We start from the raw sequence: 57,671 nt of genomic DNA, 5'->3' as shown, positions 1-57,671 counted from the left end.
CTATTGAATCGATCGATATCACAGCGTTTAGTCTCTATGAGACATACGGAATACTCGGCCATCCAGTTTGTGAGGCTCACCAAAAACTAAGCATCACACGGCTTGATGTACATAACGCTAAGCTTTTGTGCACCGATGCGGATAGCCCGGCGCTCGTGCTTGAATGTCTTACCGTCGATGAAAGCGGCCAAATTATCGAGTACGCGCGCTCAATCAACTGTGGCACACGCGCTGGCTTTAGTTATCAGTTCTGAGGCATACGCCTTTAGAGCTCTTCCCTCGTACAGACGCTTGAAAAGGCAGCGAATAGGTAGCGAACAGCCTGCACAACAGCTAAAACTCCAGCTATTGCACAGGCCGTATACTTCACGCTGACTCTAAGCGCCTACAATCTAGTATGCGCTCCAGCTCTCATTACGCTAAGAAGCCAAAGTACGCCCCTATAACACCAAGTGCCATCGTTCCTAAAATTAAAATCGTGGGACTCACTTTTTTCGAGAGCAGCCAATAATATAAGCCGAAGGCACCAAGTCCTAGCAGACCGGGCATGATGCTATCGAGAATACTCTGGAGTGTTGCCGGATCTTCTCCCCCACCAATCGGAATAGGCATGGTAGCCCAAAACATTCCAACCGTCATGGATCCAATTACCATAGCTCCAATAATTCCAATCGCAAGCATGACTTTTTCCATAAGTCCTGACTTAATTGCCTGCTCAAGGAAGTTAACACCTAGGTGATAGCCCTTTTGAATGCCCCACACCCGCAGCCAGAAGCCGGGAATGTTATAAATGAGAAGAAAAGCAATCGGGCCAAGTAAGCTCCCGCTCTGGCATAGTGAAATACCAATCCCTGCTGCTAAGACGCGCAACGTTGAGAGAAAGATAGCATCGCCAACGCCTGAGAGCGGACCCATAAGAGCAGCTTTGACTTCATTTACCGATTCAGGATCTGCTTCACCTCGCGCAATACGCTCCTCCATAGAAAGGGCAATACCGCCAACAAAGGGAGCAAATTGCACCGTAATATTGAAGAACGCCATATGACGAGAAAGTGCCGCCCGATAGCCTACTTCGTCGTCTCGATATATTTTCTTAAGCAGCTTGGCGACCATTAAGCAGAAGGCAATATTCATCTGCTTGTAGTATGTCCAAGAGAACTCCATGCCTAAGGAGCCTATATTCAGTGACGTCTTGATCAGATCGGCTTTCGTTATCTTATGCTCCTGCCCAGCATCGTTCAGGCTAGGGCTGAGCTCATTAGAAATCGTCGTCATCGTCAGCAGCTCCTTCCACGCTAAGGGCAGGCTGTGCACTGCTGCCACTATTGAGAAGATCGAACTTAACAACAGCAATAATGATTGCGGCTATCGCTACACCAAGAACAGGGATACCGGCATACGATGTAATGAGGAAGCCCAAGAAAAAGTATGGCATCACTTGCTTAGAGAGAACGAGGCGACCAAGCATCGCAAATCCCATAGCAGGCAAAATATTAGCTGCAACTCCGAATCCATCGATTACGAACTGTGGCACTAAATCCAACAGACCCTTTACCGCATCGACACCCATATAAAAAGCTGTTGAGCAAAGGATAAAATACAAAACGCACCCGAGCATATTTCCAAGTAAGAAGTGAATCGCGTACACGCCTTTCAGGTTCCCCTCTGCTGCAAAGCGATCAGCAAGATCTACAAAGAATGGATCGAGCGCACGCAAGATATTTTTCAGCGAGAGCGACAGAACTGCGATGGGCATTGCAAGCGCTATCGCCGTCTCAGTACTTTCACCAAGTGAAATAGCGAATGCACAGGCAAGAACGCCACCTATCGTCTCATTTGGTGGGACATATGCTCCGATAGAAATTGAACCCATAAAGAGCAGCTCAAGACTAGCTCCTACCGCCAATCCTGTTTGAATATTTCCCAGCGCAATGCCGACCAACGGACATAGCACAATAGGTCGGAAAGCATAAAGCGTGCCAAGTTGATAATCCAGCGCACCAAAGGCGGCTATTAAGCCAACCAAGATGGACTGCACAAGCATAGCTCCTCCAATCTAAATAATTCCTCAGTTCATACGCTCTCGCTACAAAAATGACCGCGCATCTATCTTTGGATCATCCGCAAGCGCCCTCACCTCAACTTCCACACCTTTGTCGATCAGCTCGCGAATCATGTCGAACTCCTCAGGCTCTAGATAGATTTGGCGCGCTACCTCCTTTGTAGTCGGGCTCGCTTTTGTATTGCCTAAGTTGATGCTCTTAATTTGAGGGCAGCCTTCAACAAGCTGCTTAGCCTCAGCAATGGTTTGAACGCTAATGATCATGCGGTATTTATCAGTTACGCCACTATTTATTGCTTCAATTGCATGCTGCATATCTTTGATTACCAGTTTGCAACCTGCGGGTTTACCAAGTTTCAGCGTGGTCTTCCAAACAGAATCATTAGCAATCTTGTCACCGACACAGAATACACAATTTGAATTTAGACCCTGCACCCACGATACAGCCACCTGGCCGTGGAGCAATCGATGGTCAACTCTCAGTAGCTGAATCATGCGCTTCTCCTAATCCGCGAATCATGTATTAATAATCAAACTGGTGATAGTAGCGGCGATATTTCAGATTGTGCTTGGTTACCAGCTCATAGTGACGTGAGAGACGGTCAGTGATGCAAACTGAAAGAATCCACGGTGAGACAATCACTCTAAAATCCGGGTCGAGGCCAGGAATAGCAAATTCTGCGGTATCAATAATTTCGTAATCGCTATTGCCAGTTACACCGCTTCTCAAAAATGCCTCAACACGATTATCAAGCTGGCGGCATTCGTCCTCGCCCTTAAATAGAAACACGGGAACGCCCGGCTCAACAAGCTCCAGAGTTCCGTGGAAAAAATCGTGCGATGTAATGTATCGCGTACGCTTCCACTGCATCTCTTCTAGGATGCACATCGAGTAGAGGATTGTTTCTCCCCAAAGGGCTCCCGATCCAATAAACATGGTGTAGGGCGCAAGCGCATATTTTTTCGCAAGCTCTTCAGCTCGAGGCTCAAATTTCTTGCGTATATCCAGCATATCTTTCCAGATATCCTGAGTCTGCTCTAGAAAAAGCTCCCATTTCGGAAAGCATCCACGGCGATTAAGGAGACGCAGCCCAAAACAGTCCGCAAGGTAGTAGCCCTTCTCACAACCACCAGCTCCATGGTCGGACGCCATTTTGATACAGTTCCTCGCGCCAACAATATTCCCAATGGCTCCCGCAGGATCTGTCATAGCAATGACACGTATTCCTTTGGCTTTCATAGCTTTGCACGCAGTTAGTATTTCAGGTGTTGTACCAGATTCGGAAGCAGTAAGAACCACTGAGCGCTCAGTCATACGCTTATGTCCAAGCACATTCCACTCTGCAGCATGTATGAGATGAACCTCAAGGTCACGATCTCCAAATTTATTCATGAGATACTCGAGTTGCATCAACTCATCCCAGGTGCCACCAACGCCCATGAGGAAAATGGCGTCATAGCCTACATCGGCAACTGAATCGGCAAGCTGAGCCATTTGTTTGCCTGCTTCGTACAGCGCTCTACCATCCTCCAAATAGCCCTCTTGATCAAAATGCATAATCTCAATCTTTTCAGGTTCGGACATGAACTCTCCTTTCCTCGTAAGTCGGCCTTATTTCTTGAATAATTGCTTGGTCATTACACTTGAGCTGAATAAGGCGGAGTCTTAAGCACAGTTACATCCCGAACTCCACGCGAGCAGCTTGCTCCAGCTTGTTAATCGCTTCATCGTAACCGTGTGCTTTTGAACCAATCTCCTCTCTTAAAGCTCGGACATAGGGATGCATCTCCCGGCGCTCGAGCTCCTCCATTTTTTGCGCCGCTAGGTATTGAATTGCTGCAAGACTGGGAATCGCCGCCATGTGCGGATTAGGAACTGCAGGAACAGCGAGCTCACAACTACCGCCACTTGGATGGCCTGTAATAAAATATGCGCTTGACGTAATCTGGAGAAACATGTTGTGCAGACTTGCAAGACGAGGTGAGCCCTCTGGGTCATCCATGATGAAAATCAGGCTGTCAGGCGTCAGTTGCATATGCGGCCCGTGCACAAACTCCTCTCCTTCAAAATACATGGAAGGAGTTTTTAGGCACTCGTTAAACTTAAGCGCGCCTTCCTGTGCAACGCCATAGCAAGACCCATTTCCTATAAAGCAAACTGGAGCGTGCCGTGCTATTCCAAGCCTTTCATCCTGTGCAAACTGTTTGCTTGCAAGTACGGCACTGCTATATCCATCTATAACTTCGCGGAGATTCTTGAGCTCACGCTCCATGCGCTGCCCGGTAATTAATCGACTTTTGTGTCCTAAGAACAGCGCAAATAGCATGAGAAATACCATGAGCGCTTGAACGCCCATCGTAACGAAATCGACAGACTCAGCCCCTACTCCAAAATCAAACACTGCATCAGCATGCTGAGTGATAGGCGCTGCTGCATTCGCAGTTAAGACACATGGGCTTTCGCCACGTGAACGCATGAAGTCGAGGGCGGCAATGCTATTGGTTGAAAATCCGCTTTGCGAAATTACGAGGGTATATGCATCAGTTGGAAATTGATGCTCATGTGTAATGAATGCTTCAGGGGTAACTACAAGCACTTGCTTGCCCAGCATATCCTCCATGAAATGCCGAGCACAAAGTGCCGCGTGCCGGGACGAACCTGATGCCACCAAGCGAAGCGCACTACATGGAGTGCATGAGACAACCCCAACCAATGCTTCTACCAACTGATGTGCATGCTCAACGTTTTGTCTGAGACGATCTTGCGTAAGCATCACGTAGTCGAGCATTCTCATACGTATCTCCTAGATGGGATGCATACTAATTAATACCACTTCCACCTATATAAGATACCTAATATATAATACCTGTTAGATGAGATTGGGAAAATGAGGTGAACGGTATCAGAAGCCCGGCAAGCGTGTAGCCTAGCGCCTACAAGTGCATTTTTTGAAAAAGCCCAAAGAAGCATGCCCGCTCTACCGGCGCTTTGCTCTGTGCTCGCTCATGGCCACCCCACGAACTCCATAAGATGCTTTGCCTTTGTAAGCCGCAAGCCTTATCAACCGTGCTATCGAACACAATTCATCAAGCTCAGCGCAGCAGGAATGCTTTCATTGCTGTTTCTCCAGCGCAGATCAGGTTTGTTCGCACGGCATCTTCTTGCATGGCAGTACGCAAATCCATAGGTTCGAGAAGCACGGGCAGCACAAGTCCAACGCCGGCCGCATACACAGATCCAAGCTCCTGGGCACGCCCTCCCACCAGAGCAATAACCGGTCGCCCCAGCTTTTGTGCCCGATGAGCTAAAGCAAGCACTGCTTTTCCTGATTTTGTTTGATCGTCGATATGCCCCTCACCCGTAATAACGAGATCGGCTGCTCTGCATACCTCATCAAACTGCAAAGCATCAAGTACCGCATCTGCACCAAAGACGATCTCGCCACCCAACGCGAGCAAGGCAGCTCCTAGACCTCCGGCTGCCCCAGCTCCCGGTACTGCAGCTACGGCGCGAAACGTTCTGGGTTTACGAGGCTGTGCATAAATATTGGCGTTCGTATGGCGGGGTAGATTACCGTCGCGCGTAAACGCTTGGGTCATATCCGCAGATGCTTCATGCACATCGTCTTGTGCCTCGCGATCGAGCGTGCTCGCACCCTCGCTGCCACCAGCATGCGCATCTACCTTGCATGCAGCATCACTCTCATCTGCGAGGTTTGCACATGCACCGCCTTGACGAGCAGCATCCAACAGCTGAGCAAAACGAATAAACGTTGCATCATGAGATGCTGGATCTTTTAACCCTTTTTGAGGTCCAAAGACCGCGAGCGCACCCCGCGCTCCTACTAAGGGATTGTTCACGTCACTCAAAGCGAGGATACGTACCCCAGACACTGCCTCTAACGCTGGTTGTAAATCAACCGACGCAGCCTCAGCGAGACCAGCTAAGCCCGGTGTAATCGGCCTGCCTTCTACATTCAAAATGTGCGCTCCTAAAGCCTGCAGCAAGCCAGATCCGCAATCATTTGTGCATGTACCACCGAGACCCACATACACCGTTTTCGCGCCTGCGGTAATTGCTGCGCGCAACAGCTCACCAACCCCATATGACGAGGCTCGACGAGCTTGTTCATCACTGCCGTCAGTCATACAAAAACCTGCAGCAGAAGCAGACTCAATAACAGCAACCTCACCAGAAAGCAGATAGCGCGCTTGAATTGGCCTGCTCAACGGATCGTTCACCGTGCACGTGTGGAGGTCTCCCGCAAACGCTGACGACAGGGCATCAACCGTGCCCTCTCCGCCATCTGCCAGATGCAACGAGACGAGCTCAGCTGCGGGCGCTACACGACGCACACCTGCGGCAATCCACGCGCCAGCCTGATAACTCGTGGCCGAGCCCTTAAAGGAGTCAGGTGCAATAAGAACACGCAAGCCAGCACCTACCTGCTGAGCAGCTTGCGACGCACCGTTCTGCAGTGCGCAAACTTGGGACGTACTGGCGTGAGGAGCATCTCCATAAGACGAGCTGACTCGAGCTGCACCAACCTGGAATGCATCAGTCTGCATCGCAGCATCATAGGAAGAGCCGTCCCGAGTTGCAGCGGCTTGAGGAGCATCGACCTGGGATGCATCAGCTTGCAACGCGTCACCAGAGGACGAGCCGCCCTGAGCTACGCCAGCCTGCAACACATCGACTTGAGACGCACAAGCACAAGATGCACCCGCTTGAGCCGCATCGTGAGCGCGGTCTCCCAATGACACACTCGCACGACCACGTCGGCGCTCAGTAAAAAAAGCCTGCAGCTCTTGGGCACACTCATTGCCTAATACCCCGCCGGAAACCTCAAAGTGATGATTTAAGCGTGGGTCGTGGTGCAGCTTAAGTAGAGAGCCCGTGGCTCCAGCCTTTGGATCCGCCGCTCCAAACACACACCTTCCCACACGCGCGTTCAGCATCAGGCCTGCACACATGGGACATGGCTCGAGCGTCACATACACCGTACAGTCTTCAAGCCGCCACCTTCCCAGGGTATGAGCAGCAGCAATGAGGGCAGAAAACTCAGCATGAGCCGAAGGATCAGCATCCTGCTCGCGCGTATTATGGCCGCGCGCCACAATGGAGCCACCCGCAACCACCACCGCGCCGACGGGAACCTCTCCTTCAGCAGCAGCAAGGCGAGCCTCAACAAGAGCCTCTCTCATGAAATGCTCGTCTGTGGTAAGCCTGCCCATCTGAAACTCCTCTTCGCCTGTTGAGGATTTTCCCACAAATGCGCAGCGAACGCCTTGCCTGAAGTCAGAAGGAACAACAGTGACGAAGCGGCTACGAGCAAGCGTGCTCTCATGATTCCGCAAGGAGATCTCGACGGTGCAAACACGCGCTCACGTGCGCCCCTAACCGAAGTAAACACGAACCCAGCCGTGAACACGCTCGCGTGTGCCCCTAACCAAAGCAAATACGCACTGCCAACTGAGAGCACACACGCGCGCCGAGCCGGAGCCCACACACGCACCCAGCATCCTCACCATGCAGCGCACGACATACACAACATCATTCAATTGATCAAGAAACTGGCGGAGAGAGGGGGATTCGAACCCCCGAGACGCTTGCGCGCCTAACGGTTTTCAAGACCGCCGCATTCAACCGCTCTGCCATCTCTCCGACGACACGTAATGATAACATCCCGCGCGTATTCGCGCGGGATCACATTCTCATGCGCGTACACATGCACGGTGCGCAAGCAAAACTCGGCTCATCACCTAAGCTTAAAACTTAACGGTGGGAACGGTGCGAGCTGCCTCAGCAGCCTCAAAGCCAGAGCGCTCCTTAAACTGGAAGAGGCCAGCAAAAATATTGGCTGGGAAGGTCTGGATCGCGTTGTTGTAATTGAGCACGCAGTCGTTATAGCTCTGACGCGCGTAGACAACCTTGTTCTCAGTATCTTCAAGCGAGGACTGCAGCTGCGCAAAGTTCTGATTTGCCTTCAGCTCAGGATAGGACTCAGCAAGGGCAAACAACTGATGCAAGGCACCCGTTAAGGCATTATCTGCTTCAATCTTTGCCTCAGGGCTGCTGGCACTCACCGCAGCATTGCGCGCACGAACCACAGCCTCGAGCGTTCCGCTCTCGTGTGCCGCATAGCCCTTAACCGTCTCTACCAAATTTGGAATGAGGTCATTGCGGCGCTGCAGCTGCGCATCAATATACTGCCACGCGTTATCCACACGGTTTCGCAGCGTGACCATCTTGTTATAGATGCCAGCAATACCAATTCCGATAAGAGCAATGACGCCAATCAGGATAAGCAACCAAGGCATCGTATTTCCAATCTCTTACGTGCCGCTTCGCGTATCGAAGACGGATGTAGCACCAGTATACCCACTCTGAGCAATCACTTCTTCCACGCGAACGCGATACGATACTGTTATCAAATCAACAGGTTCAAATATTTGTGATGCTATTGGACATTCGTACTTTACTCTAGCCATACAGATTTGAGATACTAAACGTATAGACAAGCCACACACGTTTTAGGAGCGATCGTTATGGATCTACGTATTCAAAAAACCTATCGTGCCCTTAACAACGCCTTCACCGACCTGCTTTCCAAGAATCGTTACGAAGGGATTAGCGTGGCGGCTCTGTGCGATGCTGCCATGATTCGTCGCACAACGTTTTACAAGCACTTCCGTGATAAGGACGATTTCTTCGCCTTCTATATTGATAACTTCCGTGCTGAGGTTCTTAATTTTGGCGAAACCATCCCCGCCCGCTCCGAGGCACCTTCAGATCCTGAGGAGTTCAAGCGCGAGTGCGTCTTGATACTCAATCGCTTAACCGACACGCTTATTGCCAATGAGCCTCTTGTAGAGAATATCTTGAGGAGCTCCATGATTGGCACAATGATGAACGTCATTTGCGATGGCGTTGCCGATACTTTGCGCGAGCGCCATCGTATTGATCCAACGGACACCTTGAGCTTTGCAAATGCTGCCGTTGAGTTTACTGCTGGCGGTGTGGTGCGCCTCTTGATGAGCTGGTGGATGATGGGCGAAGCCGCCTCGCATGCAGATGAGTTTGCCGAGAACGCGTGGCGTTTGATTGCCACCGTTATGGGCGAGGGACCGTGGATCAAATAAGTCTCCTGCTGATCCTAGCTATTTCTTGCGGTTTGGGCGCTGGCCTCTATTGGCTTCGCGCCCACCGTCGCTAGTAGCCCATAGCCTGCAAGGCAAACATTACCACCGTTAAAATCGTGATCAGAACAATCATGATCCAGGTAATTGCTGTCCAAATACGGCCGTTGCGGTACTTGCCCATAATGTGCGCGTCTTTGGCAATGAGCACCTGGCAGACCAGCAGAATTGGTAGCAAGACGCCATTAATAACCTGTGAACCCATCATGATTTGAAAAAGATCAACGCCAGGCATAATAACCAAAAGCGCTGAGGCGGCAATCACTGCCGTAATGAGACCCCGATAGATTGGTGCCTCATTCCAGCTACGATCTGCTCCGCGCTCCCAGCCAAAAGCCTCACATACCGCACTTGAGGTAACTCCGGGCAGCACGCAAGCCGCCAAGAAGCTTGCAGCAACCAGGCCAGCGGCGAAAAGCACGGTAGAGAATTGACCGGCAATAGGCTCGAGTGCCAGGGCAGCATCTGCCGCATCCGCCACACGAACGCCTGCTGGAAACAGTACCGTGCCGGTGGTGACAATAATGATCCAAGCAATAATATCTGCCACAACCGAGCCCGAAATTGCATCAATACGCTGAAGCGTCAGATCTGCCTCATCTGCATTCTTATCTACCACGTTGCTTTGCGCTAAAAAGATCATCCACGGCGCAATCGTCGTACCAATGGTTGCTACAACTAGAGACACATACGCGGGTTCTGCCTGAAAACCCGGAATCACCGTTGCATGAGCCACCGCGCTCCAATCAGGTCCTGCCAAAAATGCCGCCACAATATATGTCACAAATACGCAGCTGATGAGCAGAAGAATCTTCTCGATTCTCCGAAAACTGCCAGACATGGTAAGCATCCATACGAGAAGTGCAGCGAGTGGAACCGACACTGTTGCTGGCACTCCAAACAGAGCAAGACCACTGGCAATGCCTGCAAACTCAGAAATGGTCACTGCTGTATTTGAGATAAGCAGAGCACACATTGCACCCGCACTTTTACGCACGCCAAACTTTTCACGGATGAGCGAGGCAAAGCCTTTACCCGTTACCGTTCCACAGCGAGCTGCCGTCTCTTGAGCAATGATCAGAAGGATCGTCATGACCGGTAGCATCCAAAGCATGCCGTAGCCATAATCTGCTCCAGCACTCGAATACGTTGCAATGCCGCCAGCGTCATTTCCCGAAAGTGCAGCCAAAAGACCCGGCCCCATAGCTCCAAGAATTGCCCCGATGGTCAGCTTTCTCTTTGTGCCTTCAGTCATGGCTCCTTACACCCCTGCAATCGCTATGAGCGCAAGCGCGGAAGCAACAGAGAAGGCTCCGGCGGCAATTAAGGTAGCAGAAGCAGAAAGCGATGTTCCCGAGCTATTCAAATCGTGTTCATCACGCCAGAACAAAATCTTGAGATACACAACCGAGCTAATATATGTCCCCAAAATCACGGCAGAGGCAATTCGGGCACAGCGATAAAAAGCCAGGGCATCGAGGGTGGTTTGGTCTGCAAAGGCAGTAGTTCCCACCAACTGTGCGCAAAGCTCAATAACTCCAGCAACAATTACGCCAACCACAATGTTTTGCACTAAAAACCCAAGGTAGGGCTTAGAGTCATCCTCGGGCTGGACATACTCCAAGAAATAATTCTTAACAAAAGACACCATGCGTGCAGCGCCCAGTAAGCACACCGGCATAAAAGCCATCGGATAAATAATCAAGGGCACTCGGACGCCTGCTGCAGTAAGCACTGAGGCTATGGCGGCAGAAGCTATTGCCCAGACGACAAGCCAATACTGACGCTGAGCAAACCAGGTGAGTGCATGAGAGCTCTCTTTTGTTGTAGAATCTCCGGCTCCAACGCCAGCAATATGCAGATCCTTCGCGTGCTCTTCAATCATGACGTCCATCGCGTCATCCACGGTCACCACGCCTAAAATCCGCTGGTTCTCATCACAAACCGGAATGGAAGCCAGGTTGTACTTAGCCATCTCCTCGGCAACTTCCTCCTGATCCAGCGAGGGTGCTACCCAAATCACCTCACGATGACAGAGATCACGAAGCTGTACTGTAGACTCAGCAACAATGAGACGGCGAAGCGAAAGCACGCCTGAAAGCACGCCTGAAGCATCTTCGGTATATACGTAGTAGAAGCTCTCAAAATCTTCGTCGAGAGCACGTATTGCCTCCACCGCATCCGCTGCTGTGGCAGTCTCGGGAAGTGATACAAACTCCGAGGTCATAATGCGGCCAGCCGTATCCTCTGCATAACCCAAAAGCGTTCGGATAGCTGCTTCCTCTTTCACGCCCATCAAATGCATTAGTTTTTCTGCCTTACTGTAGTCCAGCTCATCAATTAAGGCAGCTGCATCATCAGGATCCATGAGCGCCAACATGGAGGATGCATCTGTGTCTGAAAGACCTTCAAACATCTCTGAGCGCAGCTCGTCATCATCCAACTCAGAGATAGCCTCTGCTGCCTGTGCAACATCGAGCTGATTAAAGACCTGGCCGCGCAGGCGAGGATTCAACCGTTCGATAATGTCTGCAATATCTGCTGGATGCAGCTCGCCCAAGGTTTTATGAGAAACCGAAAGCTTAAGATGCTTGGTACTCCGCTCAAGCAAATCCATATAGCTCCAGGCAATGATCTCCTCAGACAAAGGATGGCCTACCGCTTGCGCAATGCGGACTACAAAGCGCTCAAGTAGAGGATGAAAAGCACGCAACAGGCCGCGGACACCCACCTCAGCGCCAAGAAGACGGAGCTGGTTTTCGCCTGAACTTGAAAGCTTAATATCGTTTACGCGAACTACCTTGAGCCCTTGTGTATCCACGATCTGCTTATTCATGATGTCTCGCGAAAGCAATACTTCAGTGGGCTGCAGATACGAAAAGCGGATGTCTGTTGCTGGGCGATTAAGGTAGACCCCATCGTCTCCAACATGGTCAACGTATTTGCGCCAACTGATCATGAAGGGAGTCTTACCCGGGCCTAAAAAGGCAAGAGATGTCACATGTGGAAAGACCTCGCCGGTAGCAATCCCGAGGTCATTTGCAACACCGATACGCTCACCAGCTGAATCAATAACTGGTATGCCGAGCAGCTCGGAGAGGTAGTTCATGGCGATCCTTTGCACAGCCGGGCGACGTGTACACAAGATGCAAGCACCACCTTTGATGCGTCTTGGCAAACGACAACTCGGATCTCGATTCCAAACAGTGCTCCAGCACGATACATGCCAGATTGCGCGCGCTTGTGAACGTGCGCTGATAAATAACTATATCATCTCCACTCATGATCACAGCAGCTGCGCCGATGAAGAGAGCTCTTTGACCTCCCTTGGTGACCGACTTGTTTTGAGCGCATGTAGCACAGAGCAAAGCGACTGCACTGCGCGCAGCGCTCCACCAACTCTGACACACCGACACTGCATGAATGAGTCCATGGAATAGCGCAAACGAGCAAGGTGGCTACAGAAGCCACGCCCTTGCAGCGCCCCTAAGCGTGCTCAGGAATCACAGCGTCTTTTGGAGGCTTTACGCTTCCTTTAACTACATCCTCAGGAAAACCGCCATCGAGCTTCATGAGTTCTTGAACGGTAACCAGCTCATAACCGGCCTCGCGAAGACCATCGATAATTTTTGGTAGCGCCTCTATGTCTTGGCTACGCTCGCCTCCGCCGTCGTGCATGAGAGCAATTGCTCCGTTGTTGGCACCAGCAAGCACCGACTGCACAATCTTGTCTGCTCCCGGGCGCTTCCAGTCGAGGGTATCGATATTCCACAAGACATTGCAAGAAATAAGATCGTTTGTTTGCAGCCAGCAATTAAGGTCGTAAGCGCCATAGGGTGCACGCAGCATCTGCACATCAACGCCGGCGCTCTCCTTGAGACTTTGTGCAACCGAGGTAAGTTCCTTGCGCATAGCATCACGATCCAGCTTAGTCATAACTGGATGCGTGGTTGAGTGGCTGGCTAACTGGTGCCCCTCATCATGTACACGACGAGTCAGCTCAGGATGAGCATCTACATTGTTACCCAAGTTAAAGAATGTCGCCTTAACGCCTTTCTCCTTCAAAATATCCAGGATCTGCGGAGTAAAGGAGCTCGGTCCATCATCAAAGGTCAGCGCCATGTACTTGCCGCCATCCTCAGGCACGCAACTCTTAGATGCCACTACCATGTTTTGCACTTCGGTCAAAATCTCATGATCAACGACCTCACCAGAGGTTTTACCCGTCCTGACCAGCTTCTCCCCGGGTTTGCCCCATTGTGCCACATACTGGATGGCACCACCGCGCTGCATCTCAGCCACCGGCTGAATGGCGACTTTTTCTTCCGTATACTCCTCGGTACCCTCTGCGCCATCAGAAACCGTAATACTTGCCCCAGAGGCAACCTTGTACGTACTCAGCTCTGAGAACGGCACATCAGATCCGTCAATGGTAACCGAGCATCTCGGGCCGCCCGTCTCATCTAACAGGGCGCCCCCTACCGACTTCAAAGGTCCTGGTTTTGCGCCAAAATAATCATGATCATGAAGCATCTGAGCAAGCGGGGTACCCACGCGAGCGGAAACAGATTTCCCATTGACAGTAAAGCGAATTGAGCGCCAAAATGCCCACCAGCTGCCAACGCCACCGAGTCCGAGCACGGCAGCAAGACCAATGCTTGCAGCGGCGATCGCATCTTTGCGGCTCACATTCTTTTTGCGCAAGGATCCATAGGGTGAACGGCGCTTGAGGGGCTTCAGTGCACTCTTTTTGCCACGGCGCTGCCCGCTCCCAATTGTAGGCACCGACTGAAATCTCTTGCCAGAACCAGGATCCTTCCCAGAAGCCTTCCCGGAAGCCGAACGATGTGCGGACATCTGGTGGGGTACCTGCGTGTGCGCTTCTCCTTTTGGAGCCGGACGAAAATGCGGAGTCTGACCATGTTGGGCAGATGCCGGACGGTGGTTGTGCTGGGCAGGTACCGGAGTCTGGCCATGCTGGGCGGGTGCCGGTTGATGAGCATGCGGTTGCTCCACACGCTCAGTTCCAGCAGCTCTATCGTTATGAGCAGCCCGAGCGGTATCTACCTGCTGCGGTTGAGCTTCTTCATTTGTTTGACCGACACGTGGCAGAGCCGGGTCTGTGATCCTGTGATCTTCCTCAGTCATGCCACTATCACCTCTAGCTTTCATCCTTTTGAGACTCAGCTGGGGCAGGAACTTGCGGTAAAACCCAGCCCTTTGGAGGGGTCTGTCGTTTGAGTGAAACTTCCTTAGCCATATCAGGATCACTTGCTATGAGCTCGCTTAATGTAACCAGCTCATAACCTTCATCTTTAAGTCGGCGAATTATTTGAGGCAATGCCTCTAAGGTCTGCTTCCCTGTAGCGTCTGTATCAGAAAGAACCACGATATTGCCGGTGTTCACCGTTTTTACCACGGTATCTGCTATCCGATCCGCTCCTGGTAGCATCCAGTCTCCCGAGTCTACACTCCAGGTGACAACCGATCCTACCAGATCCATGGTTTCTGACCACTCACGCAAGTCAAAGCGACTGAGCGGTGGACGCACAAGCGCCGTCTCTCCTCCACCCGCTGCCTTTACCGCATCAAAACTGCGGCTTAAAGATGAGCGCAGATCATCGCCAGAGAGCTTGGTAAGATCATCCCCGGTGGCCCCATTCACACCAATTTCGTTGCCACCTTCTGCAATTGCACCCACAGCAGCGACATGCGAGGAGACCTTATCTCCAATGAGGAAAAAACTTGCCTTCGCGTCTTCTTCTTTAAGCAGCTTAACAATGGCCTCGGTGCTCGCGCTCGGCCCCTTATCAAAGGTAAGAGCAACGAGCTTTTTACCATTTGCCGGCGAAACACCCCGTGCTGATATCACACAGTTCACCGGCTCTTGCACCACGCCCTTATCTACCGTAAGGCCCGATTGCTCGCCAACCCAAACCTCACTTCTACCAGCAATTCCCCAGGTTTTAACGGTCTGGATAGGGCCGGTACCTTTGAGAGATATTTGTGGGGGGATTTCGGTTGCACGTACCTGGTGCGCCTCATAGGTATCCTCACCATTTTTGATGGTGAGCTTTTCTCCGCCTTCAATTTTGAGCTCAGCAATTTCTTTAGCATCGAGCTTCTTTTTATCCAAGCTCACCGCATATGGCTCGCCGCCGTCTTTACTCATGACCGAATCATCGACTGCGAGTAGACGACCCGGCTTTAGCTCAAGTTTGCGATCTTGAATAAGCCGCTCAATACCTGCATGAATAGGCACGGACACTTCAGCATCATTGAGGGTAATTTTGACGCTGCGATTGGCGTACCAAAGAATTGATGCGAGAAACACCAAGAAGGCACAGCCCACCGCAATAAAGGCATAGGGCCTGCGATCATTTCTGCGCCCCAGACGCCCACGACCTGAGCGCTTGCCAAAGCCTTGCGATCTACGCAGATACATTGCCCCGGGTTTACGCTGACGACGAGCCGTCGCCCGTGGCAAAACCCCGCCAGGAGCCTTGCGCATCCGAGGACGGCGGCGCTTCGACGAAAACGAGGTTGTGTACTGCGGCACGCTTACTCCAAAATACACCGAGCCAGATGGCTCAAAACTCACCAAGTCAAGGCTACCACTCAGCGCATACACTCAACGCTTGACAGAGCGCTAGGAGGTCTCATCTGAGCGCGAGGCCTTCTTATACTCACTCATAAAGGCACCAAACATGCCTTTTGTACGGCCGAGCTGTTTTCCCAACGCCCGGCTCCCCTGATCAAGTGCACGCGAGCCCTGCTCATCCAAGACGCGTGCACCCTTTTTTACCCCAGCGCTCACCTGAGCGGTGACCTCAGCTGCTCGCGCAGCAGCGCCACCAGAAAACTCAAGCTCAAGTGCAGCATCAGACACGATCATGGCACCATCTCGATACCCTTTGAGGTGAGAGACGGGAATCTCAATATCTCCCACCAACGCCGACGAGGCAGATCCAGCCGTTGCCACAAAACTCCGCACTTCGCCAGTCTTAGGATGGCAATCCGCGTCTTTACAGTAGCCCAGCGACTCACCAGAGACGCTGCGCACATCCATGCCCGTCCAGATCAAGCAGCTATCGAGCGAAACACCGAGGCGCTTTGCAGCAGGCGTGCCCATAGCTTCACGGTCAGCAGGAATAACTAAGAGATCATCGTGGACACGCACCCGATCAAGAGCCACAAAAAGATCGGCCTGCTTGATCATACCAACCACATCGGGTCGGCTGACCATAAAGCCCACGAGGCGCTTTCCATCGGGAGAAAACACCGGAAAATGGATCTTGCCGAGCCGCTTTGGCCGGCGCTGTCTTCCATCACGCGTATGCTGTTTTCCCTCGGGAGCCAGCCGATAGAGGCGAACGCCCTGGAAATCAGAGACGTGCATTAGCTCTCGTTAGTAGCCTGCTCATCTGAGCTGCCATCAACCAACACCTCAGCGGCAGACTTAATGTCTCCCGTAGCGATGGCATCGTTTAACTGCTCACGAAGCTGATCCATACGCTCACGTGCGAGATCGACCTTAGCACGCAGCTCATCGGTTGTAGCATCAACCATAGGGCCTAAGTCCTCAGCTGCAGCTCGTGCAGCCTCAACACCTTGCTCATACATATCTTGAGCGGAATCCCACGCATCATTGGCCATGTCTGCAGCCATTGCACGCGTCTCAGCGCCCGAACGAGGGGCAATCATGATCCCGATTACCGTGCCGGCCGCAGCTCCCAAAATGGTTCCGGCAAAAAATCCCAGACCCTTACCCATGTATCCTCCTCTAAGCGAACTGAAACAGTCGGGTACTATTATACCCTGCTATGAACGTTCAAACGCACAGATGCAGGGTGGAAGGCGGCTCAGATGAACAAAACTGCTGATAACGTCCTCATTCGCTCTACTGGTACGCTCTATTTGGGAAATGAGCGAGTCGGAACCCGCGTTACTGGCGTTATTTCAAAGAGCGGGATTCGACTGTATGCCGCAGACGATGCTGTACCCCCTACTGAGGAGCTGGCGCAGAATTCTGAGGCTGCAGCAAAAGCTCCTGTGCTGCACACGCAGCATTCCGAGTCGCAGGCGAAAACATCCGAGCAGCGAACACAAGATCCCGAGCCGCAAGCACAGGAACCCGAGCAACGACCACAAGCTTCCACTCAGCGAGCACAAGCTTGCAAGCCACAGGTGCTGACGTCCGAGCAACGAGCACAAGATCCTGAGTCGCAGGCGAAAACTCCCAAGCCGCTCTTAGATATCGCATTTTCCGACCTTGCCCGGGTGTATCCCAAGCTTGCTCTTTTTAACCCGCCGAGCATCGTTTTTGAAACAGCCGATGGTAACTGGTGGCGTTATACCGATGATCGAATTTCATCAGGCATGCCAGACAAACAAACCATGAGATTGTTGGCAGAACTGCAGGCTGTTATTAAGAAAGCAAATCCAAGCGTTGCCTTTTCCCGACGCTAAGCCTCGTGACGAGCCTCTCCGTCGGACTCATCAGCCTCGCCCGCAGCAATGCGATCCTCTACACCTGTCGCTGTATCTTCGCTCGCAGGCTCATCGTCAGCACGCTCAACTGCCTCATCTAATGCTGCAGCACCGATTGAAGATGCTGACTCCTTGTTGTCAGGCTCGCCCGGCTCTGCTTCCTCAGCCTTTTCTGCATCCGAGCTCTCGCCACGCAGGCTCAAAACTAGGCCCTTCAACGCCTTGACCGTTCCTTCAAAATCAGGTGCAGGAGCTTCTCCATTTGCAAAAGCCCATTGCAGCATAAAGGCAGCGGAGGAAAGCGAGCCAATTGCAAGCACATCATCTGGACAGGAAAGCTCAATGTCAAAGAGTCGCTCATCAGCCGGAACAGCGCGAGTTCTCCCTGCAACAACATCATCTACGAGCCCCGTTTGGCGCATCACCTCAACGCTCATATGCTCGAGCAAATGAGCAAGCTCTGTATCGGCCATGCAATCCTTAAAATGCTCGCCGGTATCACCGAGGCAGGCATGATCTGCAATGGAAGGAGCCAGATAGTACGCGCGTGCCGTTGCTTCAATATCCTCAGATGTCCTCAGGGGCATCCCGGGATTGACAAGCACTCGAGCCGTAAGCTTTTGAGCGCCTATCGTGATCTTCATGATGTTAAAAAGCTCTGACATGTCGATCCTTCCGAATCTGCCGATCATCAACCTACTCAGCATCTACAGGCCGAGTATCTACGCCCCGATCAGCTCCTTCATCTTCTGCTATCGCAACGGGGGCCGCCACTGCAGGAGCAGCCTCAGGGCCAATGACGCGAATAAGCGAAATACGCTGACCGCGCATTGACTGCACCTTAAACTTATATCCCTCTACGACAAAGATCTCGCCAATATCAGGCACAGAGTCAGACAGCTCGAGGATCCATCCGGCGATGGTTTCGTAATCGTCGCTTTCCTCAATAGGCCAACCAAGCTCGATCGCATCATCGCAGCTAAAGCGCCCGTCTACAAGCCATTCGCGGCGTGAGAGGCGGGTAAGATACTTATTGTCGGGGTCAAACTCGTCTTCAATCTCGCCAACGATCTCCTCAACAATGTCCTCAATGGTAATGATACCGGCTGTTCCGCCATACTCATCAACCACCACAACGATCTGCTCATGAGCAGTTTGCATCTCGGAGAGAAGCGGCAAAATATCTTTCGTATCAGGAACAAAGCTCGTGTCACGCACAAACTCGCCCACCGGAGCATCGACAAAGTCTTCCTCGGACAGCACGCGGCCAACCAAATCCTTAAAGTGAGCAATGCCCACGACACTATCCGGATCCTCGTGATACACCGGCACGCGACTATAGCCCGTTTCAAGCATCAGCTTCATGACATCGCCAATAGGCTCGGTATCCGGCACCATGCTTACATCAACGCGGGGCACCATAACCTCACGCGCCACTGCATCGCCCAAGTCAAAAACCTCGTGGATGATGCGCTTCTCTTCATCGAGCAGCGTATCCTGCTCGTTAATCATGTACTTAATCTCTTCCTCAGACACGTTTTGACGATCATCTGCACTCTTAATGCCCAGCAATACAGAGATGCCATTTGCGCTCGCCTGAGTTAGCCAGACAATTGGCTTGGCAAGGTTTCGAAACGTGGAAACAATGCCTGCAACTGACTTTGCCATGCCATTCGCATCAGACAAACCGATCCGCTTTGGCACAAGCTCGCCCACCACGATTGAGAGATAGGACACAACAAGCGTGATGATGACCGGAGCAACAATGGGAGCAAAGGCAGTCAACCAAGAAACTCCAAAACTCGAAAGCCAGCCTGCCAGAGGCTCTGAGAGCGTATTGGAAGAAACCGTTGCTGAGAAAAATCCCACCAGCGTAATGCCGACCTGAATGGTCGCTAAGAAGTCGGTCGAGTTGCGCGCCAGCTCGAGTGCCATTTTTGCACGGCGATCCCCCGCTTCAGCGTCTTGCTCAAGCGGCCTGCGCTTCGCGGTGGTGAGTGCCATCTCTGCCATAGAGAAGTAACCGTTTAAGGCGGTTAACAGCAGAGTGATGATAATTGCAAGTGCCATGTCCATGGGGACGGCAATACCTCCAGATTCTCGGTGGATAGCAGGTTCTGAGCAGCGAGTGCTTCGGATGATTAAATCACGAAGAGGATCACCGCCATGAACTGAAAGATACTACCCGCCAGCACCCACAGGTGCCAAATGCTGTGCATATATCGGATATGTTTCATAAGGTAAAAGCCCGTGCCTGCCGTATAGCAAAGACCGCCAACAGCAAGCAGCGCCAAGGCAACAGGATCAAGCCTCTCGATGAGCTGCGGAAAACGGAAGACCACAAGCCAGCCCATGATGAGATAAATAAGAATAGTTACCCAACGAGGTTGGCGCTGGCGCGCGGCGAGCTCAAATGAAATGCCGGCAATGGCAAGCGCCCACACCAGCACAAACATGGGGATGCCCCCGTCGTCTGCCAGCGTGACGAGCAGAAACGGCGTGTAGCTACCAGCAATAAGCAGGTAGATACAGCTGTGATCGATAATTCGCAAGATGCGTTTTGCAGCAGGAACCTGAATGGCATGGTAGAGCGTCGAGGCCAGATACTCCAAGATGAGCGAGATGCCAAACACGATAGCCGATGCCAACGCAGGAGCACCACCTGTGCCAAGCGCAGCTTTTATGATGAGCAAAACGAGACCAGCAACAGCCAGCAGAAACCCAACGCCATGGGTAATTGAATTGGCAATTTCTTCACCTACGGTGTATTGAGGAAGCTTGCCCCCGCGACCCGGCGTAGATGAACAGCCTGGCTCATCAGGCTCCGTGGAGGACGGCTCGGAGCCGTGATCTCCCTGCGTAGCGGCCAAGACATGAGCCTCAGGCACGTGTATGTCATCTTGATCGGGCATCGGTGGCGGCTCCTCAGAAAATCGCTTTGGCTCACTATAGCAGAATCAGCCATCTAACTGCGGTCACGCCCGATCAGTGCGCCTGATCAGCACAGATGGCTACGAGCAGATCGAGCTTTTTTTCTCTTGGCTATTCTGTGTCGGACTGTGCAGGAGCAGACGTCCCCGATGCAGGTGTTTGAGCTGGCTGGACAGGCTTTTCAAGGGCGGGCGCTGCGGTGGACTTTTCGGAAGGCGTTTCGGCTGGTCTTGCATCAGGCGCTGCAGTGGGCTCCCCAGTTGGCTTTGCAGCGGGTGCCGCAGCGGATGCCGCAGCGACAGGCTTCTCAGGAACACGTGTTGCAGCTGACTTTGCAGCAGTTTCCTCAGCTGGCGTTACTGACTTAGCTGCCGCCTTGGCCTCTTTGGCTGCTGGCTTGGCTGCCTTGGCAGGCTTTGCCGGCATGTCTTTGTGAAGCGTCACCTTTGCCATCTTGCTTGCTACGGGAGTTGACTCACGCTCCATTGAAAGCGACGACTTAGGACAAGCACGCACGCAGTTGGCACACTGTACGCAGCTATACGGGTTAATCGTCCAATCTCCAGCCTTGCGATCAACCTCTAAGGCATCTGCCGGACAGACTCGAACACACATCCCGCAGAGAATGCATGCATCAATATCGTTTACGATGTGTCCGCGCATAGCTGGATACAGCTCACGCTTCTCATATGGATAACGCGTAGTTGCTGGCTTGGTAACCAGCGAGCGCAGCGTCATTTTTCCAAGCTTAAATCCGCCCATGATCGCCTACCTTTCTGCGCAGCTGATGCAGGGGTCAATAGTGAGAATGATCATCGGAACATCTGCAATGTCCACTCCCTGCAAGGCCTTTACCATGCCGCCTAAGTTTTGAGACGTTGGCGTCCTGAGCCTAAAGCGATCGAGGAACTTCGTGCCGTTGCCGCGTACATAGTAGAACGCTTCGCCACGTGGCTGCTCGATCAGCACATGAGCACGAGATCCTGCCTCGGGTTTAATCTTGGGAGCAGGAGCTTGGCCAATACCATCATGCGGGATTTTAGCTACCAGCTCGGCAATGATATCCATCGATTGGAACACCTCAAGGCAGCGCACCTTGCAGCGAGCGTAGCAGTCTCCCTCTTCGGCAATAATGGGTTCAAAATGCTCAAGGTCATCATAGGCGGAAATAAAGCCTGCCGTGCGCATATCATGGGTGACACCAGAGCCTTTCGCAAACGGACCCACCATCGAGAGATCAAGTGCTTGCTCGTAGCTAATCGTTCCCACGCCACATAGACGGCTGCGTACCGAGTCATCGTATAGCATGGTATTTACGATCTCGTGGTACTCTTTGCGCATATCCTCAAGCTTTGCTACAGCGCGGCGCAACAGCTCATCGTCAATATCGTGGGTCATGCCACCCACCATGGTGATTGAAAGGATGATACGGCCACCACACGTTTCTTGGAAAATATCCAAGATGGTCTCGCGCAAACGCCAGCAGTGGTTAAAGAGGCTCTCAAATCCAAAAGCATCAGCGAGCAAGCCAAGCCATAAAAGATGCGAGTGAATGCGTGAAAGCTCTTGAAGAATGGCACGCAAATATTGAGCACGGCGGGGAATTTCAAGATCAAGCAAGCGCTCAGTTGCCATGGCATATCCCATGCCATGGCCAAAGCTGCAAATGCCACAGATGCGCTCAGCCACATACACGAACTGATTGAAGTCTCGCTTTTCTACGAGTTTCTCAAGGCCACGATGTACATAGCCAATCTGCGGAATAGCCTCCACGACATGCTCATCTTCAACCACGAGGTCAAGATGAACCGGCTCAGGAAGCACGGGGTGTTGAGGACCAAAAGGAATCACAGAACGAGTAGCCATACTATGCTCCCTCCTTCTGGGATGCTTCGCGAATAGATTCAGTCGGCACAGCGGGTTCAACAGCGGGTTCAACAGGTTCCGTCGGCTCAGCTGGCACAGCGGGCGCGGCGGGCGTGGCAGGCACTGCAGGTTCAGCTGACACAATGGGCGCGGCGGACGTTGCCGCCTGAGTCGGTGCTGCGGGCTTATCTGGAGCTGCGGATTGCGTCTGCTCAGATCCTCCCGCAGCCTCCGCGCTCGATGGCTCATCAGATGTGCCTCGAGCCGGACGAAGCGCTGCCACCTCCGCCACCGCAGCAGCGTCTGCCTCGGCTGCAGAGGTTGTCAGTGCGCGATCAGCGCTCTTCTCCTCAGCTGCCTGGCGCGCACGTGCTGCAGCCTTTGCCTTAGCCTGAGCCGCTTTCTGAATCTTTGCCTGCTTATCTTTGGCTGCCTTTTGTTCAGGCGTCAAAATAGTCATAGGAGCATCAGTGGCTACATTAAAGAAATGCCCACCAAAATCGAGCTTCATATTTGTAAACTCAAGTCCAAACAGGTCATGTGTTTCATTCTCATACGCAAAGGCAGAGAAATACATGCCTTGAATAGAGGGGATCTTGGCATCAGCAGCAACCGGCACAACCAAGGTGGTCGCCGCATCTTTAATCTCGTCGTAGAAGGTATAGAGCACGTAAAAGTCATCCTGCTCGTCCCGCTCTGCAAACAGTTGCACGAAACGCAGTCCCTCATGGCGCAAAGTCTGCACCTTCACGAGCAGATCCTGAAGGGAAATCTCTACAAATTCAGTCGTATACATCTATGCTGCCCCTCCCTTCTGAACCTGATCATCACCGGTGGTCTGGCAAGCGTTCTTATTCGCGTCCGAAGTAGACGCGAGCGGAGCTTCAGTAGGCGCTTCAGGCACTGCAGCTGACTCTGTCGAAGCCTCAGCAGACTCATTCACGTCTGAAACAGCCTCTGCCGAAGCTTCAACAGCAGGCTCGTTCGTACCTGAGGCAGGCAAGCCGCGCCGCATGCGGTCTGCTTTCTCATCAAGCACGCGTACACCTTCAAGCACCGCGTCGATAATCGACTCGGGGCGAATCGCACAACCAGGCGCATAGACATCAACGGGAATGGCCTTGTCCACACCACCAATGACGTTGTAGCAGTCTCTAAACACGCCGCCGGTACATGCACAAATGCCGCAGGCTACGACAACTTTAGGCTCAAGCATCTGTTCATAGATCTGCTTGACCACACTGATGTTTTGGTGATTAACCGAACCAGTTACCAAAAAGATATCGGCATGCTTGGGGTTTCCAGTATTTACGATACCGAACCGCTCAATATCGTAGAGTGGCGTGAGTGCATCGAGCACTTCGATATCACAGCCATTGCAGCTCGAGCCGTCATAGTGGATCAGCCACGGCGATTTGGATGAGTAGCCCATGATCCCTCCTTACATGAACGGCGCGATGAGCACGAACGACAGGTTGACCGCTCCAGCAACGAGAGCCACCAGCCAAGCCAACTTGAGACAGGTCTGCCATTTCACGCGCGCATAGTTATTGTCGATCCAGATCTCAAACAGCCAAATGAATGCCACCGCACCTGCTGCGAGTGCCCATGAGGCCGGATGCGACCAAATGAAGAACATGCCAATCCACATCAAAAAGAGCACGGACTCGCACCAATGCATGATCTCAACTTTGGCAAGGGTACGCCCGCTCATCTCAGTGGTAATGCCTTTCACAATCTCTTGGTGAGCGTGGTGGCTCGAAGAGAGGTCAAAGGGAGACTTTCTCAACTTGATGGTCAGAATGAACAGCATTCCTAAAAAGATTGGAGCCAATACGATAATGATGGGGGCGTGAAGCCCTACAAGGCTTGCCACATCAAAGGATCCGGTTGCGGTATAGAAGCCAACCGTCATGATCAAAACCATTGGCTCGTAGCTCATGACCTGCAAGCACTCACGATCTGCACCCGTATCTGCATAGGGCGAGCGGGCAGAGTACGCAGCAATAATGAAGAACAGCGTGGAGAGTGTGATCAAAAAGACCGACATGAGCAGACTTGAACCTGAAACAAACATGCCTCCAGCAACCACGCTAAAGATCAGCGCACAGGTTACATAGGCCTCATCAACTGCGTTGACACTCACGTCTTCTTTGCGCAACAGCTTGCGCACATCGTAGTACGGCTGCAACACGCGAGGACCCACTCGACCTTGCATGCGTGCAGAAATCTTGCGATCAAGCCCATCGAGCAAACAGCCCGCCACAGGAGCTATCAGCGCAAAGCCCAACGTGCCTACGGCAAGACCAAACAAGCCAGGTCCTGCCAACATCACCGGGCGCTCTGCAAAGAAGCCACCCTGAGCCCCCATACCAAAAAGCGCATTTGCAGCAAGTGAAACAAAAAGAATCGCGGAGCAAAGAATAATTCCTGCACGCGTAATGAGGCGTTCCCCAAAAATATCTTCCAGATACCAATTGCGCTTAACCGAGGTCATGGTACGCCCCATGGAACCTAAGAATCGCCGGTCATCTGCATCTAAGCCCTGACCACCAAGGTAGACCGGGACACGGCGCTTGTGCGTAGCACGACCCCAGGGCGTGAGCAGCACAATCGCGATGAAGGCAACAATGACCACCATGATAATGAGGTTATCCACGCCAATGAGTACCGGGGCTTCCCCAAAAACAGAGCCCAGATACGGCGAGACAACCTCTTCAGAGAGCAAAGGGAGTCCTGCGCAGCAAGCCAGCAAAAGCGCAGCTACGCTACCAACCGCTGCCCACTCTGTACGATGAACTCCTGCCTCAGAATTGTCGGCACGCTGAGGCACACCACTGAGCTTCCCGAGCCACTTTGCCCAGAAGAAAAAGGTTGCAGCCGAGCCAAAGGCGAGCAGAAGCAAGAAAACAACATTGCCCGTTTCTGCAAAGGAAACAAGGGTTGCCCATTTTGAAATGAGCATGCCAAAGGGAGCTACAAACATACCCATGATGCCGAGCATCATCAGCCGTGTGAGGTGAGGCAGCCGCCCAAACAGGCCATCCATGTCCTCAATATTGCGGCTCCCAATGCGGTGCTCAACCGTGCCTACGCACAGGAAGAGTAGTGACTTAGACACGGTGTGGAAGATAATCAAGAAGACGGCAGCCCACACTGCCGGGGCGGTACCAACACCGGCACACGCGCAAATCAGACCAAGGTTTGCCACCGTGGAATACGCAAGCACGCGCTTGGCGTTACTTTGCGAGATGGCCATAAAGCTGCAGAGCACAAAGGTAATGCCACCCAGGCCTACCACCATAAAAGAGGCCACCGGAATAATCCGATACAGCGGTGCGAACTTCACCAGCAAGAAGACGCCAGCTTTTACCATGGTAGAAGAGTGCAACAAAGCGCTCGTAGGGGTTGGTGCCACCATGGCACCCAAAAGCCAGCGATGAAACGGCATCTGAGCTGCCTTTACTAAGCCAGCAACCGAGAGCAACAAGAGTGGCAGTACGAGCGGGCGCGTCCCTACCGCTAAGGTAGATGTAATCAAGCCGTTCAGTGAGGGCGGCAGACCAAAACGATGCATTAAAAGCACTGCTGCATGAAATGCAATGCCACCTACCATATTGAGGTTGATCTGCAGCAAGGCGCTCTTTCGCGCTTCTTCGGTGCGGGTATAGCCAATCATTAAAAACGAGCAGACCGTGGTGATCTCCCAGCCGGCCAGCATCCAGTCAGTATTGTCTGACAAGATAATGACAAACATGGCCGAGAGGAATAAGAACATGAGCGCCAAGAACTGATGGCGATAGTCGGGAGCATCTGCTGGCTCATGAGCCTGATGGTCTTTCATATACCCCAAGGCGTAGACGCAGATCAAGCTACCCACTACACCGACGATCAGGATCATCACCACGCCGAGATTATCAATAAAGAGCGGATCGATGACGGCTTCAGGCTCTTCTATGGCCAACATGCCGCACCAGATAGCGCCTCCCAGCTGCACCAAGCCGAGCGCAATTGCCCATACGTTTTTCCAACGGAATGCAAAGCTTAAAACAACCCCGGTCAGCAACAAATCAAGCAACACGGCCACCCAGGTTCCACCAACATATAACGCGTCTGGCACGGCGATCGTTGTCGGCGTATTGAGATACGTGGCAGCAATGGATACCGAAACACCTGCGGTCAGTGCAGCCGCAACGATTGCGATCGGATCACGCAAGGAAGCCTCGCGCACAAAAAAGAGCAAAGCAGCTGCCACCACTGGAATGGCGAACAGCATCACCAGCATAGCCATAGACACCCCTTTATCCCCTCTTGGGTCTGGCAAGCCTTTCCATGCTACCACGGTGAGAAAGCGACATCGACGTGCTGGTACAACAAACGCCCCACATCTTTAGATCATATGCGGGGCGCGAGCGTACTTCCCAGGAAAGGTGCCAGGAGTACCGGCGAGTTCTTGCGAATGCGGGCGTTTCCAAGCCTTATGCGTGCTCGGTACGACGCCGCAAGCGCGGAGCTACGCTTGGCGGCTCTCTTCAATCATGGTGCGCACAGCCACTTGCAGCTCAGTAAGCTTCTCTTCGCTCGGGATCCACTGCTGTGTGATGACCGGCACAGGAAGCTGGAACTTCATATTCTCAAGCTCGGTATACACCTGTTTTGGCCCTAGAGGTGCCCAGCCGTAGCTACCAAAGGCTAGGCCAATACGCATGGAGTTATTTGGCGAAAGCCCCCGCATATAGGTAAGAAAACCAGCTACCGTTGGCAGCATATTTGAGTTTAAGGTCGGCGAACCCACAGCTACATAGCGGGCATCCATCATCTCGAGAATGATGTCTGAAATATGCGATGCCTTAACGTCTAAGAGAACTGCCGGAATATCTTCAGCAATAAAGGCATCGGTAATCTCGCGAGCCATTTTCTCGGTTGAGTGCCACATTGAGTCAAACACAATGACGGCCTTCTCTTCTGTTTGGTACGTGCTCCATGCTTCGTAGCACGCAAGAATCTCTGGAATGAAACTTCGCCAGATGCATCCGTGGCTCGGTGCAATCATCTCAATATCAAGGCCTGCTACCTGCTTGAGTGCACGCTGTGTTTGAGCGCCATAAGGTAGCACAATATTGGCGTAGTACTTTTTTGCCTGGCGGAATAGCTCGCAGCGGTCAACCTCATCATCAAAGCGCTTGGTCGTAGCAAAGTGCTGACCAAAGGCATCGTTTGAAAAAAGCAGCTTTTCTTCCGCTACATAGGTCACCATATTATCTGGCCAATGAACCATCGGAGTCTGCACAAAGGAGAGTGTTCGGCGGCCAATTGAGTGGGTATCCCCGGTTTTCACGCCTTCAACCTCAATGCCAAAATGAGCCTTGATCTCGTTGACTCCGGCAGGGGCTCCTGCATAGATCGTGGCATTGGGCGCGATCTTTTTGATGAGCGGCAAACTGCCCGAGTGATCCATCTCAACATGGTTGACAATAACGACATCAATTTTGGACGGGTCAACGACCTGACTGATGCGCTGAATAAACTCGTCAGAAAACGTGGCCTTTGCGGTATCGATCAGCGTAATTTTCTCATCGAGAATCAGGTAGGCGTTATACGTAATGCCGCGCTCGGTTGAGTAGCCATGGAACAATCGCTCGTTCCAATCAATCCCACCAACCCACCAAATATCCGGCTTAATTTCAATGGCGTTTAACATGGCAACCCCCTCTTAGAACCTGCAATTCGCACGATTATCATACCACCGGCGAGGCGCGGTGATGTGCGCTTCGAAGCGCTTGCACCCCGCGGTGAGCGGTAACTAAAAGTATCTATCGGAGCTGCGGCACAGCTGCGAAAGCCTGTGCATCACACGCTGAGCGGTCACGAAGAGAAGCTCTGGAGCGACGGTACAGTTGCGAAAGGCCGCGCACCCCGCATTGAGCGGTAACTAAGAGGGACTACTGCAGCGGCAGCACAGTCGCGTGAACACTCCCTCCCGCCCCGGAAGACAGCTAAAGGATTGAGATAGAGAGGCGCTCAGCCGCTCAAGCATACCGCCCTCCGACCACGGGACAACTATCACGTGATCAGGAGGGCGGATCGGTGCTGAGCATCCGTGCGCTCAGGACAAGGCGGATTGTTTATTCGGACTCTTCCGGGTCGTGCTTCTTAGGCTTACGACCACGTGGCCGATCGATGAGAGCCTCAGCCCCGTGCTCGCGATATTGGCGGCACCAGGTTTTAACCGAGGACTCACTCGGCACTCCGTACTTGATCATGACATCACGGACGGACATACCATGCTCAAAGCGATCTTTTACCACGGAGAGCTTGAGCTCATACGGGTAGATGCGGTGAGTGGCACCGGCGTTCATTACAGCGGAGGCACCACCTACGGCATACGCGCGCGCCCATTGGCGAGCGGTCGCCTCGGGAAGCCCGAGCGCGCCAGCGAGAGCCCGGTGACCCGATCCGGCAGCAAGCGCCTTCACCGCACGACGGCGGGTTTCGGCATCGTAGGTCTTCCTGTTCTTCTGTGGCGACATCGTTACCATGCTTTCATCTCGGTGACGTGAAGCGTACTTCGCTTCGGTATCGTAACACGCTGGTCAACATCATAAAACAAATATTATGACAATGTGAACGACTGAGTGTCGTCCACGGGTTGGAAGCCTACCCATTTTTGCCGTTTGCCAATTCGGGCTGAGGCTCTGCGACGGATAATCGCCGCAGAGTCCTCGGAAAACATCCTTGTATCCTTATCGCCCTTGAGCGCGCCGCTCTTCGTAGAACTCAACGAGGTGCTTCTGAACGTCGTAGGGAACCTGTTCATATCCGGCGGGCTCCATCGTAAAATCTCCATTTCCGCGTGTCAGCGAACGGAGACGCGTGGCGTAATCGGTGAGCTCAGCATAGGGAACTGTTGCTGTGACGACAGCATCTCCCCGCTCATTTGCATCCATGCCCGTGACTCGTCCACGCGACGCAGAAACATCGCCCATCACCGCTCCGGCATAGCTCTCCGGAATGGTGACTGTAATATCGTACATAGGCTCCAAGATCACCGGATCTGCCTCAGAGCAGGCTTTGCGAAGTGCCAAGCGGGCAGCGGCTCTAAAGGCCATCTCATTTGAGTCAACCGGGTGATACGACCCGTCATAGCAAGCAACACGAATACCCGTGAGCGGATAGCCTGCAATAACACCCTCTTGCATGGTCTCTTGAACGCCACGATCAACCGCAGGAATGAGGGCACGCGGGATACGCCCGCCTACAACCTCGTCTACAAACTCATAATTGGTGCCATCGGTGAGAGGCTCAACCCGCAAGTAGCAATCTCCAAATTGTCCAGCACCGCCTGTTTGCTTCTTATGCCGACCTTGAGCGCTGGCAACACGTCGGATGGTCTCGCGATACGGAATGCGCAGGGGCACAATGCGCGCCTCCACACGCGTGCGGTCTTCTAGGCGATTGAGCAAGACGCTCACCTGAGCCTCACCCACCGCCGAGATGACCGTTTGACCCGTCTCCTCATCACGTTCAATGCGCATGGTGGGATCTGCCTCGCACGCCTTATCAATAAAGGTGAAGAGCTTCTCTTCATCTCCGCGATTTACTACCTCAATCGCAATGCGATAAGGCGAGTTGGGGAAGGCAAAGGCAGCGGCTTCCACCTTGCCAGAAACAGAGAGGGTATCGCCCGTTTCTGCAGATAGCTTCGGCACCACAATGATGTCTCCGGCGTGAGCACAGCCAACCTCGGTCATTTCCTTACCGCACATCACATTCAAGTGAGCCAAGCGATCAGAGCGCCGTGTACGAGCGCAAATGAGCTCCATGCCCGGCTCAATCGTGCCGGTAATAACCTTAATGAAGGAGAGGCGACCCTGAGCAGGATCGTTCAGAGTTTTGAAGACAAAGACCACCGGGCGGTCATCTTCTGCTGAAATCTTTAGGGTGCTGCCATCGATCAGCGGCATCTCACCATAGTCGGTTGGTGAGGGGAAGTAGGATGCAATATCGTCCATGAGCGAGTTCACGCCCTGCTCCTGGATGCAGCTTCCCACAAAGACCGGAACAAACAGACGGCGTGCAATGGCTTTTGCCATGAGGCTTTCTATCTCTTCTTGTGTTAACGTCTCGCCCTCAAGGTACTTCTCCATGAGCGTATCGTCTGCCTCAGCAACGAGCTCAGTTAAGGTTTCGCGAGCTGCCTCAGCTGCTGCCCGATACTCTTCAGGAATCTCAAACTCTTCTTGCTTGGTACCCTCACAACGCCGTGCCTTCATGCGCACGATATCAATGATGCCTTGGAAGTCTTCGCCCGTGCCCCAGGGCAGGGTTACCAAGCCCAAACGCATACCAAAGCGCTCGCGTAGCAGCTCCATACAGGTCTCGTGATCGGCGTCTGGCCGATCAATGCGATTGATGAAGACCGCACGAGCGAGGCGCAAATCTTCTGCTGCATACCAAAGCTTAACGGTCGTTGACTGAGGACCGGCTCCTGCATCAACAACAAACAGCGCTGCTTCCACCACGCTCATGGCCGCATACGCGTCACCAATAAAGTCTGGGTAGCAAGGTGCATCGAGCACATTGATGCGGGCACCCTTCCAGTCGATCGGGGCAATTGCGGTGGAGATCGAGAACTCGCGTTTGACCTCCTCAATATCGTAGTCGAGCGTGGGCTTCGTGCCATCACGGCCGCCTAAGCGGGCAGTCTTGCCAGAGAGGTGGAGCATGGCCTCCGCGAGCGAGGTCTTGCCCACCCCGCCTTGGCCTACGAGCACCACGTTCCTCACATTGCCAGTAGTGGGTGCGCCCATAAGAACCTCCTTCTCGCTCCGGTTTGCGGCCTTACCTTCGCCACCGGAGCGCTCGGCTCCGCCAGCGGTTTTGTGGCCGACGGCGGAACGAACGGCATACCTTTATGTACCACCCTACCCAGCTCTACCTAAGTTAGATACAGTCTTTCCGCCCAGCGGGAACCCAGATCCCGTGATCGGCAAAACCAGACATGTGTTACGCAAAGCCCGAACCCTTGCAGCGTGATGCGAAACGACCCAAGCGAATTCGTGCACGCTCGCTCGCGTGGCAAGCCCTCTAAACGTGAGTTGCAAGGAATTTTTTATCTGGACACACACCTGAAGCAGCAAGCGCTTCTAAAAAGGCCTGTTTGCCTCTGTTTGCAATCAATTCTTGAGGAAAATCGATCTCTTCCAGCATATCGAGGGCAGCCGGCATCTCACCGATGCGTGTAGAAATATGTGCATCAGTATTCACGCAGATTCCTACCGAAAGCTCCGCGCATCGCTCGGCAATTTTTCGACAGGTTGCATAGGGCTCTGAGCCACCGTTCATCTTGAGACTATGCTCATTAATCTCAATGAGCTTGTGCTTCTCTTTTGCATACGCAAGCACGGTATCAATGTCGTACGCCACACCTGAGCGGCCGGTATGGCCAAGCACCAGCACACGCGGATGATCTAAGACCTTGAGATACATCTCGGTACCCTCAGCAACTGAAGCGCCCTCTGAAAAGGCTCGGTTGTGCACGCTCGCAATCACATAGTCGAGGTCGCTCGTTATATGGTCAAAAAGGCTTCGCGCCTCACGATAGGGGTTTCCCACGATATTTTCCGAAATGAGAATGTCTTCACCGTAGAGCTCCCCTGCAAGCGAAACAATATCTGCCTCGCAACCACGCAGCAGCGTAACGCCCATCCACGTTCTTGGCCAAATACCCTGATTCACAAAGAACTGGAAGTCTCTCAGATCGTGCCCAGCGTGAATCATAGGGCTGAAGTGATCGGTTGATCCGAGAATCTCAAGGCCGCGCTCAGAAGCAGCCGTTACATTTTCTTGCAAGGTTGAATACGCATGTCGAGAATACAGCGTATGCGTATGCATATCGCCAAGAATCTGAAGCATGAGTGTCCCTTCTTCAAGTTAGAGTGAACGATACATGCGGGCGAGTTCGCACCAAGCGGGCAGAGAGGCGCGAATGGTATTCGTGTCCACGCAATATCCCACGCGCACCCAGCCGCTCACGCCAAAGCTATCTGAAGGAACCGGCAAGAGCTCCAGCTCTCGCGCTCGGTCACAAAACGCCTGCGCATCAGGCTCAAGGGCACGAACCCAGAGGTAAAAAGCACCTTCTGGCTCGGCAAAGGTATAACCCACATCCCCCAGCGCGCCACAGAGCAAATCGCGGTTTTGCCGGTACGCCTCAATATCTGCTGGCTCATCTGCGCAAGCTGCCACAACACGCTGGAAGAGCGCCGGCGCGCAAACAAAGCCAAGAGCACGAGCAGCCCCTGCAACAGATGAGCGCACGCGTTGAGCATCGGGCAAGGTATTGGGTACGAGCACCCATCCGATACGCTCTCCCGCCAAGGAAAGCGCCTTGGAATATGAGTAACAGACTACCGTATGCGGATAGATGGACGGAATCCAGCTCACCTCTTGGCCATAGCTAATCTCTCGATACGGCTCATCAGAGATCACATAGATTGGTTGCTCGCGGTGGGCATTTGCCTCACGCAAAACATTCGCGAGGCGAACTAAGGTTTCACGCCGATACACACGCCCGGTTGGATTATTGGGCGAGTTGACAATAATCGCCGCTGTGCGCTCTGTGATGGCTTGCTGAACGTTGCCAACGGACAGCCTGAAGCTCATTTCTTTAGAAGGCACTTCAACACAGGTTGCACCCGCCGCCTCAATCCACACGCGGTATTCCGGAAAATACGGCGTAATCACCATGACCTCATCTCCGGGCGAGGTAAGTGCCCGGATAGTCATAGCCATTGAAGCGGCAGCGCCGGCCGTCAGAAACAAATCGTCTCCGCTATAGGTCGTGGCAAAGCGGCGGTTCAGTGAGTCTGCAAGCGCTGAGCGTACCTCGGGCAAGCCAGGCGCTGGTGTATAGCCATGCAACTGCGTTGAGGGCACCTCTTCAAGCGCGCGAACAATCGCATCTCGCACCGCAGGAGGAGCAGGCACACTCGGATTACCGAGGCTAAAGTCAAAAACGCGATCCTCACCAATCTCAGCCTTACGCGCTGTTGCGTAGGCAAAAATCTCCCGAATCGCCGAGCGTTCCGAGCCATATGCAAACATTGCCTCGTTGACCATAGCCTTCAACCCCCTCAGTTCTGGCTACCATCCTCCTCGCCGTCGCGCTCAGACTCCATAGCAGCCTGAGCAAAGGCGGACGCCTCAGCAGCAATTGCCTCTTCCTGCTCTGGCGTAAATACCTTTTTGCCGCGCGAAGCAGGTACTGTAGTGCCTGCAGCCTGCTCGCGCTCAAGATAGGCATCCCAGGTGCCATCAAGCAAGGCATCAACCGCATCGCCATCCACCGTCTCGCGCTCAAGCAAAACAGACGCCATCAGATCCAGCTGATCACGGCGGGCATCCAAAAGATCACGGGCGCGTTCGTGGGCTTCGCGAATAATCCGCTGCACCTCAACATCAATTCTGCGCGCCGTCTCTTCAGAATAGTCCTGATGGTTTGCATAGTCACGGCCAAGGAATACCTGATGCTGAGCCTCACCAAAGACTTGGGTGCCCAAAGCCTCGCTCATACCAAGGCGTGTAACCATTTCACGAGCGATCCTCGTTGCACGCTCAAGGTCATTTGATGCACCCGAAGTCACATCATCGCACATGAGCTCTTCTGCTACACGCCCAGAAAGCAGCACCGCAAGCTCATCGAGCATCTCGCCCCGCGTCTTCAGGAAATGATCCTCAGTGGGAAGTTGCATGGTATAACCCAAGGCCTGGCCTCGGCTCACAATGCTGATCTTATGCACCGGATCCGCATTTTCAAGTAGATGCCCCACCAGGGCATGGCCGCTCTCGTGATATGCAATAACACGGCGCTCTTTCTCCGTCATCACGCGGCTCTTGCGCTGAGGACCGGCGATCACGCGCTCCATCGATTCCTCTACCTCAGCGGGCGTAATGGCTTTGAGGTGGCGACGAGCTGCCAGAAGGGCTGCCTCATTCAAAAGATTTGCCAGATCAGCGCCGGTAAAGCCCACGGTCAGGCGAGCAAGCCGATCAAAGTTCACCTCTGGTGCCAGCACCTTGTCTGCCGCATGCACGGAAAGAATCCGCTCACGCCCGCGCACGTCTGGCCGATCTACCGTTACTTGGCGGTCAAAACGACCGGGGCGAAGCAGCGCTGGATCTAAAATATCAGGGCGGTTTGTTGCAGCAATGAGGATAACCGACTCATTCCCATCAAAGCCATCCATCTCAACGAGAAGCTGATTGAGGGTCTGCTCTCGCTCGTCGTGACCTCCGCCAAGGCCTGCGCCACGCTGGCGGCCAACGGCATCAATCTCATCAATAAAGATGATGCTTGGGCTTTGTACCTTTGCCTCCTTAAAGAGGTCGCGCACGCGCGAGGCACCCACGCCAACAAACATCTCAACAAAATCTGAACCAGAAATGCTGAAGAATGGAACATCAGCCTCGCCAGCAACTGCTTTCGCAAGCAAGGTCTTACCAGTTCCCGGAGGGCCTACCAGCAACACACCACGAGGAATACGGGCACCGAGCTTGCGATACCGGCTCGGATCGGCCAAAAAATCGCGTACCTCTTCAAGCTCTTCCACTGCCTCATCTATACCGGCAACGTCTTTGAACTTCACCTTAGGCCGTGTAGCCTCGGCCGTTTTTGCCCGCGTTTTACCAAACTGCATGGTACGACTATTCGCACTTGCCATCTGGCGCATGAAATAGACCAGAAGCGCAATGAGGGCAAGTGTGGGCACAACCGTGATGAGCAGGTCGGATAAAAAGCTCGGATCGTTTGCATCAACTTTATAGGTAGCCTTGGGATGATCGGCCATGAGCGTGGCGAGTGAATCTTGACCCGCATAGGTTGACTTGAACTTCACAAGCGAGGAGCTGATGCCCACCTGATCTTGCTTCTTCCAATACGTACCCTCAACACGCTTGGTAGCAACGGTATAGGTAGCCGAGGCCACCCGGTCTTCTTTCACCGCCGTTACAAACTCACTCGTTGCAAGATCTTCTACTTTTTGGTTTCCGCCCCACACAGAGCCCATGTTCATCACCAGATAAACAATGAGCGCAATGGCGACAACCAGATATATGAGATTCAGGCGCGGTCCACCGGGAAGTCGTGGAGTGGATCCTTGAGACCCGGGAACACGAGGGCGCTGCGGCCTCCCGTCGGTATTGCGATCTCCGCTCATATTATCGGTGCTCATCTTACGAATAAACCTCCGGCTTAAGAACGCCCACCTGCGGCAAGTTACGATAACGCTCCGCAAAGTCCAGGCCATAGCCAACAACAAACTCATCCGGGCAATGTGCGCCAACATACTTGGGCTCAACGGCGGTCTCTCTGCCCTCAACGTCTTTCCACAAGAAGGCAGCCACCTCAAGCGAGGCTGGCTTGCGATGCGACAGGCTCTTCATGAGGTAGTTAAGTGTGAGGCCAGAGTCGAGAATATCCTCAACAATGAGCACGTCACGACCCTTAATATCCATATCAAGATCTTTGACGATCCGTACAACACCTGAGGATTTTGCACCTTCTCCATAGCTTGAGACTGCCATGAAATCGATGGCCAAAGGACAGGTAATCGCGCGCATCAAATCGCCCATAAACACAACTGCGCCGCGCAACACAGCAATGAGCACGAGATCCTTTCCGGCGTAGTCCCGCGAGATCTCGGCACCCATGCGCCCAACAATCTCTTTAATATCCGCCTCTGAGAACAAAACCCGCTCAACGTCAGGGTGTGTTGACTCCATGGTGTCTCCCGATCTACTCGCTCATTCATATCACGCGCAGCGAGCGGCTCTATGCCGCCCGGAGTCGTAGCAAGCATGAACCTGCTACAGAGAATCCTTATCTTATCAGCAGCGCTCCATCTACAGACCCAGAGGGTTCGTGATGTTGTGAAGGTATGTATATCCCTCACGAATGACGCGCGTACGTAAGCGGCTACTGACCGGGATGACGTACGGTCAGGCTCAAAAACAGGTGTGTATGCACAGTTGCCTTAAAGCGATCATCTAGCATGACCCCTGCAACCCAAACCACCGCCCCGCTCGGAGCAGTACGAATCACAGGAACCGCCGGGCGCTCCGCCACCGGAATTTTTTTCGAGCCCAACAAATCAGAAATTTTCTTTTTTCTGCCAGCCATTCCAAGCGGGCACATCACATCTCCGGGCTCAGGACCGTCCACCCAAAGACGTGCCTGAGTATCACCAGCCGCTAACGCGCGAGGATCAAAGCCCAAAGCCTCTATTTCAACCAGCGTAGACGATGCATGATCTCTGGCATATGTGCGTGCGTATGCAACGGGGTTAGTACCTGCAGGAACGCTTGTGAGCGCCGCCTCAAGTACGTATCCATTTGCCAGCGCCATGGTGCCTGGAACCTGAATCCAACCAGCAGCAATCTCTTCTTGTGCATCGGCGGAGCGCAGCGTCAAGATTCCAAATTCCATACGCACATCAACGCCGCCTGGTAGCGTTGTTGATCCAGAGCCCGTCCCCACACACACAAGCACTGCCTCAATATGCTGAACATGAAGGCGAATCTCCGGATCAATTTCGCGTGCGGCCAAGCGAACAATACGGCGTGCGATAGCCAGCTCACTCGAAGCGAGGCGAGTGCCATCGAGCGCTAACAGGCCTGGTCGACGACGCCTCACGCACGACCGGAGCGCCTGCCCTGCGAGCCGAGAAAGCAGACGATCTTCATCGGAAAGAATGTCGCACGCCGTTCCAATTGCCCGCTCAACACTCGCATTCAGCTCGCGAGCCTGCGGGAGCACCTTGTGGCGAATGAAGCTGCGTGCGTAGGTGGTATCGGTATTGGTTTCGTCCTCGCACCACGACTCTCCCCGCATGCTGAGGTAAGACACAAGCTCGTCATGCGTGCGATCGAGCAGCGGGCGAACGATTATTCCACGCCGACGCGGAATGCTTGACAACCCAGAAGAACCAGAGCCCTTAATGGCATTTAAGAAAAACGTTTCTGCCCGATCGCTCGAGGTGTGAGCGGTAACAATTCGTGCAGCAGAAATTGGAGTACCCGCTGCTTGCGACAAGTCACTCGCCAGCGACCGAGCAGCTGCGTAGCGTACCTCGCGTGCAACAGCTTCAAGATTTTCCGATCCGATATGTTGAAACGAGGCGTGGTGCACACAAAGTGGAAGACCGAGGCGGGCGCAGAGCGAACGCACAAAGCCCTCATCGCGGTTTGACGCCTCGCCCCGTAAGTGATGATTGATATGCAAGACATGCAGCCGCTCCCGAGCAATGGTTGCCACGCCGCGCCCATCGTCAATGTCGAGCCGTGATGTGCAGGCAAGCAGGGCAAGCGCGGTGGAATCAGCGCCTCCAGACACCATGAGAAGAACCGGAGCGTTCAGCTTTTCGTCAGCTGCAGGAGCAGGTCCTGTCAACGGTTCGCGAAGCTGCTTGTAATGCTGAGCCACAGTTGGCATAGATCCTCCTCGTCATTCATACGTATTGTATCCGTTCGATTTGAGCGGCTTAAGCTGATGCAGCGTGTGAGCAGAATCCCAGATCTAGGTGAGCGTTTTTCTCGTGTATGAAGTGCAATCTTTTGATCAGCGGTTCAAGGAGAACAGCTATGAGCGAAAGCGTGCCTCAGGCGTGGAACCGTTACGAAAACGCACCTCAGGCATGAGACGATTACCATGCTTTGCCACGCTGAATCCGCCGAGCGACCACGTATGCCTCACACGGCTACGCATACGTAAGGGCTCGAAGCCAAGCCCCGAGCCCTTACATTTCTAGACTACCTCTGAGATCAAGCTAGGCAATGTCTCGCCATCATCTCACAAGCATCTCGCTGAATCGCGTGCGTTAGTCGATCGCAATCTTAGTGACGTTTTGCTTCTCCACAATCTTGGGAATCGTGACGGTCAAAACACCATCAACATATCCGGCAGACAGCCCCTCGCTTGATGCGTCCTTCAGATAGACACCACGCGTTGCGCTGTACGCAGTAAACTCGCGCTGGAGATAGTTCTTCTCCTGCTCCTCCTTTGAGCCTTCCACCTCAACCGAAATGGACAGACGACCCTCATTGAGCTCAACATCAATATTGTCCTTGCTCACACCCGTGAGATAGGCCTTTACCTCATAAGACTCGCCCTTATCCTCAACATCGATGGGGAAAGCCTTGGTCGCAACGTCGCTACTCAGATCCAACATGTCATCGAACGCATCAAACAGCGATGCTGGGATAACAGGGCGCAAGGTTGGACGTGTGCTGAACAAGGAACGATACGGAATCATGCTCGTCATATCAATCACTCCTCTGCATTTCGGTGCTCTGGCACCGGATCTACGGTCGATCTCCTTATGCCCTGACAGTCAAGATATATACGTTTTGTCGCAGATTATTTTAGCGTCATAATATCATCAAATCTAAGTCGATAGGACTAAGGTTCTTATTGAATGATATGGCTTTCAGTCAAACCTCGAATATCTGCTGGACATCGATGTACGTAAGCCACCCGTAAACGAGCTGGATGTTTTGCAAGGCCTCGCGACCAATGGCTGCTTTGGTATGGAAACGCCCTGATATTCCCTGTTTGAGCGCAAACTCTTTAAGATCGATCCTATACTTGAATTTCCAGATCACGGGTCTCTTGAGAGAAGCACCTATGGCGTATCGCGACAACACGATGCCTGACTCCGCTAGTGAGCCCTTAGAGCCTCACCGCTCAAGCCAGCCCGTCGCACACAATGCACACCGCCACATTACTCAAGAGCCTATTGAAGATGCTGCAATTCCCTACGCTACCGTCGAGCGCTACCGCAGTTTAGACGCCAAGCGTCCGCATCGTCGGCATATGGGAACTGCAAGCTCAGATGCTGAATACATTGAGCACCAGCCGCACCGAAACAGTCGATCGTATGGGCATACAGATGAGCATCACCATCGGGTAAGCACCATACACTCCGGGCGGTATTTGCAAACTCCCAGCTCGGGTAAGACAATCTTTACCGCCCGCCACGACCGCTGGCGCAGGCGCACCACCCTGCTTATCTCAATCCTTATAGTTGCGTCTATCCTGCTCGCGCTCCTTTGGTTTTTCTTCTTGCGCTAAAACACCTTCGATGTAAAGGAATGAGTATGACCTCTTCTGGGGCAGATACTTCCTATATCTATGCCGATAATGCCGCAACCACTCCGCTCTCGCAGAAGGCACGAGCGGCGATGATGCCATATTTGACCGAAAATTTTGAGAATCCAAGTGGCATTCATCGCATCTCACGAGAAGCTGCCCAGGCGCTCACCGACTATAGGGGTCGCATTGCTGCTCAGCTCGATGCGCGGCCAGGAGAAATCTATTTCACCAGTGGAGGAAGCGAGTCTGACACCTGGGTGCTTCGTGGTGCGGTTCAGCGAATGCTTGATCGTATGCACGCGCACAGCGTTTCGGGTTGGCCGCTCAGACCGTGCATCATTACGAGCGCCATTGAGCACCATGCCATTCTCAGGACATGTGATGCACTTGCAGCAGAGGGCGTGGAGATTATCCGTCTGCCTGTAAACGAGATGGGAGCTGTCTCAGAAACCGCACTTGAATCAGCCCTTGACCAGGCTGAAAACCGGGTCGCATTGGTGAGCATTATGCTGGCCAATAACGAGATTGGAACGATCCAGGACATTCCACGCCTTGCGGCTCTTACTCACGAGCGAGGTATCCCGTTTCATACCGACGCCGTCCAAGCGCTCGGGCATATTCCAGTTTCGGTAGCACAGCTTGGCGTGGATGCCCTCTCGCTTTCGGCTCATAAGTTTCACGGGCCGCAAGGTATTGGTGCTCTGTATCTCAAGGAAGGCTTTTCTATTCCGCCACTTATCTTTGGAGGCGAACAGGAGCGGGGCAGGCGTGCGGGAACAGAGAATCTTGCAGGAATAGCAGGCATGGCAACAGCTCTTGAGGAGGCCACCGAGGCGCTTGAGCACAAGATGAGCCGTTTGCACACCTTGCGAGAGCAACTCACTGCGGCTATAACCGCAGTTGACGGCGTGCAAGCAACCGGTGATACGTACCGGAGTCGCCGCCTCCCCGGCCTTGCTTCCTTTATTTGCCACGATGTTGACGGAGAGCTGCTCACGGTTATGCTCGACCGCGCAGGCATTGCTGCAGCAACCGGATCTGCCTGCTCTACCGGATCTACCGAAGCATCCCATGTCATCTTGGCACTCGGCTATGATGACCCTCGTTGGAATAGAGGAAGCCTTCGCCTCTCGCTTGCAGATGATGTTACCGATGAAGAGGTAGATACCCTCTGCACGCAAGTACCAGCCTGCATTGTGCGCTGTCGTACTATGAGCGGTCTTCAAACGACGTTCGCGCTATAAGACAAACGCTGCTCGTAGCTCTATAGCCTATCGTCCCGGCTTTCAAGCCCTTCAGCCTGCACTGCTCAAAAGATGAGGTGCCCCGAAGGACACCTCATCGATACTCACCGTGCTCCGCACCTCTGCTTATGGATGTGTGCCAGTGCAAAGAACACGGCCGCGTGAACGCCCAGGTGCTGGCACAAAAGCTGCGTACGTGAAACTACGCACGCGCTTCCTACGAAAGCAGCTCGCGACCTGCGGCCTCAAGCTCATCGAGCAAAGCATCGGCCTCAGCAGCTGTCTCACCCTGGGCAAAGAGGTAGAGCTTGATCTTGGGCTCGGTGCCAGAAGGACGCACGATTACCTTGTCTCCGCTCGCAAGATCGCACTCAACCACATCGGCTGTAGGAAGACCGTTCACTCCAGTCATATAATCCAACACAGCCTCAACTGGGCGACCAGCCAGCTCGGTTGGCGGCGTTGTGCGCAGTGCCTTCATGATGCCATCCATCTTGCTCGCACCCTCAGCGCCCGGATATGAAAGTGCTACGGTGCGGTTGTGATAGAAGCCAAAGCGCTCATACAGCTCACGCATGGCATCTGCCAGATTCTTATCCTGCAGCTTGTAGTACTGAGCCATTTGGCAAATCAGCAGCGATGCATTCACCGCGTCCTTATCGCGCACATGAGCGCCTGCAAGGTAGCCGAAGCTCTCCTCAAATCCAAAGAGGAATCGATCCTCCTCGCCCGCATCAGAAAGCGAGGTAATAATGTCGCCAATATACTTGAACCCTGTCAGGCAACGACGCAGCTCAAAGCCGTACTCCTCAGCCAGGGCATCAACCATGGAGGAGGAAACAATTGTAGTAACAGCTACCTTACGTGACAGATCCTCACCGCGCTCGGCACGCATACGACAGAGGTAATCCAGCAGCAAAACGCCAATTTCGTTACCCGTCAAAATGAGATAATCATCCTTGTTCTTTACCGCCACGCCTACGCGGTCAGCGTCTGGATCAGTAGCGAGCAAGAGATCGGGATGCACCTGCTCGCAAAGGTCAATACCTTTCTGCATAGCCTCGCGGATCTCAGGGTTGGGATATGGACAGGTTGGGAAATCTCCGTTGGGATCACGCTGCTCAGGCACAACCGTAATGTCTGTAATACCGGCGCGCTCCAATACCGAGGTCACCGGGATGAGGCCTGTTCCGTTGAGCGGCGTATACACGAGCTTGAGCGGAGCATCTGCGATCTGCTCGGGCGTGAGCGTGGAAACAGACGTTGCAAGTACTGCCTCGTAATAGGCATCAAGCACTGCATCGTCAATCCAAGAGATAAGACCCTGCTCAACTGCCTCATCAAAATCCATGATTTTAATGTCGCCAAACGGATCCGTCTCTTCCATGGCCTTTGAAATGGCCTCAGCAGCAGCGCTGGTAATTTGGCATCCATCTGGTCCGTAGACCTTGTAACCGTTGTATTCAGCAGGATTATGTGAAGCGGTCATGCAAATGCCACCTGAGCACGCAAGCTCGCGCGTTGCCCACGAAAGGGCGGGAACGGGCTCGATCTTAGGATAGACATGCACGCGAATACCGTTCGCCGCTAAAATCCGGGCAGTTGTTTGTACAAAGAGCTCGCCTTTATTACGGCTATCGCGTGCGATAGCAACGCTCGGCTCCTCAAAGTGAGAGACCAAGTAGTTCGCAAAGCCCTGAGACGCGCGTCCAACCGTATAGATATTCATACGATTCGTGCCCGCGCCAAGCGTTCCGCGCAGACCAGCCGTTCCGAAGGCAAGATCACGATAGAAAGCGTCAGTGATTGCCGCTTCATCCCCCGCATCGCGCATGTGCTCGAGCTCGCGCAGCAGCTCAGGATCCTTTACGTTCGCAATCCACCGATCAAGCTGGGTGTGTGCGTCGGCCATGACAGACCTCCCTCTCTTCGCGGGTCGCCACCGACGCCTGAGATTGGAGCGGCACCGGTGGGCCACGTACCTTAGTTGCCCCTCATGATACGGCATACCGAGAACAGTAGGGCGCTGAAGAGGGGTTTTATTGAAAGATGTTTGATGAGGGAGTGAAGTGAGGAGCTAGTGGCTACGTAACGTTGAGCGAGCCGATTACTTTGATTACCGAGGTCTTCTCATATTCTTGCCGCAGACAGTGCAGGCACCTTAATTCATATCGTGCGCTAGCTACAAGAGAACTTTCAAGCGCGAAATAGTGCGGTTTACCAGGGAGGACACTACAAGAAAGAGCACACATTTTGTCCAGCCTCAAAGTTGGTTGAGCACAACTTTGAAAGCAATGTTTTAGCAGGTAGAGATAGGTACACCAAGATCAAAAGAGTATACTTTGAATTCTTTAACCCCTCTATCCGGATGTTCGATTAAAAAAATAGGGCACCGAACACGGTACCCTACCTGCGGTTATTTGGTGCGCCGTCAGGGAATCGAACCCTGGACCTTGGGATTAAAAGTCCCCTGCTCTGCCAGCTGAGCTAACGGCGCGCGATCAGGATTGTAACATGCAACGGCCGTCGAGGTTGCGCACACAATACGATCGTTTGATGCCTGCACGAGAACCATCGTCCACGGCTATAGCCCCAGCCCGCATCAGCGCTTCCTCATGCGACCGCGCACTCACTTGACCTTGCGCTTACCCTTATCCTTTTCTTTGCGAGCGCCACGCTCAAGCACGGCAGACATCCGGCTCTCACTCAAGCCCTTTGCGCGCGCCTGCGCTTCCGTGCGGATCGGGCGAATTTTGATGAAGTCAAATGCAAAACCCGCAATGATACACACGTAGGACATGCCGACAGTTACGTATTGCGCAATCTTCATCGGCTCACTTGCACGCTCGCCAATAAGCGCCAGCAAGGCAAAACCAATCGCTACAAAGACCATGCCCGCTGCCATAAGACCAATCCAAATGCGGCGGTACCTGGGATAATCAGGATCTTCACGCATCAAAATCGTAGATGCCGTATAGATGCGATCCTCACGTCGGCGCAACTCTTGCTTGCGCGCGCGCTTCTCTTCACGGCTGAGTCCTGCTAAAGACTCGCCCTGATCCACCTGACGACGCTTTGCCTTGGCGCTTGCTGGCACCACGCGCACAGAAGAAGCAGCGGCACGCGTTGGCTTAGCAGAAGCAGCAGAGCGGCGTGCCATACCTGACTTACCTTCGCGCATCTGCTCTTGGGATCGTTGATTTAAGGGGCTTCGGGTGCTCACTTACACGCGCTCCTTCATGGCCTCGAACGTCTCTCCAGTAATAATGACATATGCCTCGCGATACCGCGCGGATGTACCCTCAATAACCTCTGCAGGAAGCTTTGGAGCATCGCCTGAGAAATCCCAATGAGCCTTCAGCCAATCGCGCACGTATTGCTTATCGTAGCTCGGCTGTACGGCACCCTCCACATACGAATCAGCTGGCCAAAAACGACTTGAATCGGGGGTCAAGCACTCATCGATCAGCGTAACCTTGCCGTCAATGATGCCAAACTCAAACTTGGTATCGGCAATGATAATTCCGCGCTGGGCGGCATACCGAGCGGCTTCCGTGTAGATCGTAAGCGAGAGATCACGAATTGTCTCTGCGGTTTCTTTTCCCACGATATCAACGGTTTGCTCAAAAGAAATATTCTCGTCATGCTCCCCAATAGCCGCCTTTGTAGACGGTGTAAACAAAGGCTCAGGCAACCGAGACGCCTCGGTAAGACCTGCTGGAAGCTGGATACCACAAACAGTGCCATCCTGGTCATACGTTTTTTTACCCGAGCCGGTGAGATAGCCACGCACAATGCACTCAATAGGAATGGGACGCGCCTTCTTTACCAGCATCGTACGACCCGCAAGATAGGTGGAGTACTCACTAAATTCAGGGGGAAAATCTGCCGGATCAATTGAGATCATATGATTGGGCACGAGATCAGCAAAGCGCTCAAACCAGAAAGCAGAGATACGATTGAGCACCTCTCCTTTGAATGGAATCTCATCAGGGAGAATGTAATCGAATGCCGAGATACGATCCGTTGCAACCATGAGCAACGCATCGCCCATGTCGTAGATGTCGCGCACCTTGCCACAAGAATCAGGACGACGACTCAGTGATGTCACGCTGACCAGCTCCTTCGAGATTAGCGAGTTAGGCTGCTCATTTGATCGCACCATCGCAGCAGCCCGCTCATCATTGTAGTAGAACGACGAATAAGCAGGCTCCTCAAGTAGTGTGACATTTTGTGCGTAACATTTTGTACGCAGTCTATTCCGCCGCTTCAGCCATATGCTCGCGGGGCAAATTGATCGTAAAAGTGGTTCCGTGGCCCAGTTCAGATTCAACCGAAATAAAGCCCTGGTGACGCTCAACGATCATCTTGGTTACCGCCAGACCAACGCCTAGGCCTCCCGCCACGCGCGCACGGCTTGCATCTGCTCGCCAAAAGCGGCCAAACACTCGCGACAAATCCTCTTTTGCAATACCAATGCCTGTGTCTGAAATTGAAATCTGAACCTGTTTTCGCTCGGCAACAACCGAAACAACAACCCAGCCGTCCTCAGGCGTATAGCGCATGGCGTTACTCATAATGTTAATTACGGCCTGCGAAATCATGTCAGCATCAATCTCGGCCGTAGCGCCCTTACCCTGCGTTTCATCGTTAAAGCGCAGGTTTAAATCGCGCTGAATAAAGAGTTGTTCTTGGTTCGCCACAATAGATCTCACCAGCGAAACCACATCAACCGACTTAATATTCATCGGCTCATGCGCGCTTTCCATACGAGAAATATCCAGCATTTTTTGAACAAGCCGAGCCAGGCGGCGCGTCTCAGAGGCAACGGTTTCTAGGTGCTCAGCATCGGTGGGATAGACTCCATCTTGCATAGCTTCAACCGTTGCGAGCATCGCCATGAGCGGCGTGCGCAGCTCGTGAGCAACATCGGAGGTGAGACGACGTTCGTGGCGCAGATCCTTCTCCAGCGATACCGCCATCTCATCGAAGGTCTCTCCGAGCCGATCGATCTCGTCATCCCCGCGCATACCCGTACGCGCCGTGAGGTCACCATCGCGAATTTGTTTTGCCGTGCCTGTAATCCGGCGAATTGGATTGGTGAGCATGCGCGATACAAGCAGGCCAATGAACACCGAAATAATGACCGCGACCAGCGCAGCGAGACCCATGGCATTAAACGTTTTTTGCCGAAACGCTGCATCGGCCTTTGTCAGCAGCGCATCGCTGCCTAACACCCACATTCTGAGGGTGCCAATTTCCGTTCCATCCGAGGTCAGAATGACCTGAGAAATGGCTCCTTCTTGGTCGGTTGGAGCCTGGGAAACGAGGGCATGAGCCGGCTCGTCGCGCTCCTCACGCATGCCACGACCAGAGGCGCTTTCTGAAGAAGTATTTGCAGTCGCTCCCGAGGGGTCTCCGGGCAGCGCCCCCGTCATCCCTGAAGGATCTCCGGGCAACACACCGGTCGCAGCAGAAGAGGCACCTACAGCTGCACCAACATGCGTATCCGACTCCGGCGTAGCAGGAGCGGTTCCGTGCGCACTATCTTGCCCCACTTCCCCGCCACGAGCCACAGCGCCAGTCGTGCTGCCCGCTGCACTCGATGCAGCATCGCTCGACGCACTACCGCTCGGCGCACCAGACGACGCTTCTCCTGTCCCTTGACTACCCTGAGCGGTAGCACGGGCAGCAGCCTCAGACTCCGCCTCGCGCTTGATCTCGGCAGCAACGGCAGCAGCCGGCCATGTATCGTCATACAAAACCGTGCCATCAACATCGAGCACCTGCATACCAATGTCTTCAGAAACCACGCCTGATCCGGCCAGCTCATCCAACAAACGTATCGTCCAGCGACCCTCACGCTCATAACCATGAGCAAGCTTGATGGACGCCAATCGAGCAAATTCTTCTACATTGGCACGGGTGTAATCAGAAAAGGCACCACCCCACACCACGGTTACCACAAGCGCCATGATGAGCACGGTCATAAACGAAGTCAGTGCAAATGAAACAGCCATGCGTGAGCCATAGCTCATGCCAGTACGTGGGTTTGTGCGCGGCGTATTCCAGCTCGCTCTTGAGCCAGACGTGTTGGGTGTCTCTCTATCAGACATAGCTCCACCAGATATCTTTGAGCTCAGCAAAGCCGAGGCAGACGTCTCTGAGTCGGACGAGCTTGAACAAGACACACGGTCTCGTCTCGAAGAGCCGGGCGAGTCCGTCTCGTTATGTGAGCACAAGCCGTCAGGCGCACTATCAGCGCCTGACGAGCGGTCTTGCTCTTCGCGCTTCCCGCCGATAAGACTGGCAGGAGGCATCATTAGGAATTAGCCTGTGCGTCCTCAGACTGCTTAACTGGAGCCTCAAAACGATAGCCCACACCGTGGACGGTATAGAGCCATTTGGGATGCTTGGGGTCGTCTCCCAGCTTGGCGCGCAGGTTCTTTACATGCGAATCAATCGTGCGCTCGTATCCCTCAAAGTCATAGCCGAGCACCTTCTCCACCAGCTCCATTCGGTTATACACACGGCCAGGATGGCGGGCAAGGGTGGTGAGCAGCTTGAACTCAGAGGCAGTAAGGTCAACCTCATGACCCTCGACGAGGATCTTATGGCCAGAAATATCAATAACCAGATCACCAAAGTCGAGCACCTCAACAAGGGGTTCCTCAACCAGGTGAGTACGACGGAACAGCGCCCTTACTCGAGCAATGAGTTCACGTGGAGAGAACGGCTTGATAAGATAATCATCAGCACCAAGCTCAAGACCGATAATACGATCCTCAACCTCGCCCTTGGCGGTCAGCATAATAATGGGCACATCTGACGTGTCTCTAATAGCGCGGCAGACCCGCTCACCAGAAAGCTTGGGAAGCATGAGGTCGAGCACAATGAGATCAAATTGGTGCTTCTCAAACTCCTCAACTGCCGACTGGCCATCCCCCACGCCAACTACCCAGTAGCCCTCACGCTCGAGGTAGGCAGCCACCGCATCACGGATAGACTTCTCGTCCTCTACCAGCAAAATCTTACGCGCGTCCGAAGCCATGCTCGGCCTCCTTACCACTTACGTTCATACTCCGACCCATAGTACCGCAGGGTGCTTTAACATTTCTACCCCGGCAGCGAAGACCTCAAACCCGGCGGCCGTATATTGACGGTGGACGGAGCGAATATCTCAGTAAATGGGCTCGCCCAGGCTCACCATACACCACCCATGCAGCACGAAACAGGATGAGCGTCTGACCCAGTGACCGCGCCTCACACTCAGGCACGCGATGCCTCACGGCATATCAACGCATGAGCCTCAGCACATGGACTCGTTTGACCCATTCAGGCGCTCTGCAAAAGTTATGCTTGCAAGCTCAACCATCGAGCCATGCCACTTGCGGGCGCCCCTTTAGCATCGCGAATCGTCGCATACGTTAGAACGCCTGTGGCTTCGCCCTCACTTGCGGGAAACTCTCCAAACCCAAGGGAGCGATCTGGACCAGAAACGCCTTCGATCTTTTCATTTTCTATATCTAAGGCGTAGTGAGCCGACTGCGTTTTAATCAAAAAGCGTGAACCAGAAAACATAATTTGAGCCAGTGGCTCACGGGCGAAAAAGACGAAGGAACCACCCTCACGTCCAATAAAGGTGCCCATTTTTCCCAGACTTCCGCCCGACTCATAGCTCGCCTCGATAGAAAATGCAAAGCGATCCTGGGCATACACCGCCTCAAATGGTCGAATACCTGAAGGAAGCACCAGCTGATCAAGCATCCCATGGGAAGTATCATCAAGATCGATTGCCGTCATGCCATAAAACGTACCCTCGTCATTGCGAACGCGTGGAGCAATCGTCAAAGAACGACCAGCAACCCGAGGCTTCGTAGCAAAGCGACCAGTTGACTCCCAAAGCACGCTGCCTTTTTCGTTTCCGGAAGTCCACATTAAACATTGAGAGGTCTCTGCGCGTTTTTTGCCAGTCGGCTGCGGCATCTTTTGCCAAATGACCGACGAACCTCGGCAGGTAAAAGACGCCGGTTCCCAATCCTGGTCTCCTGAGTCTAAGGTAATTGGATTGCCTGAAATGGAGCCATCAGTAAAAGGGCAGGCCAGCAAAGCCCAAGCACCAGCAATATAGTCAATCTCAAGCCAGGCAAAGATACTCTCTGACATGCGCACATCGTAAAAACTATAGCCGCGCCCGAGGCTTGCTTCTTCCATCAGCGTGAACGTGCGGCCAGATGCAGTAGAAAACGCGCCGAGCGTATTGGGATGCATCGCGGAATCTGGGGTGAGCATACAGGCAGCCCAGGATCCACCCGTGTGATAGAGCTTCGTGCCGAGAGGAACTTCCCACGTCTGTGCAGCTGAAACACCAAGATCTGCCTCTTCAAAATCTGAGAGCGCATCAATAATCTTCGAGGCGTCGGTAACAACTTGGGGCTCTCCGGCCTCTTCGCGCTTGGCCTTTGATGAGCAACCGAGAGCAGACAGTGCAGAAATACCAGCACCTGCCACAGCAGCTCCAGCGGTAAAGGCTCGCCTTGTGATGCCGCCCGAATGCAGCTGCTTCTCTTTTGATGCCTTTTTTCGCACGTACATTCCTCCCATGCAACAGATCTGCTCCCAGTATAGGAAGAGCTTTAATCAGACTCCACGCTCACTGTGAGAAGCACGCTATTCATACCCCTCATTTGAGGATACTGATCAAATGAATGAGGTTAGTCAAAATCCTATGAGGTAGGCAGGCTCAGTAGTTTTCGCTATCATGCTAGCGCCTGCATTTCAAGCGCTTACAAGCTAGGCTGTAAGACCTAAAACTCGAGAGTCTCCAAGCGATCAAACACCACATTGATACGTGTTAAGAAATCCCAGGGATCAAAGATCTCATCAAGCGTTTTTGAGCTGAGCGTGCACTCTGGATCTGCCTCTAGGCGCTCGCGAAGACCTGGCCCTTGTACTGCGTTGTGCACATCATCCCAAACAGTCATAGAATTGCGCTGCACGATCTTGTACGCATCCTCACGCGTAATACCAGTATCTACCAGAGCAAGCAGCACCTTGGATGAAAAGATGAGTCCACGCGTCAGGTCGAGATTTGCTCGCATGCGCGCCGGATAAAGCACCAGTCCATCCACCACACGAATCAGGCATTGAAACATATGGTCAAGAGCGATAAAGCTATCTGCTTGAGCCACGCGCTCAGCAGAGCTATGAGAGATATCGCGCTCATGCCAAAGTGCTACATTATCAAAGGCCACCTGAGCATTTGCCTTCACCACACGCGAGAGGCCGCAGACCTTCTCCATCGTAATGGGATTGCGCTTATGCGGCATTGCCGAAGACCCCTTTTGACCCTTCTTAAATGGCTCCTCTGCCTCTAAGGTATCGGTCTTTTGCAAGCTTCTAATCTCTATTGCAATACGCTCAAGGGTAGCCGCGCAGGTAGCAAGAACTCCTGCTAGCTGAGCGTGATGATCGCGACTAATGACCTGCGTGGACAAAGGATCGTGCACAAGGCTAAGATTTCGGCATACGTACTCTTCAACATAGGGATCAATTGAGCTATAGGTGCCAACAGCGCCAGAAATAGCGCCATATGCAATGCCTTCTCGCGCACTTATAAGGCGCTCAAGCGTGCGCTTCAGCTCCCAAGCCCAGCTTCCAAACTTCATTCCAAACGTCATTGGCTCAGCATGAATACCGTGAGTACGGCCTACGCAAAGCGTATTACGCTCCTCAAGCGCTCGACGCTGACAAATTGACCCCAGACTACGACAATCTTCAATTAAGAGATCACAGGCCTGAGTAAGCTGATAACACAGAGCCGTGTCTCCTAAATCTGAGCTCGTCATGCCATAGTGAACCCAGCGACTTGGCCGAGGCTTACCATCTGGCACCTCAGCATCAATATAACTTGCCATATTAGTAAGAAAGGCAATAACGTCATGATTTGTCACAGCTTCAATCTCGTCAACCTCAGCTGTATTGAATGCAGCATGCTCACGAATCCATGCTGCATCCTCACGCGTAATGCCACAGTGACCTAACTCAGCTTGAGCCTCACAAGCAAGCACTTCAATCTCTTGCCAGACAGCATATTTATTTTCGAGCGAAAAGATGTGGCCCATCTCAGGACGGGTATAGCGATCAATCATGCATGCCCCTTTGCCGCTATGTGAAACAAGCTATCGTACAGCTATTGTACACATCACTCATGTATGGCGTGTGCTGGGGCTTATGTTTCCTTTTGTGGCCTATCAGCCTCAGCCATATAGCTTGTATGACGACCAAGCTATATACGCTTAGCAACTCATTACGAACTTAAAAACGCTTTATAGCTAAAACGCTAGAGATGAAACGAGAAGAAGCCTCAATAGTGACAAAAAAATGCAGCCACCGAAGTGGCTGCATTCTGTCTTTTGTATGTAAGCTAATTACTTGAACTTACGTACCAGGACAGCACCCATGGTGCTTACGAAGCCAGCCATGCCAGCTACCAAACCTACGATGCTATCGCCAGTTGCAGGAAGCTTCTTGGCCTTGGTTTCCTTTTTAGTCTTAGCACCAGAAGACTTTTTGGAGTCAGGAGTCTCGGTCTTCTCATCCTTGGAACCAGGCTGCTGCTTATTCTCAGCGTTACCAGAAGGCGTCTGAGTACCGTTATTCTCAGTGGTATTGGACGGATTCTCGGGCGTCTCCGAAGGATTCTCGGTTGGTACCGACGGACGCTGATCAACGGTAATGCCGAGCTGCTTACCAGGGTTCAACTCCATCACGCGAAGGACATTCCTCATCTGACGACGCTCTTCACGAAGCTTCTCGAGTGATGCCTTGTTATCTGAAATGGACTTCAGAGCTGTTGGAACACCAGGAATCTCAGCATTGAGCTTAACGTTCTCTTCCTCAAGTGCTTTCTTCTCAGCAATCTCTTTCTGGAGGTAGTACTCGGGGGGAGTGCCGGCCTTTGTATAGGTGGCGATCATATCATCGATCTCGGCAATACGAGACGTGTTCTTATCGATCTTTGCCTGATTCTCAGCAGTCAGCTGCTTGATGAGATCAGTAGATGCAACGATTGCCTTCTCAAGATCAGCAATATCTGCATCGGCAGCAGCGACCATCTGCTCGAGCATTGGCTTGAGCTTCTTGTTCTGCTCAATAAGAACCTTGGGACGGTCCACTTTATTGACATCAATAACAGCCTGATCGCGAGCGGCAATAGCAGCCGGGCCACTACCAAGCTTATAGTTGTTCGCAGCAAATGCAGCAGGAACAATATTTGCAATCAGGAAACTCGCCGCTACTGCACCTACAGCAACTTTTCTTTTAATGTTCATACCTAACCCCTGACTCCTTCTACAGATCAGCCTACATTTCTCATCGACTAAATCGACAACTGGGATGACCAGAGAATAGCCCCCCCCCCCGCTTAAGTTGTCAAGCGATTAGCGAGATTTTTTTCAGCATCTCGGTTTTATTTTGTTTTCAGCTAGAACATTTTAGATAGACCATGCTGCCTGACTAAGTTTATCAGGGGTTTCTTTAAGCTCTTTACTTTTTTGAACGTATAGACGACACATAGTATGTCCATTTTTGACCGCTGTATATCAACAACACAGGCATCCAATCTGTACGCTTTATGCCCACAACACAGCCATCCAAAGCGCGCGTAAGACTTCTTTCACAGGTACTTTCTTCTTAGCTAAATACCCTTATCCGCTCCTGTAAGATATGAGGACAACATATATTAGTAACGAACAATAGTCTCGTGTGTCAGCATGCAGCCGTAGCTGCAAGCGGAGATGATGGAGAAAGAGTCTATGGATAACCAGGCCTCTACAACACAAATAACCGCCTCTTCTCAATCACAGACCTCCATGTCATCACATATAAGCGATCATATAGGTGACCTTATTAGCCTTCTTTCTGCCCTTGCTGGTATGTCTGCGCTCGTGGCGTATTTCTATCATGTTGGAATTGCACTGTCTGCAGGCTACCCCACCAGGCTTATTACTCCCGCTCCAATTGATCTCATTGAGCCAGCTATTTTGCTCATTGCCGCCGCACCGTGGATATTTATACGTTTCTCCTGCATTCGTCGAGCAAGCATTACTCTCCAGAAGGCTTCCCCGCAGATATTGAGTGATAAGGTGGGATCGCTCACAATCGTTGCGTATGCAGTGTTTCTCTTTCTGCCTATATTGTCCCTTACCTGCATAATCACAGATGAACATCTGCCTTTACTCGTAAGCGCCTGTTGTGGCCTGGTCTTTTCTCTCGGGGGGCTATTTTGGCTTTCTAAGAAGCGTCCCAATAAAGGCGTAGTAATTACGCTCCTTTCGCTTCTTGTGGCAGCAAGCGCCATAACACTTTTGACAATAGCGGCCTATATTTCTGCAAATCACACATTGAGCGTAGAAGGGACTGAGCGGCTGCCCTGGGTCGCTCTTTTTGCCTTGTGCATTCTTTCTGTTCTACTTGTTGTCTTCGGTGCTCTATCCACTCGATTCATCTGCGATCAGAACGTATTTGCCGCATCGGCTCTCTTATCAGTTGAGCTTATGCGTGCGGTTGGCGAGGCTTTTATATTAGTAATGTTTGCAGTCTTTCCATATAGCCTTGCCCAGTCTTTAGGCTATACAGGATCGGCAACCATACCGTTTTTGATAACAATGATGATCGGTATGATGCTAAATATAGTGTTAAGCAGACTAATAAGTGGTAGGAATGATCTTTCAACCGCCCGCTCAACCTTTGAAGAGTGGCATCACCGACTCCTGCGCATTAACCGTATTGCACTCATCTTATATGCAGTTTTTATCATTGCGGCAGGCGCAACACTCTGTGGATGGCACTTAGGTGGTGATCTTGGTCCTAAGATGATTGTTCACCAAATCCCAGAGGGAAGTATTTACCCTGACCGGAATCGTCCTCTTGAGGTGGTAGATATGTATGGTGGTGAGCGGGCTGTAGTAAAACTACTATGCAATAAAAAACAGGAGACTCCTGATACGGGCAGCTCTTGTGAGGGTACATCTAATCAGTTCCAGGTGATAAACCTCACTGATGGATTTGTTATCACCGAAATACAACCCGCGCCATAGCGGGTTTAATACCGTGGCGCTCTATCTCCTAAATAAACTAAAGATAAACATCGTGATACAAGAACAATCCTCTGTTTTGTGAGGGCTCCTCTGTGTGCGTCTTTCTAATGTCCTCAGCGCTGTGAGTGTGCCTTTACGTGCGTCTTTCTTATAAGAATTCCAATGAATATCATCTATCTACAGATTCGTCTCAAAAGGCAAGATTATTGAAAGAAGGAAGGCTTTCAAACGACAGGAAGCACAGATGCGGTATACTCCATGATACTGCTTTTGCGGGCGTCGCCAAGTGGTAAGGCACGAGCTTCCCAAGCTCGTATCCGCGGGTTCGAGTCCCGTCGCCCGCTCCATCTCATTGTCTTTGTGCTGAACTCTATGGTTTGTATCTCTTTTCTTTTAGATCTGCATAGCAACAGCTGCATCGGATATCAGGTTGTATAGGTAGTTTGCGCTCGATAGACGCGCGGGCTACCCATAACACCGTTTTTTGATGATGGAAGTACACAATGAGTTCTGTGTATGACTTTTCAATAAAAGACCGAGAAGGACAGGACGTAAGCCTTTCGGACTACACCGGTCAGGTTCTTTTTATTGTAAACACAGCAACAGAGTGTGGTTTTACCCCTACGTACGCCGATCTCCAAAAGCTTTATGAAGAGCTGCACGATAAGGGACTTTAAATTATTGATCTCCCGTGCAACCAGTTTGGTCAGCAGGCTCCAGGAACAGCTGAGGAAATTCACACGTTTTGTACAGGACGCTTTGGGGTCACATTCCCTCAGTTTGGCAAGATCGAGGTTAATGGCGATCATGAGGATCCGCTGTACACATGGCTTAAGAGCGAGCGCGGGTTTGCTGGCTTTGATCCAAACCATAAAATCACGCCCATCCTTGTTGATATACTCAGCAAGGCAAATCCTCAATGGCAAGAGAGTTCCGATATTACCTGGAATTTCACAAAGTTTTTAGTTGATCGCACCGGGCATGTAGTTGAGCGCTTTGAACCAACTGCCGATATTGAGACGGTAGTTAAACCTGCTGTGGACGCGCTTCTTTAGCATCTGCGTCCTTTGCACGCCTGTGCTTCTCCAAAGTGTATCGAGGATACTTGTGGCGTATGCACAATGAGTGCTTGTATGTTTCTCATAGTCTCAGCATAGTAACCCCAGGGCTAGATAATAGCTTTAGGAATATATGCTCTGCCAAACTTCAGAAACCTTGTCTCCTCTATAACAAAGGTGCCTACAGCATAAACACTGCAGGCACCTTTTTACACTCTGTATACTCTGCTACTTCCTGCGACGGCGGGAGGTAAGAACCCCTGTAGTCAAAACTCCTACTGCACTGAAAAGAGCGGTTGCGGCTACACCAATACCATCTGAAGTTTTAGGTAACTTAGTAGCTGGTTTTCCCAATCCTTGCTTCTTTGAATCCTTTTTCTGCACGTGCTCGTTGTGTTTCCCGGAGAGCGGTTCTTCGTTTTTCTTGAACACTGCAGTCAGTACGAGATCTTTCGTAACAGGCAGCGAGAAGTCGTAGGCTTCAAGCGTCTGTATACCCAACAAGTTCAAAGGAGCAGATATAAGCAGACGAGCTCCTTGAGTATGCACGCCGACTTGTACAGCCTTTGGCGTTGCCCAATACATAAAGGTATAGCCAGGCTTTACTGGGTCTTGCGGGCGGGGCGCGAGCTCACCTTCTTTTACCTGTATTGTGGCATTAACCACACCATCGACCACAAACTGAACGCTGTATTCTTTGACGCTCGGGGTTTCAGTACCCGGATTCGGGTTCTCGGTGCCCGGGTTTGGTTGCTCGGTACCTGGATCCGGGTTTTCGGTACCCGGGGTATCGTGAGGATCAGGCGCTGGAGGCACCGGATCCTTAATTTCTACAGCATCAAGCTGGAGCATAGCATTCAAGAGGCTGGTAAGCGCATGGGTCACATCAGCGGCTGCAGGGCTAGCCGCTTGGACAATAGCTTGAGCAGCTTCACGTGACTCAGCAAGCTTTGCCCACGACGCGGGCGTGTAGCTCTTTTCCGCAAGGCTCTTTGCTTGCTTTAAAGCTTCTTGCAGCCGTTGTATGTCCTTCTTGCTCTCATCAACCTGAATCTGAATCTCTGCAGCTGATGCAAAACGATTGCCAGGCTTCGATTTGGTAAATACCAACTTCACATGCGTGACATCATCTACAGCGTCGAAAGAAATGGTAGTGGGGCGCGCTGGGTTGCTTACAGCACCTTCAGCAACGCTCTTATAACTCGCACCATTGTTTGTGCTCACTTCAACACGATATTGCTCAAGCCTGCCATTTTCTCCATCAGAGCGCGGTACATACACCATGCCTGTCACAGAAGATGGCTCTTGAAGCTTCGCTTCAATCCAATATGTTGGGCCCTGATCCGGTTGAGATGACCAACGAGTATGCCAGATCGTGTTTGGATCCCCGTCAAACGCCGCTGAAGCCGGTGTATTCTCTTGGGCGGTTTCTTCGCTTGAAGCCGTTGCTGAAACAACAGAGGCGACCATTTCATCTGCAGGTTTTGGCGTAAGTGCCTTAAGTGCACGAGATAGGCGGGTTCGATATACCTCAACCTGCTCTTGCATAGCCGCCGGTAAGTCACGCTCAATGACCTGTATGGCTTCGTTGAGCTCATGAACGCTCTCTGCGCTGAACCGCGACAGGTCTTTTGGAACAGCCGCAAGAAGCGCATCGACCTGTTCGTAATTTGCCTTTTTAAAGGACAATTCCGACAATCTTTTTGATAGAGCTGAGAGAGCCGTCTGTATAGCCTCACCCTCCGGGTTCATCTCTTCAACTAAAGGTGCAGCTTCCTGAACGAGGCGGAGCAACTCAGGATCATTCGTCTCTGTTAACACTGCCCGAGCTTTTTGGAGTGCCGCATCTAATTTCATAGTGGAAGAAAACGCTGCGTCACTTGATACACGAACATCGTCGATAAAGCCCTCAAAGCCATGAGTTTTTGACCCAATTTGCTTCAAAGGAAGCATGGAGGTTGCTTTGAGCTTGCCTCTTCCGTTTTGACCAAGTGTCTCTACTTTTGTTCCGTTTACATAAAGTGTTGTGAAATCTTTTATATTCTTAAACTCAAGCTCAACCCACTCACCCACGGGCAGCTTGTAATTGAATGAGTAGTCTCGTCCCTCACGTGAGAAACCAACTTTCCCTGTTCCGCTTTGTATGGCCTTGATTGCACCATAAGCACTCTCAAAAAGAATCTGCTCGTCAGTTGAAGCGTTGGTACGCTTTACTTTGACACGTAGATTGTTGCCAAGACCAACAGTATCGAGACCTGTTTGAACAACAGAACCAGTTACGAGCTTAAGAGCGTTCCTGCCGTCCACGGTAACAAGCTGAGCCCCTCCGTCGAGCGTCAAATCTTCGACCATGCCAGATGAATCCGACAGGTTATTCATCTTATAATGGGCAATTACACCAGATTGATCTTTTTTAACCTTATAACCAAAGTTAGTATTTGGCGCATCTCCCAGCTGTGCTGCACGCTCAGTCAGCGCATTTAAGGGAAGTGAAGTCTTGCCCCAGCTTGCGGCCGCATAATAAGCTGCTGAATGACGAATTCGATCATAGATATCATATTCAGACATGCC

The 57,671-nt window shown here is 52.5% G+C and carries 45 protein-coding genes, 3 tRNA genes and 1 pseudogene (2 of these 49 only partly in view); 8 read left to right on the top strand and 41 right to left on the bottom strand.

All coding sequences use genetic code 11. The features are described 5' to 3' along the window. A protein-coding gene (locus K6V98_RS05810) for a GntR family transcriptional regulator (RefSeq protein ID WP_222199571.1) crosses the window boundary here: on the top strand, positions 1-254 show its 3' end. 490 nt of this gene lie to the left of the window's left edge; the window shows 254 of its 744 coding nt (coding positions 491-744); the start codon falls outside the window, past its left edge; it ends in the stop codon at positions 252-254. Between the two features lie 160 nt (positions 255-414). On the opposite strand, the gene K6V98_RS05805 is transcribed toward K6V98_RS05810, so the two are convergent. From K6V98_RS05805 to K6V98_RS05770, 8 genes are all read right to left on the bottom strand, one after another. Continuing rightward, positions 415-1,275, bottom strand: coding sequence for a PTS system mannose/fructose/sorbose family transporter subunit IID (locus K6V98_RS05805; protein WP_222199570.1), 861 nt, complete (start codon positions 1,273-1,275; stop codon positions 415-417). Next, on the bottom strand, positions 1,259-2,044 hold the full coding sequence (locus tag K6V98_RS05800) for a PTS mannose/fructose/sorbose/N-acetylgalactosamine transporter subunit IIC (RefSeq protein WP_222199569.1): 786 nt from the start codon (positions 2,042-2,044) through the stop codon (positions 1,259-1,261). Before K6V98_RS05800 ends, K6V98_RS05805 begins: the two co-directional genes overlap by 17 nt. 42 nt (positions 2,045-2,086) lie before the next feature. Then, positions 2,087-2,557 (bottom strand): PTS sugar transporter subunit IIB, encoded by a 471-nt coding sequence (locus K6V98_RS05795; RefSeq protein WP_222199568.1) that lies wholly within the window; start codon positions 2,555-2,557, stop codon positions 2,087-2,089. Positions 2,558-2,585: 28 nt separating this feature from the next. Next, positions 2,586-3,647: an SIS domain-containing protein gene (locus tag K6V98_RS05790; RefSeq protein ID WP_222199567.1), complete on the bottom strand. Its 1,062-nt coding sequence runs from the start codon at positions 3,645-3,647 to the stop codon at positions 2,586-2,588. Positions 3,648-3,738: 91 nt separating this feature from the next. Then, a complete protein-coding gene (locus tag K6V98_RS05785) occupies positions 3,739-4,857 on the bottom strand; it encodes an SIS domain-containing protein (RefSeq protein ID WP_222199566.1) in 1,119 nt (372 codons plus the stop codon). Positions 4,858-5,155: 298 nt separating this feature from the next. Beyond that, a complete protein-coding gene (gene tadA, locus K6V98_RS05780) occupies positions 5,156-7,297 on the bottom strand; it encodes a tRNA adenosine(34) deaminase TadA (RefSeq protein ID WP_222199565.1) in 2,142 nt (713 codons plus the stop codon). A gap of 340 nt (positions 7,298-7,637) precedes the next feature. After that, a tRNA-Ser gene (locus tag K6V98_RS05775) sits at positions 7,638-7,727 on the bottom strand. A gap of 104 nt (positions 7,728-7,831) precedes the next feature. Beyond that, positions 7,832-8,383, bottom strand: coding sequence for a LemA family protein (locus K6V98_RS05770; protein ID WP_222199564.1), 552 nt, complete (start codon positions 8,381-8,383; stop codon positions 7,832-7,834). Positions 8,384-8,611: 228 nt separating this feature from the next. Here K6V98_RS05770 and K6V98_RS05765 point away from each other — a divergent pair, with 228 nt between their 5' ends. Then, a complete protein-coding gene (locus K6V98_RS05765) occupies positions 8,612-9,205 on the top strand; it encodes a TetR/AcrR family transcriptional regulator (RefSeq protein ID WP_222199563.1) in 594 nt (197 codons plus the stop codon). 70 nt (positions 9,206-9,275) lie between these two features. Here K6V98_RS05765 and K6V98_RS05760 read toward each other — a convergent pair whose 3' ends face one another. From K6V98_RS05760 to K6V98_RS05735, 6 genes are all read right to left on the bottom strand, one after another. Beyond that, positions 9,276-10,517, bottom strand: coding sequence for an Nramp family divalent metal transporter (locus K6V98_RS05760; protein ID WP_222199562.1), 1,242 nt, complete (start codon positions 10,515-10,517; stop codon positions 9,276-9,278). Positions 10,518-10,523: 6 nt separating this feature from the next. Next, positions 10,524-12,371, bottom strand: a complete 1,848-nt coding sequence (locus K6V98_RS05755; RefSeq protein WP_222199561.1) for a magnesium transporter MgtE N-terminal domain-containing protein — start codon at positions 12,369-12,371, stop codon at positions 10,524-10,526. A 377-nt stretch (positions 12,372-12,748) separates the two neighbouring features. After that, positions 12,749-14,410 carry a polysaccharide deacetylase family protein gene (locus tag K6V98_RS05750; protein WP_222199560.1) on the bottom strand — a complete coding sequence of 554 codons (1,662 nt, stop codon included), beginning with the start codon at positions 14,408-14,410 and terminating at the stop codon, positions 12,749-12,751. A 13-nt stretch (positions 14,411-14,423) separates the two neighbouring features. After that, on the bottom strand, positions 14,424-15,821 hold the full coding sequence (locus K6V98_RS05745; RefSeq protein WP_222199559.1) for a polysaccharide deacetylase family protein: 1,398 nt from the start codon (positions 15,819-15,821) through the stop codon (positions 14,424-14,426). 90 nt (positions 15,822-15,911) lie between these two features. Further along, positions 15,912-16,661, bottom strand: coding sequence for a PRC-barrel domain containing protein (locus tag K6V98_RS05740; RefSeq protein ID WP_222199558.1), 750 nt, complete (start codon positions 16,659-16,661; stop codon positions 15,912-15,914). Then, positions 16,661-17,035: a YtxH domain-containing protein gene (locus K6V98_RS05735; protein WP_222199557.1), complete on the bottom strand. Its 375-nt coding sequence runs from the start codon at positions 17,033-17,035 to the stop codon at positions 16,661-16,663. The genes K6V98_RS05740 and K6V98_RS05735 overlap by 1 nt, the downstream gene beginning before the upstream one ends. Positions 17,036-17,128: 93 nt before the next feature. Here K6V98_RS05735 and K6V98_RS05730 point away from each other — a divergent pair, with 93 nt between their 5' ends. Further along, the gene (locus K6V98_RS05730; protein ID WP_222199556.1) at positions 17,129-17,731 is read left to right on the top strand and encodes a prolipoprotein diacylglyceryl transferase; all 603 of its coding nucleotides are present in this window, start codon (positions 17,129-17,131) and stop codon (positions 17,729-17,731) included. On the opposite strand, the gene K6V98_RS05725 is transcribed toward K6V98_RS05730, so the two are convergent. The 17 genes from K6V98_RS05725 to K6V98_RS05645 all read right to left on the bottom strand — a co-directional run bounded on the left by K6V98_RS05725 (position 17,728) and on the right by K6V98_RS05645 (position 38,868). After that, positions 17,728-18,417: a hypothetical protein gene (locus K6V98_RS05725; RefSeq protein WP_306792777.1), complete on the bottom strand. Its 690-nt coding sequence runs from the start codon at positions 18,415-18,417 to the stop codon at positions 17,728-17,730. The genes K6V98_RS05730 and K6V98_RS05725 overlap by 4 nt on opposite strands. Positions 18,418-18,448: 31 nt before the next feature. Continuing rightward, entirely contained in the window at positions 18,449-19,828 is a 1,380-nt protein-coding gene (locus tag K6V98_RS05720) for a hemolysin family protein (protein WP_222199555.1), read from the bottom strand. A 65-nt stretch (positions 19,829-19,893) separates the two neighbouring features. Then, the gene (gene trhA / locus K6V98_RS05715) at positions 19,894-20,664 is read right to left on the bottom strand and encodes a PAQR family membrane homeostasis protein TrhA (protein ID WP_222199554.1); all 771 of its coding nucleotides are present in this window, start codon (positions 20,662-20,664) and stop codon (positions 19,894-19,896) included. A 130-nt stretch (positions 20,665-20,794) separates the two neighbouring features. Beyond that, positions 20,795-21,445: a 4Fe-4S binding protein gene (locus K6V98_RS05710; RefSeq protein WP_222199553.1), complete on the bottom strand. Its 651-nt coding sequence runs from the start codon at positions 21,443-21,445 to the stop codon at positions 20,795-20,797. A 6-nt stretch (positions 21,446-21,451) separates the two neighbouring features. After that, positions 21,452-22,549 (bottom strand): hydrogenase large subunit, encoded by a 1,098-nt coding sequence (locus K6V98_RS05705; protein WP_222199552.1) that lies wholly within the window; start codon positions 22,547-22,549, stop codon positions 21,452-21,454. Between the two features lies 1 nt (position 22,550). Then, positions 22,551-23,345, bottom strand: coding sequence for an NADH-quinone oxidoreductase subunit C (locus tag K6V98_RS05700; RefSeq protein ID WP_222199551.1), 795 nt, complete (start codon positions 23,343-23,345; stop codon positions 22,551-22,553). Then, the gene (locus K6V98_RS05695) at positions 23,346-23,981 is read right to left on the bottom strand and encodes an NADH-quinone oxidoreductase subunit B family protein (RefSeq protein ID WP_222199550.1); all 636 of its coding nucleotides are present in this window, start codon (positions 23,979-23,981) and stop codon (positions 23,346-23,348) included. A 9-nt stretch (positions 23,982-23,990) separates the two neighbouring features. Further along, positions 23,991-26,840 carry a proton-conducting transporter transmembrane domain-containing protein gene (locus tag K6V98_RS05690; protein WP_222199549.1) on the bottom strand — a complete coding sequence of 950 codons (2,850 nt, stop codon included), beginning with the start codon at positions 26,838-26,840 and terminating at the stop codon, positions 23,991-23,993. 222 nt (positions 26,841-27,062) lie between these two features. Next, the gene (locus tag K6V98_RS05685; RefSeq protein WP_222199548.1) at positions 27,063-28,250 is read right to left on the bottom strand and encodes an FprA family A-type flavoprotein; all 1,188 of its coding nucleotides are present in this window, start codon (positions 28,248-28,250) and stop codon (positions 27,063-27,065) included. 424 nt (positions 28,251-28,674) lie between these two features. Beyond that, the gene (locus K6V98_RS05680) at positions 28,675-29,079 is read right to left on the bottom strand and encodes a helix-turn-helix domain-containing protein (protein ID WP_222199547.1); all 405 of its coding nucleotides are present in this window, start codon (positions 29,077-29,079) and stop codon (positions 28,675-28,677) included. A 213-nt stretch (positions 29,080-29,292) separates the two neighbouring features. Then, entirely contained in the window at positions 29,293-31,359 is a 2,067-nt protein-coding gene (locus K6V98_RS05675) for an elongation factor G (RefSeq protein WP_222199546.1), read from the bottom strand. Between the two features lie 277 nt (positions 31,360-31,636). Continuing rightward, a complete protein-coding gene (locus K6V98_RS05670; protein ID WP_222199545.1) occupies positions 31,637-32,464 on the bottom strand; it encodes a phosphatase in 828 nt (275 codons plus the stop codon). 18 nt (positions 32,465-32,482) lie between these two features. Then, on the bottom strand, positions 32,483-33,670 hold the full coding sequence (locus K6V98_RS05665) for a pyridoxal phosphate-dependent aminotransferase (protein WP_222199544.1): 1,188 nt from the start codon (positions 33,668-33,670) through the stop codon (positions 32,483-32,485). A 14-nt stretch (positions 33,671-33,684) separates the two neighbouring features. Further along, positions 33,685-35,766, bottom strand: a complete 2,082-nt coding sequence (gene ftsH / locus K6V98_RS05660; protein ID WP_222199598.1) for an ATP-dependent zinc metalloprotease FtsH — start codon at positions 35,764-35,766, stop codon at positions 33,685-33,687. 16 nt (positions 35,767-35,782) lie between these two features. Then, a complete protein-coding gene (gene hpt / locus K6V98_RS05655) occupies positions 35,783-36,331 on the bottom strand; it encodes a hypoxanthine phosphoribosyltransferase (RefSeq protein ID WP_222199543.1) in 549 nt (182 codons plus the stop codon). Positions 36,332-36,524: 193 nt separating this feature from the next. Further along, the gene (gene tilS, locus K6V98_RS05650; RefSeq protein ID WP_222199542.1) at positions 36,525-38,039 is read right to left on the bottom strand and encodes a tRNA lysidine(34) synthetase TilS; all 1,515 of its coding nucleotides are present in this window, start codon (positions 38,037-38,039) and stop codon (positions 36,525-36,527) included. Positions 38,040-38,424: 385 nt separating this feature from the next. After that, the gene (locus K6V98_RS05645; protein WP_222199541.1) at positions 38,425-38,868 is read right to left on the bottom strand and encodes an Hsp20/alpha crystallin family protein; all 444 of its coding nucleotides are present in this window, start codon (positions 38,866-38,868) and stop codon (positions 38,425-38,427) included. Positions 38,869-39,230: 362 nt separating this feature from the next. Between K6V98_RS05645 and K6V98_RS05640 the strand changes: the two genes are divergently transcribed. Both K6V98_RS05640 and K6V98_RS05635 read left to right on the top strand, forming a co-directional pair. Beyond that, complete coding sequence (locus tag K6V98_RS05640) at positions 39,231-39,677, top strand: hypothetical protein (RefSeq protein ID WP_222199540.1); 447 nt, start codon at positions 39,231-39,233, stop codon at positions 39,675-39,677. Positions 39,678-39,703: 26 nt separating this feature from the next. After that, a complete protein-coding gene (locus K6V98_RS05635; RefSeq protein ID WP_222199539.1) occupies positions 39,704-40,942 on the top strand; it encodes a cysteine desulfurase family protein in 1,239 nt (412 codons plus the stop codon). A 217-nt stretch (positions 40,943-41,159) separates the two neighbouring features. Here K6V98_RS05635 and K6V98_RS05630 read toward each other — a convergent pair whose 3' ends face one another. From K6V98_RS05630 to K6V98_RS05590, 9 genes are all read right to left on the bottom strand, one after another. Further along, the gene (locus tag K6V98_RS05630; RefSeq protein WP_222199538.1) at positions 41,160-42,854 is read right to left on the bottom strand and encodes a phospho-sugar mutase; all 1,695 of its coding nucleotides are present in this window, start codon (positions 42,852-42,854) and stop codon (positions 41,160-41,162) included. Positions 42,855-43,363: 509 nt separating this feature from the next. After that, positions 43,364-43,439 (bottom strand) — tRNA-Lys (locus K6V98_RS05625). A 132-nt stretch (positions 43,440-43,571) separates the two neighbouring features. Then, positions 43,572-44,165: a hypothetical protein gene (locus K6V98_RS05620; protein WP_222199537.1), complete on the bottom strand. Its 594-nt coding sequence runs from the start codon at positions 44,163-44,165 to the stop codon at positions 43,572-43,574. Next, complete coding sequence (locus tag K6V98_RS05615; protein ID WP_371734531.1) at positions 44,166-45,053, bottom strand: phosphoribosylaminoimidazolesuccinocarboxamide synthase; 888 nt, start codon at positions 45,051-45,053, stop codon at positions 44,166-44,168. A 145-nt stretch (positions 45,054-45,198) separates the two neighbouring features. Beyond that, positions 45,199-47,058, bottom strand: coding sequence for a sensor histidine kinase (locus K6V98_RS05610; protein WP_306792775.1), 1,860 nt, complete (start codon positions 47,056-47,058; stop codon positions 45,199-45,201). Between the two features lie 206 nt (positions 47,059-47,264). Beyond that, the gene (locus tag K6V98_RS05605; RefSeq protein WP_222199535.1) at positions 47,265-47,993 is read right to left on the bottom strand and encodes a response regulator; all 729 of its coding nucleotides are present in this window, start codon (positions 47,991-47,993) and stop codon (positions 47,265-47,267) included. Between the two features lie 302 nt (positions 47,994-48,295). Continuing rightward, a complete protein-coding gene (locus K6V98_RS05600; protein WP_371734530.1) occupies positions 48,296-49,531 on the bottom strand; it encodes a hypothetical protein in 1,236 nt (411 codons plus the stop codon). Between the two features lie 218 nt (positions 49,532-49,749). After that, entirely contained in the window at positions 49,750-51,093 is a 1,344-nt protein-coding gene (gene purB / locus K6V98_RS05595) for an adenylosuccinate lyase (protein WP_222199534.1), read from the bottom strand. Positions 51,094-51,372: 279 nt separating this feature from the next. Beyond that, positions 51,373-52,275, bottom strand: a complete 903-nt coding sequence (locus K6V98_RS05590; protein WP_222199533.1) for a hypothetical protein — start codon at positions 52,273-52,275, stop codon at positions 51,373-51,375. Between the two features lie 468 nt (positions 52,276-52,743). Between K6V98_RS05590 and K6V98_RS05585 the strand changes: the two genes are divergently transcribed. The 3 genes and pseudogenes from K6V98_RS05585 to K6V98_RS05575 all read left to right on the top strand — a co-directional run bounded on the left by K6V98_RS05585 (position 52,744) and on the right by K6V98_RS05575 (position 55,097). Further along, on the top strand, positions 52,744-54,042 hold the full coding sequence (locus K6V98_RS05585) for a hypothetical protein (RefSeq protein WP_222199532.1): 1,299 nt from the start codon (positions 52,744-52,746) through the stop codon (positions 54,040-54,042). A gap of 272 nt (positions 54,043-54,314) precedes the next feature. After that, a tRNA-Gly gene (locus K6V98_RS05580) sits at positions 54,315-54,389 on the top strand. A 156-nt stretch (positions 54,390-54,545) separates the two neighbouring features. Continuing rightward, positions 54,546-55,097, top strand: a pseudogene (locus K6V98_RS05575) (glutathione peroxidase). Positions 55,098-55,328: 231 nt separating this feature from the next. Here K6V98_RS05575 and K6V98_RS05570 read toward each other — a convergent pair. Beyond that, positions 55,329-57,671, bottom strand: partial view of a discoidin domain-containing protein gene (locus K6V98_RS05570; protein ID WP_222199531.1) — the final stretch only. It continues 2,487 nt past the right edge of the window; the window shows 2,343 of its 4,830 coding nt (coding positions 2,488-4,830); its start codon lies beyond the right edge, outside the window; the stop codon is at positions 55,329-55,331.

The sequence above is a fragment of the Collinsella ureilytica genome (assembly GCF_019795105.1).
Classification (GTDB): domain Bacteria; phylum Actinomycetota; class Coriobacteriia; order Coriobacteriales; family Coriobacteriaceae; genus Collinsella; species Collinsella ureilytica.
This window is presented reverse-complemented; position numbering and strand designations above follow the sequence as displayed.

Bases quoted from the DNA above. Each gene is read 5' to 3' on its own strand.
- K6V98_RS05805 (WP_222199570.1), bottom strand. From the start codon at position 1,275: ATGACGACGATTTCTAATGAGCTCAGCCCTAGCCTGAACGATGCTGGG.
- K6V98_RS05800 (WP_222199569.1), bottom strand. From the start codon at position 2,044: ATGCTTGTGCAGTCCATCTTGGTTGGCTTAATAGCCGCCTTTGGTGCG.
- K6V98_RS05795 (WP_222199568.1), bottom strand. From the start codon at position 2,557: ATGATTCAGCTACTGAGAGTTGACCATCGATTGCTCCACGGCCAGGTG.
- K6V98_RS05790 (WP_222199567.1), bottom strand. From the start codon at position 3,647: ATGTCCGAACCTGAAAAGATTGAGATTATGCATTTTGATCAAGAGGGC.
- K6V98_RS05785 (WP_222199566.1), bottom strand. From the start codon at position 4,857: ATGAGAATGCTCGACTACGTGATGCTTACGCAAGATCGTCTCAGACAA.
- tadA (WP_222199565.1), bottom strand. From the start codon at position 7,297: ATGGGCAGGCTTACCACAGACGAGCATTTCATGAGAGAGGCTCTTGTT.
- K6V98_RS05770 (WP_222199564.1), bottom strand. From the start codon at position 8,383: ATGCCTTGGTTGCTTATCCTGATTGGCGTCATTGCTCTTATCGGAATT.
- K6V98_RS05765 (WP_222199563.1), top strand. From the start codon at position 8,612: ATGGATCTACGTATTCAAAAAACCTATCGTGCCCTTAACAACGCCTTC.
- K6V98_RS05760 (WP_222199562.1), bottom strand. From the start codon at position 10,517: ATGACTGAAGGCACAAAGAGAAAGCTGACCATCGGGGCAATTCTTGGA.
- K6V98_RS05755 (WP_222199561.1), bottom strand. From the start codon at position 12,371: ATGAACTACCTCTCCGAGCTGCTCGGCATACCAGTTATTGATTCAGCT.
- K6V98_RS05750 (WP_222199560.1), bottom strand. From the start codon at position 14,410: ATGACTGAGGAAGATCACAGGATCACAGACCCGGCTCTGCCACGTGTC.
- K6V98_RS05740 (WP_222199558.1), bottom strand. From the start codon at position 16,661: ATGCACGTCTCTGATTTCCAGGGCGTTCGCCTCTATCGGCTGGCTCCC.
- K6V98_RS05735 (WP_222199557.1), bottom strand. From the start codon at position 17,035: ATGGGTAAGGGTCTGGGATTTTTTGCCGGAACCATTTTGGGAGCTGCG.
- K6V98_RS05730 (WP_222199556.1), top strand. From the start codon at position 17,129: ATGAACAAAACTGCTGATAACGTCCTCATTCGCTCTACTGGTACGCTC.
- K6V98_RS05725 (WP_306792777.1), bottom strand. From the start codon at position 18,417: ATGTCAGAGCTTTTTAACATCATGAAGATCACGATAGGCGCTCAAAAG.
- K6V98_RS05720 (WP_222199555.1), bottom strand. From the start codon at position 19,828: ATGGACATGGCACTTGCAATTATCATCACTCTGCTGTTAACCGCCTTA.
- trhA (WP_222199554.1), bottom strand. From the start codon at position 20,664: ATGCCCGATCAAGATGACATACACGTGCCTGAGGCTCATGTCTTGGCC.
- K6V98_RS05710 (WP_222199553.1), bottom strand. From the start codon at position 21,445: ATGGGCGGATTTAAGCTTGGAAAAATGACGCTGCGCTCGCTGGTTACC.
- K6V98_RS05705 (WP_222199552.1), bottom strand. From the start codon at position 22,549: ATGGCTACTCGTTCTGTGATTCCTTTTGGTCCTCAACACCCCGTGCTT.
- K6V98_RS05700 (WP_222199551.1), bottom strand. From the start codon at position 23,345: ATGTATACGACTGAATTTGTAGAGATTTCCCTTCAGGATCTGCTCGTG.
- K6V98_RS05695 (WP_222199550.1), bottom strand. From the start codon at position 23,981: ATGGGCTACTCATCCAAATCGCCGTGGCTGATCCACTATGACGGCTCG.
- K6V98_RS05690 (WP_222199549.1), bottom strand. From the start codon at position 26,840: ATGGCTATGCTGGTGATGCTGTTCGCCATTCCAGTGGTGGCAGCTGCT.
- K6V98_RS05685 (WP_222199548.1), bottom strand. From the start codon at position 28,250: ATGTTAAACGCCATTGAAATTAAGCCGGATATTTGGTGGGTTGGTGGG.
- K6V98_RS05680 (WP_222199547.1), bottom strand. From the start codon at position 29,079: ATGTCGCCACAGAAGAACAGGAAGACCTACGATGCCGAAACCCGCCGT.
- K6V98_RS05675 (WP_222199546.1), bottom strand. From the start codon at position 31,359: ATGGGCGCACCCACTACTGGCAATGTGAGGAACGTGGTGCTCGTAGGC.
- K6V98_RS05670 (WP_222199545.1), bottom strand. From the start codon at position 32,464: ATGCTTCAGATTCTTGGCGATATGCATACGCATACGCTGTATTCTCGA.
- K6V98_RS05665 (WP_222199544.1), bottom strand. From the start codon at position 33,670: ATGGTCAACGAGGCAATGTTTGCATATGGCTCGGAACGCTCGGCGATT.
- ftsH (WP_222199598.1), bottom strand. From the start codon at position 35,766: ATGAGCGGAGATCGCAATACCGACGGGAGGCCGCAGCGCCCTCGTGTT.
- hpt (WP_222199543.1), bottom strand. From the start codon at position 36,331: ATGGAGTCAACACACCCTGACGTTGAGCGGGTTTTGTTCTCAGAGGCG.
- tilS (WP_222199542.1), bottom strand. From the start codon at position 38,039: ATGCCAACTGTGGCTCAGCATTACAAGCAGCTTCGCGAACCGTTGACA.
- K6V98_RS05645 (WP_222199541.1), bottom strand. From the start codon at position 38,868: ATGACGAGCATGATTCCGTATCGTTCCTTGTTCAGCACACGTCCAACC.
- K6V98_RS05640 (WP_222199540.1), top strand. From the start codon at position 39,231: ATGGCGTATCGCGACAACACGATGCCTGACTCCGCTAGTGAGCCCTTA.
- K6V98_RS05635 (WP_222199539.1), top strand. From the start codon at position 39,704: ATGACCTCTTCTGGGGCAGATACTTCCTATATCTATGCCGATAATGCC.
- K6V98_RS05630 (WP_222199538.1), bottom strand. From the start codon at position 42,854: ATGGCCGACGCACACACCCAGCTTGATCGGTGGATTGCGAACGTAAAG.
- K6V98_RS05610 (WP_306792775.1), bottom strand. From the start codon at position 47,058: ATGTCTGATAGAGAGACACCCAACACGTCTGGCTCAAGAGCGAGCTGG.
- K6V98_RS05605 (WP_222199535.1), bottom strand. From the start codon at position 47,993: ATGGCTTCGGACGCGCGTAAGATTTTGCTGGTAGAGGACGAGAAGTCT.
- purB (WP_222199534.1), bottom strand. From the start codon at position 51,093: ATGATTGATCGCTATACCCGTCCTGAGATGGGCCACATCTTTTCGCTC.
- K6V98_RS05590 (WP_222199533.1), bottom strand. From the start codon at position 52,275: ATGAACATTAAAAGAAAAGTTGCTGTAGGTGCAGTAGCGGCGAGTTTC.
- K6V98_RS05585 (WP_222199532.1), top strand. From the start codon at position 52,744: ATGGAGAAAGAGTCTATGGATAACCAGGCCTCTACAACACAAATAACC.